This window comes from Aeromicrobium sp. CFBP 8757 (genome assembly GCF_014841755.1).
Classification (GTDB): domain Bacteria; phylum Actinomycetota; class Actinomycetes; order Propionibacteriales; family Nocardioidaceae; genus Aeromicrobium.
The window spans coordinates 112,430-169,179 of record NZ_JACYUM010000002.1; the positions used below are offsets into that span (position 1 = coordinate 112,430).

51 protein-coding genes and 1 tRNA gene (1 of these 52 cut by a window edge) are annotated in these 56,750 nt (G+C 72.0%); 24 read left to right on the top strand and 28 right to left on the bottom strand.

All coding sequences use genetic code 11. The features are described from left to right. Window positions 1-17: 17 nt before the first annotated feature. The 3 genes from IFT73_RS07435 (at window position 18) to IFT73_RS07445 (ending at window position 6,912) form a co-directional block, all read left to right on the top strand. Window positions 18-995 (top strand): Gfo/Idh/MocA family protein, encoded by a 978-nt coding sequence (locus IFT73_RS07435; RefSeq protein ID WP_192167087.1) that lies wholly within the window; start codon window positions 18-20, stop codon window positions 993-995. Between the two features lie 29 nt (window positions 996-1,024). Next, a complete protein-coding gene (locus IFT73_RS07440) occupies window positions 1,025-2,452 on the top strand; it encodes a trehalose-6-phosphate synthase (protein WP_056612108.1) in 1,428 nt (475 codons plus the stop codon). 203 nt (window positions 2,453-2,655) lie between these two features. After that, window positions 2,656-6,912 (top strand): phosphodiester glycosidase family protein, encoded by a 4,257-nt coding sequence (locus IFT73_RS07445; RefSeq protein WP_197983833.1) that lies wholly within the window; start codon window positions 2,656-2,658, stop codon window positions 6,910-6,912. Window positions 6,913-7,012: 100 nt separating this feature from the next. On the opposite strand, the gene IFT73_RS07450 is transcribed toward IFT73_RS07445, so the two are convergent. Further along, window positions 7,013-8,650 (bottom strand): ATP-binding cassette domain-containing protein, encoded by a 1,638-nt coding sequence (locus IFT73_RS07450; RefSeq protein WP_192167088.1) that lies wholly within the window; start codon window positions 8,648-8,650, stop codon window positions 7,013-7,015. Between the two features lie 62 nt (window positions 8,651-8,712). Between IFT73_RS07450 and IFT73_RS07455 the strand changes: the two genes are divergently transcribed. Genes IFT73_RS07455 through IFT73_RS07465 form a run of 3 tightly spaced genes read left to right on the top strand, consistent with a single transcriptional unit; the run spans window position 8,713 to window position 10,887 of the window. Continuing rightward, window positions 8,713-9,204, top strand: coding sequence for an ASCH domain-containing protein (locus IFT73_RS07455; protein ID WP_192167089.1), 492 nt, complete (start codon window positions 8,713-8,715; stop codon window positions 9,202-9,204). A gap of 23 nt (window positions 9,205-9,227) precedes the next feature. Further along, entirely contained in the window at window positions 9,228-9,818 is a 591-nt protein-coding gene (locus tag IFT73_RS07460) for a GNAT family N-acetyltransferase (protein ID WP_192167090.1), read from the top strand. Window positions 9,819-9,849: 31 nt separating this feature from the next. Beyond that, window positions 9,850-10,887: a GNAT family N-acetyltransferase gene (locus IFT73_RS07465; protein ID WP_192167091.1), complete on the top strand. Its 1,038-nt coding sequence runs from the start codon at window positions 9,850-9,852 to the stop codon at window positions 10,885-10,887. Window positions 10,888-10,893: 6 nt separating this feature from the next. Here the strand turns inward: IFT73_RS07465 and IFT73_RS07470 are convergent, their stop codons facing one another. Further along, a complete protein-coding gene (locus tag IFT73_RS07470; RefSeq protein ID WP_371811193.1) occupies window positions 10,894-11,361 on the bottom strand; it encodes an Lrp/AsnC family transcriptional regulator in 468 nt (155 codons plus the stop codon). 133 nt (window positions 11,362-11,494) lie between these two features. Between IFT73_RS07470 and ald the strand changes: the two genes are divergently transcribed. Next, entirely contained in the window at window positions 11,495-12,604 is a 1,110-nt protein-coding gene (gene ald / locus IFT73_RS07475; protein ID WP_192167093.1) for an alanine dehydrogenase, read from the top strand. Window positions 12,605-12,620: 16 nt separating this feature from the next. Here the strand turns inward: ald and IFT73_RS07480 are convergent, their stop codons facing one another. Beyond that, window positions 12,621-13,841, bottom strand: coding sequence for an MFS transporter (locus IFT73_RS07480; RefSeq protein WP_192167094.1), 1,221 nt, complete (start codon window positions 13,839-13,841; stop codon window positions 12,621-12,623). A gap of 58 nt (window positions 13,842-13,899) precedes the next feature. On the opposite strand from IFT73_RS07480, the gene IFT73_RS07485 reads away from it, so the two are divergent. The 3 genes from IFT73_RS07485 to IFT73_RS07495 are packed head-to-tail and all read left to right on the top strand — an operon-like array spanning window position 13,900 to window position 16,919. Continuing rightward, complete coding sequence (locus IFT73_RS07485) at window positions 13,900-15,063, top strand: MFS transporter (RefSeq protein ID WP_371811194.1); 1,164 nt, start codon at window positions 13,900-13,902, stop codon at window positions 15,061-15,063. Further along, window positions 15,060-15,740, top strand: a complete 681-nt coding sequence (locus tag IFT73_RS07490) for a uracil-DNA glycosylase (RefSeq protein ID WP_192167095.1) — start codon at window positions 15,060-15,062, stop codon at window positions 15,738-15,740. Before IFT73_RS07485 ends, IFT73_RS07490 begins: the two co-directional genes overlap by 4 nt. A 33-nt stretch (window positions 15,741-15,773) precedes the next feature. Beyond that, window positions 15,774-16,919: an AI-2E family transporter gene (locus tag IFT73_RS07495; protein ID WP_192167096.1), complete on the top strand. Its 1,146-nt coding sequence runs from the start codon at window positions 15,774-15,776 to the stop codon at window positions 16,917-16,919. A gap of 6 nt (window positions 16,920-16,925) precedes the next feature. Here IFT73_RS07495 and IFT73_RS07500 read toward each other — a convergent pair whose 3' ends face one another. Beyond that, window positions 16,926-17,846 (bottom strand): NAD(P)H-binding protein, encoded by a 921-nt coding sequence (locus IFT73_RS07500; RefSeq protein WP_192167097.1) that lies wholly within the window; start codon window positions 17,844-17,846, stop codon window positions 16,926-16,928. A gap of 128 nt (window positions 17,847-17,974) precedes the next feature. Here IFT73_RS07500 and fdhD point away from each other — a divergent pair, with 128 nt between their 5' ends. Together fdhD and IFT73_RS07510 are read left to right on the top strand one after the other, a co-directional pair. Further along, window positions 17,975-18,817 carry a formate dehydrogenase accessory sulfurtransferase FdhD gene (gene fdhD, locus IFT73_RS07505; protein ID WP_192167098.1) on the top strand — a complete coding sequence of 281 codons (843 nt, stop codon included), beginning with the start codon at window positions 17,975-17,977 and terminating at the stop codon, window positions 18,815-18,817. A gap of 76 nt (window positions 18,818-18,893) precedes the next feature. Further along, window positions 18,894-20,627, top strand: a complete 1,734-nt coding sequence (locus IFT73_RS07510) for a GAF domain-containing SpoIIE family protein phosphatase (protein ID WP_192167099.1) — start codon at window positions 18,894-18,896, stop codon at window positions 20,625-20,627. Between the two features lie 21 nt (window positions 20,628-20,648). Here IFT73_RS07510 and IFT73_RS07515 read toward each other — a convergent pair whose 3' ends face one another. Both IFT73_RS07515 and IFT73_RS07520 read right to left on the bottom strand, forming a co-directional pair. After that, on the bottom strand, window positions 20,649-21,212 hold the full coding sequence (locus IFT73_RS07515) for a dihydrofolate reductase family protein (RefSeq protein WP_192167100.1): 564 nt from the start codon (window positions 21,210-21,212) through the stop codon (window positions 20,649-20,651). A 52-nt stretch (window positions 21,213-21,264) separates the two neighbouring features. Then, window positions 21,265-22,893, bottom strand: a complete 1,629-nt coding sequence (locus IFT73_RS07520) for an acyl-CoA dehydrogenase family protein (RefSeq protein WP_192167101.1) — start codon at window positions 22,891-22,893, stop codon at window positions 21,265-21,267. A gap of 69 nt (window positions 22,894-22,962) precedes the next feature. Between IFT73_RS07520 and IFT73_RS19545 the strand changes: the two genes are divergently transcribed. Beyond that, entirely contained in the window at window positions 22,963-23,670 is a 708-nt protein-coding gene (locus IFT73_RS19545) for a PaaX family transcriptional regulator C-terminal domain-containing protein (RefSeq protein WP_192167102.1), read from the top strand. Between the two features lie 172 nt (window positions 23,671-23,842). Here IFT73_RS19545 and IFT73_RS07530 read toward each other — a convergent pair whose 3' ends face one another. Next, window positions 23,843-24,517 (bottom strand): TetR/AcrR family transcriptional regulator, encoded by a 675-nt coding sequence (locus IFT73_RS07530; protein ID WP_192167103.1) that lies wholly within the window; start codon window positions 24,515-24,517, stop codon window positions 23,843-23,845. Window positions 24,518-24,521: 4 nt separating this feature from the next. After that, window positions 24,522-26,066: a DHA2 family efflux MFS transporter permease subunit gene (locus IFT73_RS07535; RefSeq protein WP_197983834.1), complete on the bottom strand. Its 1,545-nt coding sequence runs from the start codon at window positions 26,064-26,066 to the stop codon at window positions 24,522-24,524. A gap of 94 nt (window positions 26,067-26,160) precedes the next feature. On the opposite strand from IFT73_RS07535, the gene mmuM reads away from it, so the two are divergent. After that, entirely contained in the window at window positions 26,161-27,078 is a 918-nt protein-coding gene (mmuM, locus tag IFT73_RS07540) for a homocysteine S-methyltransferase (protein ID WP_192167105.1), read from the top strand. Window positions 27,079-27,180: 102 nt separating this feature from the next. On the opposite strand, the gene IFT73_RS07545 is transcribed toward mmuM, so the two are convergent. From IFT73_RS07545 to IFT73_RS07560, 4 genes are all read right to left on the bottom strand, one after another. Continuing rightward, window positions 27,181-27,969 (bottom strand): UbiA family prenyltransferase, encoded by a 789-nt coding sequence (locus IFT73_RS07545; RefSeq protein ID WP_192167106.1) that lies wholly within the window; start codon window positions 27,967-27,969, stop codon window positions 27,181-27,183. A 70-nt stretch (window positions 27,970-28,039) separates the two neighbouring features. Beyond that, the gene (locus IFT73_RS07550; RefSeq protein WP_192167107.1) at window positions 28,040-29,263 is read right to left on the bottom strand and encodes a hypothetical protein; all 1,224 of its coding nucleotides are present in this window, start codon (window positions 29,261-29,263) and stop codon (window positions 28,040-28,042) included. Between the two features lie 73 nt (window positions 29,264-29,336). After that, window positions 29,337-29,409: transfer RNA gene (locus tag IFT73_RS07555), tRNA-Thr, on the bottom strand. A 142-nt stretch (window positions 29,410-29,551) separates the two neighbouring features. Continuing rightward, window positions 29,552-30,385: a hypothetical protein gene (locus IFT73_RS07560; RefSeq protein WP_192167108.1), complete on the bottom strand. Its 834-nt coding sequence runs from the start codon at window positions 30,383-30,385 to the stop codon at window positions 29,552-29,554. 53 nt (window positions 30,386-30,438) lie between these two features. On the opposite strand from IFT73_RS07560, the gene IFT73_RS07565 reads away from it, so the two are divergent. Continuing rightward, entirely contained in the window at window positions 30,439-31,602 is a 1,164-nt protein-coding gene (locus IFT73_RS07565) for an alanine racemase (protein ID WP_192167109.1), read from the top strand. Next, window positions 31,595-32,905 carry a D-arabinono-1,4-lactone oxidase gene (locus tag IFT73_RS07570; RefSeq protein WP_192167110.1) on the top strand — a complete coding sequence of 437 codons (1,311 nt, stop codon included), beginning with the start codon at window positions 31,595-31,597 and terminating at the stop codon, window positions 32,903-32,905. Before IFT73_RS07565 ends, IFT73_RS07570 begins: the two co-directional genes overlap by 8 nt. Before the next feature lie 8 nt (window positions 32,906-32,913). On the opposite strand, the gene IFT73_RS07575 is transcribed toward IFT73_RS07570, so the two are convergent. From IFT73_RS07575 to cysS, 3 genes are all read right to left on the bottom strand, one after another. Next, window positions 32,914-33,417: a flavin reductase family protein gene (locus tag IFT73_RS07575; protein ID WP_192167111.1), complete on the bottom strand. Its 504-nt coding sequence runs from the start codon at window positions 33,415-33,417 to the stop codon at window positions 32,914-32,916. Window positions 33,418-33,520: 103 nt separating this feature from the next. Continuing rightward, complete coding sequence (gene rlmB / locus IFT73_RS07580; RefSeq protein WP_192167112.1) at window positions 33,521-34,468, bottom strand: 23S rRNA (guanosine(2251)-2'-O)-methyltransferase RlmB; 948 nt, start codon at window positions 34,466-34,468, stop codon at window positions 33,521-33,523. A gap of 4 nt (window positions 34,469-34,472) precedes the next feature. Continuing rightward, complete coding sequence (gene cysS / locus IFT73_RS07585; RefSeq protein WP_192167113.1) at window positions 34,473-35,879, bottom strand: cysteine--tRNA ligase; 1,407 nt, start codon at window positions 35,877-35,879, stop codon at window positions 34,473-34,475. A 103-nt stretch (window positions 35,880-35,982) separates the two neighbouring features. Here cysS and IFT73_RS07590 point away from each other — a divergent pair, with 103 nt between their 5' ends. Further along, entirely contained in the window at window positions 35,983-37,221 is a 1,239-nt protein-coding gene (locus IFT73_RS07590) for a peptidase C39 family protein (RefSeq protein ID WP_192167114.1), read from the top strand. 15 nt (window positions 37,222-37,236) lie between these two features. Here the strand turns inward: IFT73_RS07590 and IFT73_RS07595 are convergent, their stop codons facing one another. After that, window positions 37,237-38,775 (bottom strand): molybdopterin-dependent oxidoreductase, encoded by a 1,539-nt coding sequence (locus tag IFT73_RS07595; RefSeq protein ID WP_197983988.1) that lies wholly within the window; start codon window positions 38,773-38,775, stop codon window positions 37,237-37,239. Between the two features lie 57 nt (window positions 38,776-38,832). Between IFT73_RS07595 and ispF the strand changes: the two genes are divergently transcribed. Beyond that, on the top strand, window positions 38,833-39,309 hold the full coding sequence (gene ispF, locus IFT73_RS18870; RefSeq protein ID WP_371811196.1) for a 2-C-methyl-D-erythritol 2,4-cyclodiphosphate synthase: 477 nt from the start codon (window positions 38,833-38,835) through the stop codon (window positions 39,307-39,309). A gap of 72 nt (window positions 39,310-39,381) precedes the next feature. Here ispF and IFT73_RS07605 read toward each other — a convergent pair whose 3' ends face one another. Beyond that, window positions 39,382-39,867, bottom strand: coding sequence for a CarD family transcriptional regulator (locus tag IFT73_RS07605; protein WP_056612020.1), 486 nt, complete (start codon window positions 39,865-39,867; stop codon window positions 39,382-39,384). 198 nt (window positions 39,868-40,065) lie between these two features. Here IFT73_RS07605 and IFT73_RS07610 point away from each other — a divergent pair, with 198 nt between their 5' ends. Then, the gene (locus IFT73_RS07610; protein WP_056612017.1) at window positions 40,066-40,617 is read left to right on the top strand and encodes a hypothetical protein; all 552 of its coding nucleotides are present in this window, start codon (window positions 40,066-40,068) and stop codon (window positions 40,615-40,617) included. A gap of 109 nt (window positions 40,618-40,726) precedes the next feature. On the opposite strand, the gene phoU is transcribed toward IFT73_RS07610, so the two are convergent. Next, the gene (phoU, locus tag IFT73_RS07615) at window positions 40,727-41,368 is read right to left on the bottom strand and encodes a phosphate signaling complex protein PhoU (protein WP_056612015.1); all 642 of its coding nucleotides are present in this window, start codon (window positions 41,366-41,368) and stop codon (window positions 40,727-40,729) included. Between the two features lie 133 nt (window positions 41,369-41,501). Between phoU and IFT73_RS07620 the strand changes: the two genes are divergently transcribed. The 3 genes from IFT73_RS07620 to IFT73_RS07630 all read left to right on the top strand — a co-directional run bounded on the left by IFT73_RS07620 (window position 41,502) and on the right by IFT73_RS07630 (window position 44,865). Next, window positions 41,502-42,713 carry an ATP-binding protein gene (locus IFT73_RS07620; RefSeq protein WP_192167116.1) on the top strand — a complete coding sequence of 404 codons (1,212 nt, stop codon included), beginning with the start codon at window positions 41,502-41,504 and terminating at the stop codon, window positions 42,711-42,713. After that, on the top strand, window positions 42,710-43,390 hold the full coding sequence (locus IFT73_RS07625; RefSeq protein WP_056612012.1) for a response regulator transcription factor: 681 nt from the start codon (window positions 42,710-42,712) through the stop codon (window positions 43,388-43,390). The genes IFT73_RS07620 and IFT73_RS07625 overlap by 4 nt, the downstream gene beginning before the upstream one ends. A 257-nt stretch (window positions 43,391-43,647) precedes the next feature. Then, window positions 43,648-44,865 (top strand): hypothetical protein, encoded by a 1,218-nt coding sequence (locus IFT73_RS07630; RefSeq protein ID WP_192167117.1) that lies wholly within the window; start codon window positions 43,648-43,650, stop codon window positions 44,863-44,865. Between the two features lie 76 nt (window positions 44,866-44,941). On the opposite strand, the gene IFT73_RS07635 is transcribed toward IFT73_RS07630, so the two are convergent. From IFT73_RS07635 to mshA, 4 genes are read right to left on the bottom strand one after another with little or no spacing between them, the layout of a single operon-like run. Continuing rightward, window positions 44,942-45,685: a phosphoglyceromutase gene (locus IFT73_RS07635; protein WP_192167118.1), complete on the bottom strand. Its 744-nt coding sequence runs from the start codon at window positions 45,683-45,685 to the stop codon at window positions 44,942-44,944. 16 nt (window positions 45,686-45,701) lie between these two features. Further along, window positions 45,702-46,367 carry a DsbA family protein gene (locus IFT73_RS07640; protein WP_192167119.1) on the bottom strand — a complete coding sequence of 222 codons (666 nt, stop codon included), beginning with the start codon at window positions 46,365-46,367 and terminating at the stop codon, window positions 45,702-45,704. Between the two features lie 42 nt (window positions 46,368-46,409). Next, a complete protein-coding gene (locus IFT73_RS07645; protein WP_192167120.1) occupies window positions 46,410-46,904 on the bottom strand; it encodes a YbjN domain-containing protein in 495 nt (164 codons plus the stop codon). Then, window positions 46,901-48,154, bottom strand: coding sequence for a D-inositol-3-phosphate glycosyltransferase (gene mshA / locus IFT73_RS07650; protein WP_192167121.1), 1,254 nt, complete (start codon window positions 48,152-48,154; stop codon window positions 46,901-46,903). The genes IFT73_RS07645 and mshA overlap by 4 nt, the downstream gene beginning before the upstream one ends. 75 nt (window positions 48,155-48,229) lie before the next feature. Between mshA and IFT73_RS07655 the strand changes: the two genes are divergently transcribed. After that, window positions 48,230-48,967, top strand: coding sequence for an SDR family oxidoreductase (locus IFT73_RS07655; protein WP_192167122.1), 738 nt, complete (start codon window positions 48,230-48,232; stop codon window positions 48,965-48,967). A 3-nt stretch (window positions 48,968-48,970) separates the two neighbouring features. Here the strand turns inward: IFT73_RS07655 and IFT73_RS07660 are convergent, their stop codons facing one another. The 4 genes from IFT73_RS07660 to IFT73_RS07675 all read right to left on the bottom strand — a co-directional run bounded on the left by IFT73_RS07660 (window position 48,971) and on the right by IFT73_RS07675 (window position 53,143). Then, a complete protein-coding gene (locus tag IFT73_RS07660; RefSeq protein ID WP_192167123.1) occupies window positions 48,971-49,432 on the bottom strand; it encodes a MaoC/PaaZ C-terminal domain-containing protein in 462 nt (153 codons plus the stop codon). Then, entirely contained in the window at window positions 49,429-50,940 is a 1,512-nt protein-coding gene (locus tag IFT73_RS07665) for a fatty acyl-CoA synthetase (protein ID WP_192167124.1), read from the bottom strand. Before IFT73_RS07665 ends, IFT73_RS07660 begins: the two co-directional genes overlap by 4 nt. Window positions 50,941-51,071: 131 nt before the next feature. Then, the gene (locus IFT73_RS07670) at window positions 51,072-52,691 is read right to left on the bottom strand and encodes a DHA2 family efflux MFS transporter permease subunit (protein ID WP_192167125.1); all 1,620 of its coding nucleotides are present in this window, start codon (window positions 52,689-52,691) and stop codon (window positions 51,072-51,074) included. Then, window positions 52,688-53,143, bottom strand: a complete 456-nt coding sequence (locus IFT73_RS07675) for a MarR family winged helix-turn-helix transcriptional regulator (protein ID WP_056611986.1) — start codon at window positions 53,141-53,143, stop codon at window positions 52,688-52,690. The genes IFT73_RS07670 and IFT73_RS07675 overlap by 4 nt, the downstream gene beginning before the upstream one ends. A gap of 160 nt (window positions 53,144-53,303) precedes the next feature. Here IFT73_RS07675 and typA point away from each other — a divergent pair, with 160 nt between their 5' ends. Then, entirely contained in the window at window positions 53,304-55,169 is a 1,866-nt protein-coding gene (gene typA, locus IFT73_RS07680) for a translational GTPase TypA (protein WP_056611983.1), read from the top strand. A gap of 81 nt (window positions 55,170-55,250) precedes the next feature. Here the strand turns inward: typA and IFT73_RS07685 are convergent, their stop codons facing one another. Next, the gene (locus IFT73_RS07685) at window positions 55,251-56,198 is read right to left on the bottom strand and encodes a hypothetical protein (protein WP_192167126.1); all 948 of its coding nucleotides are present in this window, start codon (window positions 56,196-56,198) and stop codon (window positions 55,251-55,253) included. A gap of 135 nt (window positions 56,199-56,333) precedes the next feature. After that, on the bottom strand, window positions 56,334-56,750 hold the 3' portion of the coding sequence (locus IFT73_RS07690; protein WP_192167127.1) for an alpha-ketoglutarate-dependent dioxygenase AlkB. Its footprint extends 207 nt past the window's final position; 417 of the gene's 624 nt are visible here — the last part of the coding sequence; its start codon lies off the right edge, out of view; its stop codon occupies window positions 56,334-56,336.

Consider the following 56,750-nt stretch of genomic DNA (forward strand, 5'->3'; position numbering starts at 1 on the left):
GTGGCACAGTGAGGAGCATGACGACCACGACACCCGTCCGCTGGGGCATCCTCGCCACCGGCGGGATCGCCGAGAAGTTCGCCGCCGACCTGGCTCTCGTGCCCGACAACGAGCTCGCCGCCGTCGGCTCGCGGCGCCCCGACGCAGCGCGGGGGTTCGCGGCCCGCCACGGCGCCGCCCGCGCCCACGGGTCGTACGAGGAGCTCGTCGCCGACCCGGACGTCGACGTCGTCTACGTCGCGACGCCGCACGGCCGCCACCTCGAGGACGTCCGCCTGTGCTTCGCGGCCGGCAAGCACGTCCTGTGCGAGAAGGCGCTGACGATGAACGCCGACGACTCCGCGACCCTCGTGGCCGAGGCGGAGCAGCACGGCCTGTTCTTCGCCGAGGCGATGTGGATGCGCACCAACCCCAACATCCGGCGGCTCGCCGAGATCGCGGCGGGCGACGACCTCGGCACCGTCCGCCAGGTGCGCGCCGAGCTCGGCTTCGTCGGCCGCCGCGACGTCGCCCGGCTGTGGGACCTCGACCTCGGGGCCAGCGCGCTGCTCGACGTCGGCATCTACCCCCTGACGTTCGCGCACCTCGTGCTGGGCGAGCCGCAGCAGATCGCGGCGGCCGGCGTCGTGTCGGAGTCCGGTGTCGACCTCAGCGGCGGTGCGACCCTGACCTACGCGTCGGGCGCCGTCGCGAGCATCGCCTGGACCCAGGTCGCGCTGGGCGACAACCGGGCCGTCGTGGCGGGCGACGCCGGACGCATCGAGGTGCCCGGACGCTTCCACCACCCCGACGGCTTCACGGTCGTGCGCGGCGACGACCGCGAGGACGTCGCGCTGCCCGTCACGGGGCGCGGCTACGCCCACGAGATCGAGGAGGTCGCGGCCTGCCTGCGGGCCGGCACGACCACGTCGGCGGTGCTGCCGCTCGACCAGACCGTCTCGATCCAGCGGCAGATGGACACGATCCTGGAGCAGATCGGTGTCGCACGCCGGTAGAGAGCCGCCGTCGGCGCTAGGGTGACGACATGGCCACAGGCACCGCAGACTTCGTGGTGATCGCCAACCGACTTCCGGTCGACCGCGTCACCGCCCCCAATGGCGACACGTTGTGGCGCACCTCCCCCGGCGGGCTCGTGACGGCTCTCGAGCCGGTCATGAAGAGCAACGGCGGGGCGTGGATCGGCTGGCACGGCGCCGCCGACGAGAAGGTCAAGGACTTCGACCACAACGGCATGCACCTCGTCCCGGTGCCGCTGAGCAACGACGAGGTCGAGGAGTACTACGAGGGCTTCTCGAACGCGACGCTGTGGCCGCTGTACCACGACGTCGTCGCGCCCCCGGAGTTCCACCGCGAGTGGTGGGACTCGTACGTCCGCGTCAACCGGCGCTTCGCCGAGAAGGCGGCCCAGGTCGCCAACGAGGGCGCCGTCGTGTGGGTGCAGGACTACCAGCTGCAGCTCGTTCCGACGATGCTGCGCGAGCTGCGCCCCGACCTGCGCATCGGCTTCTTCCTGCACATCCCGTTCCCCCCGACCGAGCTGTTCCAGCAGCTGCCGTGGCGCCGCGAGATCCTCGAGGGTCTGCTGGGCGCCGACCTGGTGGGCTTCCAGATGCCCGGCGCGGCGCAGAACTTCGTCCGCCTCGTGCGCCAGCGCGTCGGGCACAAGACACACCGCGACATGATCTACCTGCCCGACGGGCGCACGGTGCTCGCCAAGGCGTACCCGATCTCGATCGACGCGGCCGGCTTCGAGGAGCTCGCCCGCACGCCCGAGGTCATCGCCCGCGCCGCCGAGATCCGCGAGAGCCTCGGCAGCCCGAAGACGATCCTGCTGGGCATCGACCGGCTCGACTACACCAAGGGCCTGCGGCAGCGGCTGCGCGCGTTCGGCGAGCTCATCTCCGACGGCTCGGTGCACGTCGACGACGCGGTGTTCGTGCAGGTCGCGACCCCGTCGCGCGAGCGCGTCCAGCAGTACAAGCTGCTGCGCGACGACATCAACCGTCTGGTCGGCCGCATCAACGGCGACGTCGGCCGGATCGGCCAGCAGCCCGTCACGTACCTGCACGCGTCGTACCCCCGCCAGGAGATGGCGGCGCTGTACCGGGCGGCCGACGTCATGGTCGTCACGCCGCTGCGCGACGGCATGAACCTCGTCGCCAAGGAGTACGTCGCGTGCCGCTACGACGACGCCGGCGCCCTGGTGCTCAGCGAGTTCGCCGGAGCGGCGTCCGAGCTGAAGTCGGCCTACCAGGTCAACCCGCACGACATCAACGGCATGAAGAGCATGATGCTCGCGGCCATCAACGCCAGCCCCCGCGAGAACGGGCGGCGCATGAAAGCGATGCGCAAGCAGGTCATGGAGAACGACATCGAGCTGTGGGCCAACAACTTCCTCGAGGAGCTGACGGCCGACCGCGAGCTGCACGAGAAGAACCCCCGCCCCGTCTGAGCGGGGCCCGACACCCTGACTGACATCCTTTCGCCCAGACGTCATCTCCCGGGTGATGGACGGATGTCTGGTGTTGGCGGTGTCCTGCGTGAATTCGTCTGGCCGCGATCGCGGCTGCGACGAACTCACCTCTGAGGACCCGAATGATCCCCTGCAGCACCAGACCGAGTCGACGACGGCTGCGGCCGTTCCTGTCGACCGTCGTGGTCTCCACCCTGGCCGCCGGCGTGCTCGGCGCAGGCCCTGCCTCGGCCGCCCCTGCGCCGACACGGCTCACCACCGCCGTCGCCGTCGCGCCGTCCACCGAGGACGCCCTCTCGCTCGTCGACGAGACCGAGCCCATCGGTCCCGGCATCACGCTGCGGAGCCTGACGTCGGTCACGCCGAGCGGCTGGTACGACCAGCGCGTCCTGAGCGTCGACCTCGCCAATCCGGCCGTGACCAGCGACCTGCTGTCGGGCGACACCGTCACCGAGCGCAACCCGATCTCGTCGAAGGCGAACAAGGCGGGGGCCGTCGCCGGCGTCAACGGCGACTTCTTCGACATCAACAGCTCCGGCGCCCCGCTGGGCGCCGAGGTCAAGGGCGGCGAGCTGCTCAAGTCGTCGGACGTCGGCGCGTGGACGCACGTCGGGGTCGGCACGGACGGCATCGGCCGCGCCGTCGACATGACGCTCGATGCCAAGGCCACCTTCGCCGGAACCGACCACCCGGTCGCCTCCCTCAACGCGGCCAACACGCTCGCCGGGTCGCCCACCGGCGCGATCGTCGCCTACACCCCGCGCTGGGGGACCTACAGCCGCGCGATCGGCGTCGGTGGGGCCACCGACGTGGCGTCGGTGCTCGTGCAGGACGACACGGTGGTCTCCGTCGACGCCGCCTCGGCCGGATCGGGGCAGATCCCGGCGGGCGCCTTCGTCCTGGTCGGCCGCGAGGCAGGAGCCACGGCCATCCGCGCGCTCGCCCCCGGCGACCCCGCGACGCTGGCGTACGACCTGCGCGACGACGTCGCCGAGCAGATGAAGTTCGTCATCGGCTCCAACCGTGAGCTGGTGCGCGACGGCGTCGCGCGACCCGACGGAGAGCTCGACAACGACGTCCACCCTCGCACCGTCATCGGCTTCAAGGACGGCGGCCGGACCATGCTCCTCGTCACCAACGACGGTCGACAGTCGCCCGTCAACGGCATGACGATGCGCGAGCTTGCGGCCTTCATGGTCGGCCAGGGCGCCGAGACGGCCTGGAACCTCGACGGCGGCGGCTCAACCACGATGGTGGCTCGCCCCTTGGGCGAGACCGCGGCGACGGTCCGCAACAGCCCCTCCGACGGGGCCGAGCGCCTCGACCCCAACGGCGTCGGCGTCTTCGTGTCGCCCGGGTCGGGCACGGCCGAGGACCTCGTCATCACGCCCGGCACGGGTGACGCGAAGGTCTTCCCGGGGCTGCACCGCACCCTGCGCGCCAAGGCCGTCGACGACCACCTCACACCTGTCGCGCTGGCACGCGGCGACGTCCGCTGGAGCACGTCGGTCGGCACGGTCGACAACGGGCTGCTCGCGGCGCCTGCCGACGCGACCGGCACGATCACGGTCAAGGGAACCGCCGACGGCGGCCAGGGCGACGCCCGCGTCCAGGTGCTGCGGCCCCTGCGGACCCTCGAGCTCTCGCAGAGCCGGCTCGCCATCACCGACCCGGTCGCCGCCAACGCCGTCACGCTGCGGGTCACCGGGCGTGACAGCCAGGGCTTCACGGCCCCCGTCGAGTCGACCGACCTCGATCTCGACTACGACCGCTCGGTCGTCAAGGTCACGCCGTCCGGCACCGGCCTGAAGATCACGCCGCTCACCGACGGCGGGACCGTCATGGTGCTCACGGCCGGCGGCCGCACCGCCCGGCTGCCCATCACGGTGGGCGTGCAGGTGGTCAGGCCGTACGCCTTCGACGACGCGGCCGCCGCGACGGGCCGCTGGACCGGCAACCCCACCAGCGCCGTGACCGGCATCTCGAAGGTCGGCGACGGCCTACGCCTCGACTTCCCTGCCGCCCGCAACAAGGGCATCACCGCGGCGAGCGTCCCTGCCCGCTGGGTCGAGATCCCGGGACAGCCCCTCCGGGTCCGTCTGAAGGTGAAGTCGGACGTCCTCGTGCCGTCCGGACTGACCTACGCCGGCTTCTGGGACTCCACCATGAAGTCGTACGGCCTCTACGGCACCGGCCTGGAGCCGCTCGGCGTCGGCGCGAACGACCCGTGGCAGTACGTCACCTTCACCATCCCGTCGACCGCGACGTTCCCGGTGCGCTGGAACTCCTTCCAGGGCATCAACACCGCGCCCGACCAACAGAAGGCCGGCTCGATGGTCTTCGGCGGCGTCGAGGCCGACGTCCCGTCCGAGATCGAGCTGCCCGGGCAGGAACCGCTGCGGTCGGACCCGCTGTTCTCGCCCGACGGCGCGACCGACCCCGACACCGACTGGAGCTTCGCGACCCTCTCGGACGTCCAATTCACCGCAGCACAGCCCGAGCTGACCAAGGTCGCGATCGCGGCCCTGGCCCGCATCCGCGCCCAGGAGCCCGACCTGATCGTCCTGAATGGCGACATCGTCGACCGCGGCCTGCCCGAGGACATCGCGCTGGCCCGCAAGACCCTCGAGGAGGGCGGCTGCGACCTCATCGGTCTCGGCGACGAGCCCGACGAGGACAGCACGCCCGACCCGGCCAAGGGCACCGTGCCCTGCTACTACGTGCCGGGCAACCACGAGTCGTACGGTCTCGGCAACGTCCAGTCGACCCTCGCGGCCTGGGAGTCCGAGTTCGGCCGCCCCTACCGCACGTTCGACCACAAGGGCACCCGGTTCGTGCTGCTCAACAGCGCGCTCGGCAGCCTGCGCGGATCCGACTGGGACCAGCTGCCGATGCTGCAGAAGGCGCTCTCGACCGCGAAGGACGACCCGGACGTCCGCAACGTCATGGTCTTCGCCCACCACCCGACCAACGATCCCGCCGAGACCGACTCGAGCCAGCTGACCGACCGCACGGAGGTGCGGCTCGTCCAGAAGCTGCTGACGGACTTCCGCACCGAGAGCGACAAGGGCGTCGCGATGGTCGGCTCGCACGCGCAGATCGCGAACGTCGACCGCGTCGAGGGGGTGCCGTTCGTCGTCCTGCCCTCGTCGGGCAAGTCGCCGTACGGCGTCCCCGACCGGGGAGGCATCACGGGCTGGCTGAGGTGGGACGTCGACCGCGACGCCTCCGCAGGGCAGCAGTGGCTCACCGCCGACGTCCGCGCATTCTCGCAGGAGACCGTCGTCGAGGCACCCGAGACCGTCGAGGTCAGCCGCACCACGACGGTCGGCGGCCACGTCGTCCAGCCGTCCGGTGTCGTGGCGGGCAGCCGGGTCGTGCCGCTGGCCTATCCGATGTCGGTCCACTGGTCGGGCGACGCGTCGCTCGCGATCGGTTCGGGCGACGCCGCCGTCAGGGCCGCCCGATCGGCCAAGAAGATCGCGATCCTCGACCCCGAGACGCGGGAGCTGACGGGGCTGCGCACCGGAGAGGTGACGCTGGAGGTCACGAACGACTCGATGCGTGAGCTCACCGACGCGGCCTCGACCGCACCCGTCGTGGGTCGACGGACCGTCAAGGTCGTGGCCTTCGAGGGGCCCGGACCGCGCATCGACGCACCGGCGCCCGTCTTCACGTCGCAGCCGGTCGGCACGACCGGAGCGGGTCAGCGGGTCGTCGTGACCAACCGCGGTGACCAGCCGCTGAAGGTCTCGCGCATCGGCATCGCCGAGACCGGCAGCAGCCCGGCCGGGGAGTTCGTGCTGGCCGGCGAGCAGTGCATCGGCGACGCGATCGCGCCGGGCGCCTCGTGCGAGGTGCTCGTCCGGTTCTCGCCGTCGGTCGCCGAGAAGACCTCGACCGCGGAGCTCGTGGTCGAGGCCAACACCCCCGAGGGACGGACAGAGGTGCCCCTCACGGGGCTCAGCACCGTCGCCCCGAAGGGTGACACCGGGCCCGAGGGTGCCACCGGACCTGCTGGTCCGTCGGGCCCCCAGGGACCGGGCGGCGAGTCGGGCACGCCCGGCGCCACCGGCCCCCAGGGCCCGCAGGGACCTCAGGGCCCGCGCGGTGCCGCGGGGTCGGTCGTGCTCCGCACAGCCTCCAAGACCACCCGCGTCGAGCAGGGTGACAAGGTCCGGCTGACCTTCTCGGTGAGGAACCTGACGGGTGATGCCCTGCGGTCGACCGTCTCGGCCAGGCCCGCCAAGGCGCTGCGCGCATCGGGTCGCAAGAACGTCACGGTCAGGTCGCTCCGACCCGGGGCGACCCGCAAGATGTCGTTCACGCTGAGGATCGGTTCACGAGCGAAGATCGGCACGCACAAGGTCAGGGTCTCGATGACGATCGGCGGCCGTACGGTGACCAAGACCGTGAAGGTGCGGGTGGTCCGCGACTGACCCACCGCCCCCGCCCGGCCCAGACATGCGGAGGACCGGACCCTTTCGCCTCGGCGAGAAGGTCCGGTTCTCCGCACTTCTGGGCTGCGGTGCAGTGGGCCTAGGCCTGGGTGAGGCGGCCCGCGTCGACGTGCCAGCGCTGGTGCAGGTCGACGTTGTCGAGCAGGCGTCGGTCGTGCGAGACCAGCAGCAGGGCGCCGTCGTAGGCCGCCAGCGCCTGCTCGAGCTGCTCGATCGCGGGCAGGTCGAGGTGGTTGGTGGGCTCGTCGAGCACCAGGACGTTGACGGCCCGCGCCTGCAGCAGCGCCATCGCCGCCCGCGTGCGCTCGCCGGGAGACAGGCGCCCCACGACGCTGCCGACCTGGTCGGCCTTGAGCCCGAACTTGGCCATCACGGTGCGGACGTCGGCCGGCGACAGATCGGGCACGGCTGCCTCGAACGCGTCGCCCAGCACCAGGTCGTCCGGCAGCACCGACCGGGCCTGGTCGATCACGCCGACCTGCATCGACGCCCCGCGCGACGCGCGTCCGTCGTCGGGCTCGAGGCCGCCCAGCAGCAGCTTCAGCAGCGTCGTCTTGCCCGCCCCGTTGGGCCCCGTGATGCCGATGCGGTCGCCGGCGTCGACCTGGGCCGTGACCGGACCGAGCGTGAAGTCGCCGCGGCGGACGGTCGCGGCGTCGAGCGTCGCCACGACGGCGCTCGAGCGGGGTGCGGCGGCGATCTCGAAGCGCAGCTCCCACTCCTTGCGCGGCTCCTCGACCTCCTCGAGCCGGGCGATGCGCGACTCCATCTGCCGCACCTTCTGCCCCTGCTTCTCGGACGACTCGGTCTGCGCCTTGCGACGGATCTTGTCGTTGTCGGGACTCTTCTTCATGGCGTTGCGGACGCCCTGCGAGCTCCACTCGCGCTGCGTGCGGGCCCGCGCCACCAGATCGGCCTTCGTGCCGGCGAACTGCTCGTACGCCTCGCGGGCGTGGCGCCGGGCGATCTCGCGCTCCTCCAGGAACGAGTCGTAGCCGCCGTCGTGCACGCGCACCAGCTGCTGGGCGAGGTCGAGCTCGACGACACGCGTGACGCACCGCGCGAGGAACTCGCGGTCGTGCGAGACCAGCACGATGCCGGACCTCATCCCGTCGACCATCCGCTCGAGACGGTCGAGGCCGTCGAGGTCGAGGTCGTTGGTCGGCTCGTCGAGCAGGACGACGTCGAACCGGCTCAGCAGCAGGGCCGCCAGGCCGACGCGCGCCGCCTGACCGCCCGACAGCGACGTCATGAGGGCGTCGCCGTCGAGGCCGAGGCGCAGGTCGCCCAGCACCGACGGGATGCGCTCGTCGAGGTCGGGCGCCCCGGAGGCGAGCCAGCGGTCGAGCGCGACGGCGTACTCGTCGTCGGCGTCCGGCGCGCCCGACCCGAGCGCCGCGGCGGTGCGTTCCATGGCCTCGGTCGCGGCGGCCGCCCCGGTGCGCCGGGCCAGGTGCGCCGCGACGGTCTCGCCCACGAGCCGCTCGTGCTCCTGCGGCAGCCAGCCGACGAACGCGTCGGACGGGGCCGTCGACACCATGCCGGCCAGCGGCGCGGTGCGGCCGGCCAAGATCTGCAGCAGCGTCGACTTGCCCGCACCGTTGGAGCCCACGACCCCCACGACGTCACCGGGGGCGACCGTCAGGTCGAGCCCCTCGAACAGGGTGCGGTGGGCGTGACCACCGGACAGGGACTTGGCGACCAGCGTGGCACTCACCACGAGATCGTCCCACGGACGACCCGCGCGACGGCCGCCCGTCGTCCTGAGAGGATGACCGCATGACCGCCGAGGAGATCGACGCCTTCTGGACCGCGGCGCGCCACCAGACCCGCACCAACCCCGTGCCCGGGTACCTCGGCACGTACTCCGCCGAGGCGCTCGCACCGCCCGCGTGGGCCTTCGGGGCGACGCCCGAGCACGCCGAGGAGCTGCTGGCACTCGTCCTCGCCGGCACCAAGACCGCGACGTCGAGCGCCCTGTGGGACTTCGAGCACGACGGCGAGCCCATGCCGCAGGTCGGCGACCTCGCGATCATCCTCGACGGCGAGGAGCGGCCCCGCGCGCTGATCGAGATCGTCCGGGTCGACGTCGTACCGTTCGACGAGGTCGACGCCGAGCACGCCCACCTCGAGGGCGAGGGCGACCGCTCGTACGAGTACTGGCGCGACGTCCACCAGCGCTACTTCGACCTCCACTCCACCAACGGGCGGGGCTTCTCGCCCTCGATGCCGGTCGTGCTCGAGCGCTTCAGGCTGCTCTACCCGCGCTGACGCGGGTCTGAGAGTCTTCGACCATGCTCGACGCCCGCGACTTCACGGCCCGTCCCGTGCTGTCGGGCACTCACGTCCGGCTCGAGCCGCTGGCCCCCGAGCACGCCCAGGCGCTGCTGGCCGCGGCCGACGACGACGAGGTGTTCCGGTGGCTGACGTTCCTGCGCCCCCGCACGCTCGCCGACGCCGACGCGATGGTCTCGCGCTACCTGGACGGTCCGGCCGTCCCGTGGGTACAGGTCGACGCCACGACCGGCGACGTCCTCGGCATGACGGCGTTCTACGACGTCGACCCCGCGATGCGCACCGTCGCGATCGGGTGGACGTGGCTCGCGCGGCGGGCCTGGCGGTCGGGGGTCAACACCGAGGCGAAGCTGCTGCTGATGCGGCGCGCGTTCGACGACCTCGGCTGCGTGCGGGTCGTGTGGCACACCGACGCCCGCAACGAGCGGTCGCAGGCGGCCATCGCGCGGCTCGGTGCCCGGCGCGAGGGCGTCCTGCGCAAGCACAGGCTGCGACCCGACGGGTCGTGGCGCGACACCGTGACGTTCTCGATGCTCGACGACGAGTGGCCGGCTGCCCGCGCGGCCCTCGAGTCGCGCCTGACCCGCTGACGCAACCCGCGCGATGGGTAGGGTGTCCGCGATGACCGAATCCCTCAGCGACAACCTCGACCTGCCCGTCCTCCCCGGACCGTGGACGGCTCGGGTGCCCGGTTACGGCGACATCGACGCCCTCGTCGCACTGCGTCACCTCGACGAGCTGCAGGGCACCGGCGAGGCGCACATCGACCCGGCCGGCATCGAGTCCGAGGTCGCGGGTCAGGCGTCGTGGACGCGCCGCCAGATCGTCGCCGTCGGCGAGGACGACGTGCCCCGCGCCTGGATCACGGTGCACGACCGGGCCGCCGGACGTGCCCTGATCTGGGGCTACTTCGACCGCGACGTGCACGAGATCGACTCGATCGCGCGCATCTTCTACGCGTGGGCCGAGGACGTCGCGATCGGCATGGCCCGCCTGCGCGGCGTCGACGAGACGCGGCTCGACGAGAGCCCGTTCGCGACCGACACGCGCCAGGCCGGGTGGCTCGCGCTCGCCGGCTACACCAAGCGCCGCACGTGGCTGCACATGAACCGGCCCGTGACCCCCGCCGACGCGGGGCTCGAGCCGCGCGCGGGCGTCGTCGTGCGCCCGGTCGAGAAGCACGAGAACGGCTTCCCGATCGCCTCCGACCTGCAGACCGTGCACCAGATGCTCGAGGAGTCGTTCGAGGACCACTTCAACAACTACCGCGAGAGCTTCCCCGAGTTCGTGCAGCGTCTGCGCGAGGAGCCCGGCCACCGCTGGGACCACTGGTGGCTCGCCTACGTCGAGCCCGAGGACGGCGGTGAGCCCGTCGCGGCGGGCACCGTCGTGTGCTCGGTGCTGTCTGCCCCCGAGGGCGGCGTCGAGGGCTCGTACGTCGAGTACATCGGCGTCAACCGCGCCGCCCGCGGACGCGGCGTGGCCAAGTCGCTGCTCGGCACCGTGATCGCCGACGCCGCGCAGCGCGGACGCGACCGCGTCGGCCTCGAGGTCGACGACGACTCCCCCACCAGTGCCGACCAGCTCTACCTCGCCCTGGGCTGGGTCACCGACTACGCGACCGACTCGTGGTTCAAGGACATCACCCTGACGGACTGAGCCCGCTCACTCCGACAGGCGTCCGCGCTTGTGCTCGAAGATCAGGTTGGTCTCGGTCAGCGCGACCTCGGGCGCCGAGCTCAGGTGGTCGACCACGAACGTCCGCAGGTCGTCGGGGTCCCTGGCCGCGACGTGCACGTGGAAGTCGTCGGCACCGGCCAGGAAGTACACGTTCAGCACCTCGGGCATCGCGGCCATCCGGTCGGAGAACTCGCTGATCGCGCCGCGGGCGTCGCTGCGCAGGCGCACCGCGATCATGGCCTGGATGGGCCGGCCGAACCACGCGGGGTCGACCTCGGCGTGGAAGCCGGAGATGACGCCACGCTCGACGAGGGACCGCACACGGGTCAGGCACGTGGACGCCGCGACGCCGACGGACGCCGCCAGCGCGTTGTTGGGCAGCCGTCCCTCGCGCCGCAGCGCCGACACGATGCGGGCGTCGAGCCGGTCGAGGTCGTGAACATCCTTCGCCACAGCGCCTCCTGGGCGGCTCCGATCGGCACAAGTCACCGATGAGCGCGAGTCTACAGAATCTTGTTCACGTTGTTGCCGCTGGTTCCGCAGTTACTTCAGGATAGAGGGACATTCCCCGTCGAAGGAGCAGCTCATGCTGGTCGGTGTCCCCCGCGAGATCAAGAACCACGAGTACCGCGTCGCCATCACGCCGGCCGGCGTGCACGAGCTGACCCGCCACGGTCACGACGTCGTGATCGAGACGGGCGCCGGCCTCGGGTCGTCGATCCCCGACGAGGAGTACGTCGCCGCCGGCGCGAAGATCCTCGGCACCGCCGACGAGGTGTGGGCCTCGGCCGAGCTCGTGCTGAAGGTCAAGGAGCCGATCGCCGAGGAGTACGGCCGCATGCGCCGCGGGCAGACCCTCTTCACCTACCTGCACCTCGCCGCCAGCCGGCCGTGCACCGACGCGCTGCTGGCGTCCGGCACGACGTCGATCGCGTACGAGACGGTGCAGCTGCCCGACCGGTCGCTGCCGCTGCTGGCGCCGATGTCGGAGGTCGCGGGACGTCTGGCTCCGCAGGTCGGCTTCCAGCACCTGATGGCCAGCAACGGCGGCCGCGGCGTGCTGCCCGGAGGCGTGCCGGGCGTCTACCCCGCCGACGTCGTCGTGATCGGTGCCGGCGTGTCGGGCGTCAACGCGGCCGAGGTCGCCCGGGGCATGGGCGCGCGGGTCGAGATCCTCGACCTCGACGTCGCCAAGCTGCGCGCCGTCGACGCGCGCTTCCAGGGCATGATCACGACGGTCGCGTCGAGCTCGTTCGCCGTCGAGAAGGCCGTCCGCGAGGCCGACCTGGTCATCGGCGCCGTGCTGGTGCCGGGCGCCAAGGCGCCGACGATCGTCAGCGACGACCTGGTCGCCCAGATGCGTCCGGGCTCGGTGCTGGTCGACATCGCGATCGACCAGGGCGGCTGCTTCGAGAGCTCGCGCGCCACGACGCACGACGACCCGACGTTCCGGGTGCACGACTCGATCTTCTACTGCGTCGCCAACATGCCCGGCGCCGTCCCGCGGACGTCGACGTACGCCCTGACCAACGTCACGCTGCCGTACGCCGTCGCGCTCGCGAACAAGGGCTGGAAGCAGGCCGTGACGGACGACGCGGCGCTCGCGGGCGGGCTCAGCACGCACGACGGCAAGCTCGTCAACGGGCCGGTCGGCGAGGCGCTCGGCCTCGACGTCACCCCGCTCAGCGCGCTCTGACGACGTCTGCGGCGCGTCAGTAGCCCTGGTCGACGGGGACGGCCTGGCGCAGCGCGCGGTTGGACGCCAGCGAGATCACGACGGCCAGCCCGGCGGCCGAGACCGTCACGGCGAAGGCGGCGGTGTGTCCGCTGGCGTCGGCGAGACGCCCCGCCAGCGCGGCACCGAGCGCGTACCCGATGCCGGTGGCGCCGGCCAGCATCGTCATCGCGGCGCTGACCCGGTGCACCGGCACGAGGATGCCCGCGAGCGCGAAGTTGCTGATCATGTAGGGAGCGACGGCGAAGCCCAGCAGCGCGATGACACCGATCAGCGACGGCAGCGAGTCGACCAGCAGCAGCGGTGCGGCCAGCACCAGCAGGCCCAGCGCCGCCACGGCCATGCGCGTCGCGTACAGGACGCGCTCGGGCAGCCCCGTGATCGCCAGGCCCGCGATGACGCTGCCGATGCCGAGCACGGCGTGGATCAGGCCCGCCAGCCCGGCCTGCCCCTCGGCGGTGGCCAGCACCGTCGTGCCGGTCTGGACGCTGCCGAAGATCATGCCGACGCACACCTGCGCCAGCAGCAGCACGACGAACACGCCCGTGAAGAGCGGCTCGGTGCCTTCACCGCCCAGCACCGTGCGACGACCGACCAGCGCCGACGTGGGGTGCACCGCGAACCACGAGCCGAACACCGCGAGCAGCACCGCGGCGGCGAGCAGCGCCCCGGCGGGCTCGGCCAGGATCGCCAGGACGCCGATCATGGCCGGGCCGAGCACGAACGACGCCTCGTCGGCCGCGCCCTCGTACGAGAAGGCGGCGTCGACGAGCCGGCGCTGGTCGCCGGCGTCGCGCGTGATGGGTCGCCACCGGACGCGCGCGAGCGGGCCGACCTGCGGCATCACGAACCCCGTCAGGCCGGCGACGACGAAGATCAGGCCCTGGGCCGCGTCGGGATGGGTCACGGCCACGATGCCGGCGAGCCCCGCGGCCCCCGCCAGCGACTGCACCAGCACGACGGGACGCTGGCCGATGCGGTCGGACAGCGATCCGAACAGGGGCGAGCCGAGGGCGTTCGAGATGGCGAGGATGCCGGCGGCGGCACCGCCGACGCCGTACCGTCCGGTCGTCTCGCTGACCAGCACCAGGACGCCGAGCTGGCTCATGGCAAGCGGGATCCGCCCGAGGAAGGCTACGAGGACGTAGGCGGGCCCGACGATCCGCAGGAGCGCGCGGTAGGCGGCGATGGCTGACACAGCCGGACCAGCCTACCGTCGGTCGTCGCCCTCCCCCGACCGCGGCTAGGCTCGGACGGTGCCTCCCACCCGCGCCCGGATCGCGACCTTCGGGGTCTTCGCGCTCAACGGGTTCACGCTCGGCATGTGGGTCGTCAACATCCCCACGATCAAGGACCGCACGGACGTCGACCAGGCCACCTTGGGCCTGTTCCTGCTGGTGCTCGGCGCCACCGCCTGGATCGGCATGCAGCTCGCGGGCCCGGCGATCGACCGCTTCGGCAGCCGGCCGGTCCTGACGGCGTCGGCGTGCGCGCTCGTCGCGACCGTCCCCGGACCGGGTCTGGCCACCGACGCGACGCAGCTCGTCGCCGCCCTCGCGGTGCTGGGCTTCGCCAACGGCTTCATCGAGGTGTCGATGAACTCGCAGGCCGTCGTCGTCGAGCGCGCCTACGGCCGGCCGATCATGGCCGCGTTCCACGCCTTCTTCTCGCTCGGCGGGCTGCTCGCGTCGGTGCTGGGCGGCAGCCTGATCGCCCTCGGCGTCGACGTGCGCGCGACCCTGCTCGGCGTCGCCGTGGTCGGCGTGTGCGTGGCCCTGTCGCTGCGCACGTCGTTCGTCGCCGCGGCACCGCCCGCCGCCGACGCGCCGCCGCGCGGACGCGTGCCGTGGACGTCGCGGGTGCTGCTGCTCGGCCTGCTGGCCTTCGCCCTGCTGCTCGGCGAGGGCGTCGCCTACGACTGGACGACGGTGCACCTGCGCGACTCCCTGGGATCGTCCGAGACCGTCGCGGCCTACGCCTTCGGGGCCTTCTCGGCCACCATGACGGTCGTGCGGCTGTTCGCCGACCGCGTCGTCGCGCGCTGGGGCCCGGCGGTCTACGTCAGCCGGGCCGCGATGCTGGGTGCCGCGGGTCTCGCGGGTGCCGCGCTGGCCCCCACCCCCGCCCTCGCGATCGTCGCGTGGGCCGTCTTCGGCGTCGGGCTCGCCGGGTGCGTGCCGCAGTTCTTCACGGCGGCCGGCAACGTCAGCGAGACGTCGTCGGGCACCTACCTCGCGCGGGTGACGAGCATGGGCTACCTGGGCCTGCTGGCCGGGCCGTCCGTCATCGGCCTCCTGACGCACTGGGTGCCGCTCACGACGGCCTTCCTCGTCCCGATCGTGGGCTGCGTGCTGGCCGGCCTGCTGGCACCCCATGCGCTGCGGGACGACACCGCCACCCGGGAGGCGAGCACCGCATGAGCCGCCCCCTGTCCGAGCTGATGGCGCCCGACTGGGCCGAGGCGCTCGAGCCCGTCGCCGGCCAGATCGCCGCGATGGGGCAGTTCCTGCGCGACGAGGTCGCGGCGGGCCGCTCGTACCTGCCGGCCGGCGACGACGTCCTGCGCGCGTTCGCCGAGCCCATGGCCGACGTCAAGGTGCTGATCACGGGCCAGGACCCGTACCCGACGCCCGGCCACCCCGTCGGACTGTCGTTCTCGGTCGCACCCGACGTGCGTCCGCTGCCGCGCAGCCTCGTCAACGTCTACCGCGAGCTCGAGTCGGACCTCGGCATCGCACCGGCCCCGTCGGGCGACCTGACGCCGTGGTCGCGGCAGGGCGTCCTGCTGCTCAACCGCGTGCTGACGGTGGCACCCGGCGCCTCGGCCAGCCACCGCGGCAAGGGGTGGGAGGCGGTCACCGAGCAGGCGATCCGCGCCCTCGTGGCACGCGACCGCCCGCTCGTCGCGATCCTGTGGGGACGCGACGCGCAGGGCCTGCGTCCCCTGCTGGGCGACGTGCCCGCGATCGAGTCGGTGCACCCCAGCCCCCTGTCGGCGTCGCGCGGCTTCTTCGGCTCGCGGCCGTTCAGCCGGGCCAACGAGCTGCTCGTGCAGCAGGGGGCCGAACCCGTCGACTGGGGCCTGAATCCCTCCTGAGCCGGGTGACAGCTTGACCACTAGGGTGGTCAGGTGGCCGAGCAGCGCAGCATCAGGGACAGGGGCGTCGTCATCGACGACGCCTTCGCGGGCTTGCAGCGCTGGGGCCTTCGCATCATCGTCATCGCCGCTGCCGCCTACATCGCCGGCTGGGGCATCGGGCACATCTGGGTCGTGCTGTTCCCGGCCTCGATCGCCCTGATCGTCGCGACCGTCCTGTCGCCCCCCGTCTCGTGGATGCGCCGCAAGGGGCTGCCCGCCGCCGCGGCCGCCGGCATCGTGATCGTGTCGTTCCTCGCGACGCTCGGCGCGGTCGTGACGTTCCTGATCCCGCAGGTGACCGACCAGGCCGGCGAGATCGCCTCGAGCGCGTCCGGGGGCCTGCAGGAGGTGCGCGACTGGTTGACGGGCGAGCCGTTCAACCTGTCCGAGAACCAGATCAGCGCCGCCATCGCGGCCCTGCAGGACAAGCTGCAGGACAGCGCCAGCGCGATCAGCGAGGGCGTCTTCACGACCATCAGCACCGCGACCTCGATCATCATCAACCTGGTCCTGATCCTGATGCTGACGTTCTTCTTCATCAAGGACGGCCACCGCTTCCTGCCGTGGCTCCGGACGCTCGGCGGGGCCCGCGCGGGCGACCACCTCACCGAGGTGCTCGGACGCGTCTGGACCACCCTGGGCAGCTTCATCCGCACGCAGACCCTGGTCTCGTTCATCGACGCCCTGATCATCGGCGTCGGCCTGGCGATCCTCGGGTCGCCCCTGGCCCTGCCCCTGGCCGTCATCACGTTCTTCGGCGGGTACATCCCGATCGTCGGCGCCTTCGTGAGCGGCGGCGTCGCGGTGCTCGTGACCCTCGTGACCAACGACTACAAGGACGCGCTGATCGCGCTGATCATCGTCATCGCGGTGCAGCAGCTCGAGGGCAACGTCCTCTCGCCGATCCTGCAGGGCAAGACCATGAACCTGCACCCCGCCGTCGTGCTGCTCAGCGTCACGGCCGGCGGCTCGCTGTTCGGCATCACGGGCGCGTTCCTCGCGGTGCCGGTGGCCGCGAGCGTCGCCGAGATCCTGCGCTACGTCAACGAGCGCATCGACGACTCGGTCTCGGTGCTGGCGCCCAAGGACGACGGCCGGGCCGCCGAGATCCTCGCCAACGACGAGCTGCCCGGCTGACGTCGGTCAGTCGCGCGACCCGCGGGCGGCCACGACGGCCTCGCGGAAGCTCAGCGCCCCGCCGGCGGGCGCGCCGATCAGGTCGTCGAGGTCGTGCTCGCGGCACACCATGTCGAGCATGAGGCTCTCGAGCAGCGAGCTCGCCAGGCTCGTCGGCACGGGCGCGAGGATGCCCGCCCACAGCGCCGTCGTGCGGGGCATCAGGATCGGCACCGTCAGGATCGGCCGGCGGCGCAGCCCCGCCACCTCGGCGTAGACCGCGATGAGGTCGCGGTACGCCAGCGCGTCCGACCCGCCGATGTCGAAGGCCCGGTTGACCGACGGCGGCAGGTCCGCCGCCCCCACGAGGTAGTGCAGGGCGTCGCGGATCGCGATGGGCTGCACGCGGTGGGCGAGCCAGTCGGGGGCCACCACGACGGGCAGCTTCTCGGTCGCGGTCGCGAGCATCTCGTACGACACCGACCCGGCACCGACGACGATGCCGGCCTGCAGCACGGCGGTCGGCACGCCCGACTCCATCAGGATCTCGCCGACCTCTCGGCGCGACTCCAGGTGCGGCGACAGGGTCACGTCGTCGGGGTAGAGACCGCCCAGGTAGACGATGCGCGAGACGCCCGCCGACCGGCAGGCCTGCCCGAAGCGCGTCGCGATCGTGCGGTCGCGCGTCGCGTACTCGTACGTGCCCGTCATCGAGTGGATCAGGAACCACGCGACGTCGGCGCCCTCGGCGGCACGGCTCAGCACGGCCGCGTCCTGCGCGTCGCCCTCGACGACCTCGACGTCGGACGCCCACGGACGTCCGGCGAGCCCGGACGCGTCGCGGGTCAGCACGCGGACCGTCCACCCGTCCTCGAGCAGGCGGGCGACGACCTGGGCGCCGATGTAGCCGGTGGCACCGGTGACCAGTGCGGTGCGGGAGCGGGGCATGGACCGACCATCGCACGCGATCGGCGCCGTCGCCTCCCGAGAGGTGCGCACCGTCACGCCCCTGCTCGACGCGAGACGCTGGGTGGATCGTGCGAGGATCGAGGCTACGCGCGAAAGAGGTGGGACGCATGGCAGGACGACTGGTCCGACGCACGCGGGTCGCGCGCTACGCGGCCGACGGGACGTCGATGGGACGCGAGGACTCGCTGGCGGTCGAGGAACCGCTCGAGGTGCGCGTCAACGGCTCCTCGTTCTCGGTGACGATGCGCTCGCCGGGCGACGACTTCGACCTCGTCGGGGGCTTCCTGGTCTCCGAGGGCGTCGTCTGGTCGAACGAGCAGCTGGCGTCGATGCGGTTCTGCGCGGGCACCGACGAGCAGGGCCTGCAGACGTTCAACGTCATCGACGCCGAGCTGAGCGCCGGCACCGCGCCGCCCGACCTGAGCCTCGAGCGCCACGTCTACACGTCGAGCTCGTGCGGCATCTGCGGCACGGCCTCGATCGACGCGGTGCACAAGGCGACGCACTTCGGCCTGACCGACGACGACACCCCGTGGAGCCCCGCGCTGCTGGGATCGCTCCCCGACCGCCTGCGCGAGCACCAGAAGGTCTTCGACCGCACCGGCGGCGTGCACGCGGCCGGCCTGTTCGGCCCCGACGGCGAGCTGCTGTGCCTGCGCGAGGACGTCGGGCGTCACAACGCCGTCGACAAGGTCGTCGGGTGGGCGCTGCGCGAGGGACGTCTGCCCCTGCGCGGCACGGCCCTGCAGGTGTCGGGGCGCGCCTCGTTCGAGCTCGTCCAGAAGGCGCACATGGCCGGCATCCCGGTGCTCGCGGCCGTGTCGGCGCCGTCGTCGCTCGCCGTCGAGCACGCCGAGTCGGCGGGCATGACGCTCGTGGGCTTCAGCCGTGGCGGGGGTTTCAACGTCTACGCCGGCGATCACCGCATCGGACTGCCCGCGACTGCGTAGTATGGGCCGGTCGGCCTCGTCCCGGCACGGTGCACGTCCTGCACCCGACGCGGATCCACACGAACAGGCAGACCACGTGACAGACAGCAGCACCTGGCTCGCGCCACCCTCACCGGTGGTGCTCGACCCGTCGCGTCTCGAGGCGCTCGCCGACCTCGGTCTGACCGAGCGCTCCGACGCCCGCATGGAGCGGTTCGCCGAGCGGGTCCGCGACCAGCTCGGCGTGCCCGTCTCGCTGGTGTCGCTCGTGCAGGCCGACCAGCAGGTGTTCCCCGGCATGTGCGGGCTGCCCGATCCGTGGGCCAGCAGCCGGTCGACGCCGCTGAGCCACTCGTTCTGCCAGCACGTCGTCACGACGGGCGAGCCCCTCGTGATCGAGGACGCCCGCCTGGTGCCCCTCGTGCGCGACAACCTCGCCACGATCGAGATCGGCGTCGTCGGCTACCTCGGCACGCCCCTGACCGACGACCACGGCCACGTGCTGGGCTCGCTGTGCGCGATCGACACGTCGCCGCGGCAGTGGACCGAGCGCGAGCTGGCGATCCTGCACGACATCGCCACCGACTGCTCGAACGAGCTGCGCCTGCTGCTCGCGCGCCTCGACGCCGACCGCGAGCGCGAGCGACGCGACGCGATCGACGACCAGCTGCAGGACCTCCTGCACCGGTCGCAGCAGCTGCTGACCGTCGCCGAGGTGCTGAACTCGTGCCGCTCGCTCGACGACGTCCGCCGCGCGCTCGACCGCTTCTCCGACCCCCGAGCCGGCCTGGTCGAGATGCGCCTGCGGCTCGCCGACGACTCGCCGCGGCTGTCGGAGTCGGCGCACCTCGTCATGGTCGAGGACGTCGACGCCCCCGGCAGCCCGCTGGACCCCACCGAGCGCGAGGCCCTGCGCCGGCGCGGCGCCCGGTCGGTGGCCTGGCTGCCGCTGTTCGGCTCGGGGCCCCTGCTCGGCTACGTCGAGCTGCTGTGGGACGTCCCGCACCGTGTCGACTCGCGCGAGCGCCCCATGGCCGCGGCCCTCGCGGCCTACACGGGTCAGGCCCTCGAGCGCGCGATCCTGATCCAGAACCGCATCGACGTGGCCCGCGAGCTGCAGACGGCGATGCTGGCGCCGCTCCCCCACGGCACCGGGCTCGACCTCGACGCCTGCTACCTGCCGGCGATGTCGGAGGAGCAGATCGGCGGCGACTGGTACGACGCGTTCGTGCTGCCCCGCGGCGAGGGGGCGTCGGTCGTCGTGAGCGTCGGCGACATCACGGGCCACGACCTGGCCGCCGCGACCGTGATGGGCCAGGTGCGGGCGATGCTCCGTCAGGCCGCGTGGGACGCGCCCGACGCGGCGCCGTCCGCCCACCTCGCGGGTCTCGAGCTCGCGTGCGAGGCCTTCGACATCGCGGCCAGCGGCACCGCCGTGCTCGCCCGGCTGGCCCCCGTGCCCGGCACCCGGCGCTGGCAGATGACCTGGGTCAACGCGGGCCACCCGCCGCCCCTCGTGGTCGAGCCCGACGGCGGCTCGGGCCTGCTGACCGACCACGACATGATGTTCGGCCACCCCGAGCTGGCGCTGCGCCCGCGCACCGACCACACGATCGAGCTGCGTCCCGGTGCGACCGTCGTGCTCTACACCGACGGCATCACGGACGACTCGTCCTCCGACCGCGACGAACAGGTCTCGGCGCTCGTCGACCTGGTCGGACGCACCCGGGCGGGCGGGGCCGGTGCCGTGGTCCGCGCGCTGGCCGACCGCTTCGTCGACATGCCGGACGACGTCGTGGCGCTCGTGCTGCAGGTGCCCGCCGAGGGCTGAGGCACCCCGCCCCGACCGGGGTCAGCGGACGACGTCGAAGACGTTCTTCTGGATCCCGTTGGAGTACACGTCGTGCTCGACCAGCCGCAGCCTCGTCGCGTCCACGTCCGCCTCGCCGAACAGCCGCTTGCCCGCGCCGAGCAGCACCGGGAAGACCAGCAGGTGGTACCGGTCGACGAGCCCGGCGTCGGCGAGCGACTTCGCGAGCGTCGCGCTCCCATGCACCGCGATCGGCCCGCCGTCGGTCTGCTTGAGCTCGGCCACGTCGTCGACCGACGACAGGATCGTGGCGGGCCACCGCTCGTCGTCGTGCGTCAGCGTCGTCGACACGACGTACCGCGGCATCGCGTTGTAGCCCGCGAAGTCGTCCATCGTCGGCCACACCGGGGCGAACGCCTCGTACGAGACGCGGCCCAGCAGCAGCGCGCCGGTCTCCTCCTGCTCGCGCCCCTTCATCTCGTACGCCTCGGGGACGAACTCGACGTCGTTGAACGTCCAGCCGGCGTTGCGGTAGCCGGGCTCACCGCCGGGCGCCTCCATGACGCCGTCGAGTGACACGAACGTGGTGACGATCAGGGTGCGCACGGGAGACTCCTTCGACGGGGTGGTCACAGCCTGCCAGCCCGACCCGGACGTGTCACGCCCCCGAGGGCTGCGTCCGCTCGAGGATCGCGTCGAGGTCGAGCCCTGTCGGCAGGGTGCCGTAGGCCGCGCCGTGGTCGCCGTCGAGCCGCGAGGCGCAGAACGCGTCGGCCACCGCCGGTGGCGCGTGGCGCACCAGCAGCGACCCCTGCAGCACCGTGGCGAGCTGCTCGACGACGCGGCGGGCGCGGTGCTCGATGTCGTCGGGCGATGCGAGCTCCTTCTTGAGCCGGCCGAGCGCCTCGTCGAGGCGGACGTCCGCCCCCTCGGCCTGCTCGACCTCGGCGAAGAAGGCGTCGAGCGTGTGCGGCTCGCGGCCCAGGGCGCGCAGCGCGTCGAGGGCGGCGACGTTGCCCGAGCCCTCCCAGATCGACAGGAGCGGTGCCTCGCGGTAGATGCGGGGCAGGTCGGAGTCCTCGATGTAGCCGTTGCCGCCCAGGCACTCCAGCGCCTCGCCGACGACCATCGGTGCCCGCTTGCACACGTGGTACTTCGTGACGGCCAGGGCGATGCGCCGCAGGGCGGCCTCGCCCTCGTCGCCGCGGATCGCGCGGTCGTTGGCCCCGGCCAGGCGCATCATGACGGTGGTCGCGGCCTCCGACTCGATCGCGAGGTCGGCCAGCACGTTGCGCATCAGCGGCTGGTCGACGAGCCGGCGGCCGAACGCCGACCGGTGGCGGGTGTGGTGCACCGCCTGGACGAGGGCCGAGCGCATCGCGGTGGTCGAGCCGATGACGCAGTCGAGGCGGGTCATGTTGACCATCTCGACGATCGTCCGCACGCCGCGGCCCTCCTCGCCCACCAGCCAGCCGGACGCCCCGTCGTACTCGATCTCGGACGAGGCGTTGGAGCGGTTGCCGAGCTTGTCCTTCAGCCGCATCAGCTGCACGCGGTTGCGCTCGCCGCCGGGCAGCACGCGCGGCACCATGAAGCACGACAGGCCCGACGCGGTCTGCGCGAGCGTCAGGAAGAGGTCCGACATCGGCGCGCTCGTGAACCACTTGTGGCCGACGAGCTCGAACTTCCCGTCGGGACGCTCGGTGGCGGTCGTGGTGTTGGCGCGGACGTCGGAGCCGCCCTGCTTCTCGGTCATCGACATGCCGGCGACCAGCCCGCGCTTCGTGACGGGGTCGCGCAGCGCCGGATCGTACTCGCGCCCCGTCAGCAGTGGCTCGAGCTGCGCGGACAGCTGCGGTGCGGCGCGCAGGGCGGGCACGACGGCGTACGTCATGGAGATGGGGCAGCCGTGGCCCGCGTCGACGTTCCAGACCGCGAACTTCGCGGCGCGCGCCACGTGGGCGCCCGGGCGGTCGTCGGCCCAGGGCGCCCCGTGCAGCCCGTGGGCGACCGCGGTGCGCATGAGCTCGTGGTAGGCCGGCGTGTACTCGACCTCGTCGACACGGCGCCCGTACCGGTCGTGCGTGTGCAGGATCGGCCGGTCGCGCTCGGCGACGCGGCCGAGATGCTGGGCCTCGGCGGTGCCCGCCAGCCGACCGAGGGCCGAGACCTCGTCGAGGGCCCACCCCGCACCCTCGCGCTCGAGCCCCTCGCGCAGCGCGCGGTCGTCGCTCGTGTCGTGGCCGACCAGCGGCGGGGCCTGGTTCGTCACCTCGTGCGTCGTCATGACTCGATGTTACGCCCGAGTCGGCGACTGTCAACCATTCGGTAACACCCCGTGTGGGACAGTGGACCGGTGCCCGCGTTCACCCCGCTCCCCGCGCGCTCGGTCGTCCTCAGCCTCGTCCTCGGCTCGGGCGCCGACGGCCTCAGCGCCGCGCAGCTCGCGGCCGCCGCACGCCACCTCGGCATCAATCCGGCGACGGTGCGCGTGGCCCTGACCCGGGCGGTCGCCGCGGACGAGCTCGTGCGCGACGGTGCGCGCTACCGCCTCGGCCCGCGCCTCGTGGGGCGCCGCGACCGCCAGGACGCCCACGAGGTCGTCGCGCCGTGGGACGGCACGTGGGAGATGACGGTCGTCGTCACGACCGGGCGCCCCAGCGGGGACCGCGCCGCGCTGCGGTCGCGCCTCGTCGACGCACGACTGGGCGAGCTGCGCGAGGGCGTCTGGATGCGACCGGCGAACCTGCGCCGCGACGCCGTCGACCCGCCGTCGCCCGACGTCCGGACGTTCCTCACGACCCCGCACCAGGGATCGGCCGGCCTCGCGGCGTCCCTGTGGGACCTGCCGGGCTGGGCCGACGAGACCGAGCGCGTGCTGGCCGCCCTGACGACCACGTCCGAGCCGGGGCCCCGCCTGGCCGTCGCGGCCCACCTCGTGCGCCACCTCGCGCGCGACCCCCTGCTGCCGGACGAGCTGGAGCCGCCGGGCTGGCCGTCGGCCGACGCCCGCGACGCCTACGCCCGCTACCTCGCCGAGCTGCAGGCCGTCGTCACGGAGTGACCCCCGACCCGACCGGACGGGGACGCACCACTCGCGCCGACTCGCTGGGGGCACCTCCCGCTTGCAGGGGACTGGTGCAGTTCGGACGATCTGGGACGGCATGTCCGACCGGACCGCACCACTCGGGGACGGGAGTGCACCACTCGCGCCGCGGACGCGGACGCGGGTGCGGTCAGCCGCGGGCGAAGATGTCGTCGTCGGGACGGATCGCGGTGCCGGTGCTCGCGGCGTACGACCGGTCGATCGCCGCGAGCACGTGGTCGAGCGCCTCGTCGCGTGCGACGTCGTCGACCTCGCCGAGCGGGCCGTCGAGGTGCAGCGCCGAGAACCCGTGCACCGCCGACCAGCACGTCATCTCGGCCCCCACGCGCGCCTCGGGCGACAGGAACCCGACGTCGACGAGACCGTCCAGCGTCTCGCTGAGCAGGCCGTACGGGTTCACGGACTGGTCGGCGAGGACGTCACCGTCCAGGACCGCGGCGGTCTTGGCCGCGAAGGCGCAGCGGAACAGACCGGGCTCGCCCAGCGCGAACGCGACGTACCCCTGCCCGACCGCGATCAGCCGCCGCCGCGCGCGCAGGACGTCGTCGGCGGACCCGACCTGCTCGACGACGTCCAGCCGGTGCTGCATCGAGGCGACCAGTCCCGCCATGGCGCGCACCGCGACGGCGCTCATGAGCTCGTCGCGGTGCGAGAAGTGCCGGTAGGCGGCGCTGTGCGAGACGCCCACCGTCCGGGCCAGCTCGCGCAGCGCCACGCCGTCCGGGCCGTTGGCCCTGGCGGCCTCGACGGCCGCCTCGACGAGGGCCTCCCTCAGGTTGCCGTGGTGGTACGACGAGGCGGACATGCCCTCACCGTATCGGCCGGTCGCCATCGGGTCCCGCGGCGGCGAGCTCGGGCTCGACCGGCGCCAACGGGTCGTACCGGTCGGCCGGCAGCGAGAGCGCCGCGACGACGGCACCCACCAGGCACAGGACGCCGACGATCAGGCAGGCCTGGCCGAAGCCGTCGAGGAAGGCCGTGTCGACCGCCGACTCGAGGCCCGGGACGCGCTGCGCGAGGGCGTGCGCGAACCCCACCGAGTCGGCGGCGCGGTCGGCCGTGGGGGCGTCGACGGCGCCTCCGAGCAGGCTCACGACCCGCTCGCCGTACTGGAACGAGAACAGCGAGCCGACGACCGCGACGCCCAGCGTGCCGCCGAGCTCGCGGGTCGCGTCGTTGACGGCCGAGCCGACGCCGGCCCGGGCGGGCGGCAGCACCTGCATGATCGACTCGGTGGCCGGCGTGCTGACCAGGCCGATGCCACCGCCCAGCAGGATCATCTGCGGCACCACGACGGTCGCGAACGGGACGTCGGCCCCGATCGTCGAGATCCACAGGAACGACGCGCCCATCATGACCAGGCCCGGGGTCACGACCGCCCGGGTGCCGAGGCGGGGCGCCAACATGCCGCCGACGATCGACGCGGTGGCGATCGACAGCGCGACGGGCAGGAACCGCACGCCCGTCTCGAGTGCCGAGTAGTCGCGGACGAACTGGAAGAACTGCGTGATCAGGAAGACGAACCCGAACAGCGCGAAGAAGGCGATCGTCACGGCCGCGCAGGCCGCGCTGAAGCGGCGGTCGAGGAACAGCGTCACGTCGATCATGGGGTGCTCGACGGCCCGCTCGACGCGGACGAAGGCCGCCACGAGCAGCGCCGCGACGACGAACCCGACGATCGTCTCGGGGCTGCCCCACCCGTGGGCCGGCGCCTCGATGATCGTCCAGGTCAGGATGCCGAGCGCCGCCACCGAGATCGCGAAGCCGGGACGGTCGATGCGCGGCACCGTCGTGTCGCGCGACTCGGGGACGAAGACGACGGCCATCGCGATCGTCACCAGGGCGACCGGCACGACCGCCCAGAACACGCTGTGCCACGAGAAGTGGGACAGCAGCACCCCACCGCCGACGGGTCCGAGCGCCACGCCGACGCCCACCGAGGCGCCCCACAGGCCGAGCGCGGACGCCCGCTCGCGGCGCCCCGTGAACGTGTTGGCGATGATCGACAGCGTCGTCGGGAAGATGAGGGCGGCGAACACGCCCATTGCGACGCGCAGGGCGATCAGGGCGCCGCTGCTGTCGACGAGCGCGGCCGCGGCGTTGCTGAGGGCGAATCCGGCGAGGCCGACGATCAGGGCGGGACGACGGCCGAAGCGGTCCGAGAGGCTGCCCATCGCCAGCACCAGCGCGGCGAAGGCCAGGTTGTAGCCGTCGACGATCCACAGCAGCGAGCGGGTGCCCGCGTCGAGGTCCTCCGCGAGGGTCGGCAGGGCGATGTTGACGATCATGGTGCTGAGGTTGATCGTGAGCGCGGCGAGGCACACGGTGAGCAGGACGAGCGGTTTGCGGACCACGGGAGCTCCTAAGTAGACGGTGTCAACATCACTGTGCCCGCTCATGTTGATGGTGTCAACATCAACCTGCCCCCGACCTGTCTAGGCTCGGACCATGAGCACCGAAGCGGCACCGACCGGCACCCTGCGCGACGCGATCGCCTCCGGCCCCGTCGTCGTGCTCGACGGCGGCCTCTCGGTCGTCCTCGACGAGGCGGGCTGCGACCTGTCGTCCGACCTCTGGACCGCCGCGCTGCTGCGCGACTCCCCCGAGCAGGTCGTCGCGGCGCACCGCCGCTACCTGTCGGCGGGCGCGCAGGTGTCGACGACCGCGAGCTACCAGGCCAGCGTCGACGGATTCGTGTCGGCCGGCATAACGGCCGACGCCGCCGAGCAGCTCGTGCGCGACAGCGTCCGGCTGGCCCGTGACGCACGGGACCTCGAGGCGTCCGCCCCGTCGTGGGTCGCCGCCTCGGTCGGCCCGTACGGCGCGGCGCTGGCGGACGGCTCGGAGTACCGCGGCCACTACGGGGTGCCCGCGCGGACGCTGCGCGACTTCCACGCGCGCCGTCTCGAGGTGCTCGCCGCGGCGGGTCCCGACGTCCTGGCGGTCGAGACGATCCCCGACGTCCGCGAGGCCGAGGTGCTCGTGCCGCTGCTCGACGACCTGGGCGTCGACGCATGGTTCTCGTACGCCGTAGCGGACGGTCGCACCAGGGCCGGCCAGCCCCTCGACGAGGCGTTCGCGGTCGTCGCCGACAGCCGGTCGGTCGTCGCCGCAGGCGTCAACTGCTGCGCTCCCGACGACGTGCTCGACGCGCTGCACGCCGCGCGCGCCGCGGGCGTGGGAGCGGGCGTCGCTTACCCCAACCAGGGCCGCGCGTGGGACGCCGACCGGCACGCCTGGACGGGGCACGCGTCGTTCGACCTCGCGCTCGTCCCGACCTGGGTCGAGGCCGGGGCCCGACTGGTCGGCGGGTGCTGCGAGGTCGGCCCCGCCCACGTCGCGACGCTGGCCTCCGCCCTGCGCTGAACCGCGAGTGGTGCGGAGTGGACGTTCTGGGACGGCGTGTCCGACCACTCCGCACCACTCGTGGACGGGAATGCAGCGCTCGGCGCGTGCCGCCTCGCCGCGTCAGCTGCGCAGCAGCAGGGCGACGACGTCGACCAGCGCGATGCCCATCGCGGCCGGGAACGCGCCCCGACCGCCCGATACGCGTCCCGCGACCAGCAGGCCGCCGCACAGCACGAGCGCCGCGATGCCGAGCTCGTCCAGACCCTCGGCCGGCACGACGACCGTCACGACCGTCCCGGCGAGCATCAGCGCCGTCGCGAGGTCGACCGACCGTCGCGCGCCGAGCCGGTGGGGCAGGCCGACCACGCCGGTGCGCCGGTCGTCCTCGAGGTCGGGCACCGCGTTGACCAGGTGGGCGCCGGTGCCGAGCAGGGCCCCGGCGACGACGATCCACACCGGCCCCGCCTCGCCGCGGGCCGCCAGCGACACCACGACCGGCAGGCCGCCGAAGCAGACCGCGTACGGCAGCCACGAGACCACGGTGCGCTTGAGCCCCAGGTTGTAGGCCCACCCCGTCGCGACCAGCACCAGGTGCAGCCCGCCGGGCCGCGCGCCCAGCGAGAGCGATGTCGCCACGGCGACGACGAGGGCGACGACGATCGCGGCCCGCACCGACGTCGGCGTGATCTCGCCCGTCGCCAACGGCTTGTCGCGGCGCCCCGACGTCCGGTCGCGGTGACGGTCGACGAGGTCGTTGGACCATCCGACGCTCAGCTGACCCGCGAGCGCCGCGACCCCGATCAGGGCAGCCGTTCCCGCCGATGCTCCCCACGTCAGCGCGAGCAGCACCGCCGCGAGCGTCACGGCGGCGGCAGGACCGGGGTGGCTCGCCCGAGCGACACCGAGCACCGTCCACCGCCGACCACCGACCACTCCCCCACCGTAGGCCCCGTTCGACGGGCGCAGCTCCCGATCGTCGCTACTCGGGGATGCCGACGACCCGTTGCATCGCGGGCTCGCCCCCGCGGGCGTACGAGGTCACCAGCACCGTCGTGCGGTCCGGGCTCATGGCACCGAACGAGGTGTTGTCGGGGAACACCCGGACGTCCTCGGTGTCGAGGTCCACGAGGAACTCCCGTTCCTGGCCGTCGTCCGTCGGCACCGAGATGCCCGTCCAGCGTCCCAGGTCCACGACGGCGTGGGGGACGCTCGCGTTGAGGGAGCCGACGGGGAACGGCGCGAACTCGGTCGTGCGCCCCGACGCCTCCCTGATCGTGATCAGCGCCTCGTCGTGGTCCATCTCCGGACCCGGCCGGAGCGTCCGCCCGGTGCACCACATCTCCCAGGCAGCGGTGGTCTCGGCACCGCAGAAGCCGTCCTCGCCCGCGAGCTCGTTCACCGGGACGGCGGTGGTCGCCCCGGTCGCCAGGTCGAGGGTGAAGTGCCTCGGGTACTCGCGCTCGTCGCGCGGGTTGCGCACCCAGTACCTCAACGTGTCACCGTCGATGCTGATCTGCTCGCCCCCGGCGGCCACCACCTCCGGCGGCGTCGACCCGTCGACCGGGATCGCGTACACCGACTCCTGCCCCTTCTTCCCGGGGAAGGTGGAGGTGCTGAAGTAGGCGGTGCCGCCGGCGATCGACAGGTCGCCGCCGTAGGCGATCTGGCCGTCCGGATCGTCGAACCTGCCGATCTCGGCGACCTCCCGCGTGACGCGGTCGTAGGAGTGGATCGTGAACGTGCTGTGGGCGATGTTGTAGTCCGAGCCCTCGACCCACGCCACGGCGCGCTCGTCACCGACGACGTCGGACACCCAGGTCGGCGCAGGGCGGGCTCCGTCGTCGAGGACCGTGAGCGTCTTCGACGCGACGTCGTAGAGCACGGGTCGGGACTGGGCCGACGCACCGCGACCCATCGGGGCGTCGTCCTCGGGGACGACTGCGCCGAGCACCTCGCCGTCCCCGGCGAAGGAGGAGAAGAAGACCTGGTTGCCCGCGTGCCGGTGAGGGAGCTCGGCCACCACCGCGAGGGTGCCACCGAGCGTCAGCCTCGTGGCAGCGCCGGGGTCGATCCTCTGGACGACGTCCGTCGCGGCCCGGGCCGCCGGTGCCAGCCGCGGCCCCGGGTCCGAGGTGCACCCGCCCACGCAGGTCGCCATCGCCGCCACCGCGGCTGCGACCGCCACCCGCCGTCCAGTCCTCACGCGGGCAGGCTATCGATGGAGAGGGTCAGGCTGTCGCGTCCGCGCGATCCATGCGCTCCTTGCGACGACTGGGAGCCTCCGACAGGATTCGAACCCGCGACATCCTTATTACAAGTAAGGCGCTCTACCGACTGAGCTACAGAGGCGTACGGGCTGGGCCCGAGGCTCCATCCTAGGGGGTTGCCGCACGAGGCCGACACGATGTCGGCGGTTGTGCACGTCTGCGGCACCCCGCGACCTCCACAGGTGCCGACATCTGCGGGAGGCCGCGCCAGACCCGGCCGCTCGTCAGGTCGTGCCGTCGCGGCAGCGGTCGCGGTAGGCGTCGTCGACCTTCTCCTCGTCGTCGAGCGCCGGCATGCGCACGTCCGGCTGATCGCCGACGTCGACGAACGTCGCGAGGTCGGCCGCGGCCTTGTCGAGGTCGTTGTCGGGCACGAGCGCGTCGTCGACGGCCAGGGCGCAGTCGCCGGCGCCGAACTCCTGCCAGCCCGTCGTGACGCCGAAGTCGTCCTCCGTGCCCGGGTACGCGCTGAGGCCGTGCACCCGCAGCACGCCGACGACCCTCGTGGGCCCGTCGTCGCCCAGTCGCACCTCGTACGCCGCACGCGTCTGCAGCTGCACGACGACGTACTGCTGGCCCGCGTCGTCGTCCTTGATCGTCACCCTCCACGCCGTCGTGACGGCGGGCTCGCCGATCACCTCGACGTCGTCGCCGAAGACGTTAGCCACCGCGAGGCCGGGCGAGACCGCGTCGGCGGTCTGCCGGGTCAGCGCCGCGCCCACGGCCGGCGGCAGCGCGTCGGCGACGGCGTCCACGGGCGTCTCGACGTGCCAGACGTCGGGGTCGACGGTCGTGGCGCCGGCCCACGTCGTGAGGACGTCGGCCATGCGGGAGACGAGGGCGGCGCCGAAGCCGTCCGGCGCCGCCGGCGGCTCGGCCACCGGCAGGGGCGAGCCCGCACGGGGCCAGTCGATGCCCTCGGCCGCCAGGGTCGTCGACGCCTCGGCGGTCGGGGCGGGCGACGTCGGGGCCGGCGCGGGCTCGTCGGCCGTCGACGTGCAGGCGGCCAGCACGGACGACGCCGCCACCAGGGTGAGAGCTCCGATCCATGCGCGCATCGGTCCAGTATCGGCGACCGAGGGGGTGATCCCCGGTGCGACATACTGACGAGATGGAAGCACCCTTCGACCGGCTGCTGCACGCGACGAGCGAGATCGACACCCCCTTCGCCGTCGTCGACGCCCCCGCCCTGTGGGCCAACGCCGACGACCTGGTGCGCCGGGCCGGCGGCGTCCCGATCCGCGTGGCCAGCAAGTCGGTGCGGGTGCGGTCGATCGTCGAGCGGACGCTGCAGCGCGACGGCTTCGCGGGCGTCATGTCGTACTCGCTGGCCGAGTCGAACTGGCTCGTCGACCACGGCGTCGACGACGTCCTGCTGGCCTACCCCACCGCGAGCCGCGAGGCCCTGCGCGATCTGGTCGCGGACGACCGCCGCCGCGCCGCGATCACCGTCATGGTCGACAGCATCGAGTCGCTCGACCACGTCGACGCGCTCATCGGCCGCGACCACCCGGCCATCCGCGTCTGCCTCGACGTCGACGCATCGCTCAAGCTCGGACCGATCCACCTCGGCGTCCGCCGCTCCCCCGTCCACACCGCGCGCCAGGCCCGCCGGCTCGCCGCCGCGATCGAGCAGCGTCGCGGCTTCGACCTCGTGGGCGTGATGTTCTACGACGCGCAGATCGCCGGCCTGCCCGACTCGTCCGCCGCCGTCCGGCTCGTCAAGAGGCGCTCGGCCGCCGAGCTGCTCGAGCGTCGCGGCGCCGTCGTGCGCGCGGTCGGCGAGCACGCGCGGCTCGAGATCGTCAACGCCGGGGGCACCGGCAGCCTCGAGGTCACGGGCCAGGACCCGGCCATCACCGAGCTGACGGCCGGGTCGGGCCTGTTCTCGCCGGTGCTGTTCGACGGCTACGACGCCTTCGAGTCGCGCCCCGCCGCGTACTTCGTGCTGTCCGTCGTCCGCAAGCCGGCCAAGGACGTCGCGACCCTGTTCGCCGGCGGCTACATCGCGTCGGGCCCGACCAACAAGAACCGCCAGCCGCTGCCGACGTGGCCCGCGGGCCTGACCGCGATCGGCACCGAGGGCGCCGGCGAGGTGCAGAGCCCGGTCAAGGGCCGCGCCGCCCGGACGCTCTCGATCGGCGACCGGGTCGTGATGCGCTACGCCAAGGCCGGCGAGATGTGCGAGCGCTTCGACGCCGTCGCGATCGTCGACGAGACCGGCGCCGTCGAGACCGTGCCCACCTACCGGGGCGAGGGGAAGAACTTTGGCTGAGCACACCACCCGCGAGCGCTGGACGAACTGGGGCCGCAGCGCCGAGTCGCACCCCGTCCGCACCGCCCACCCGACGTCGACCGCCGACGTCGTCGCGACCGTCCGCGAGGCCGTCTCGGCGGGCCTGCCCGTCAAGGCGATCGGCGCGAGCCACTCGTTCACCACGATCGGCGCGACCGACGGCGTGCTGCTGCGGCTCGACCGCATGACCGCGATCGTCGCGGTCGACGTCACGACCCGGCGCGTCCGCGTGCAGGCCGGCATCTCGCTGCACGACCTCAACCCCCTGCTGCGCGGCCGCGGGCTCGCGCTGCCCAACCTCGGCGACGTCGACCCCCAGTCGGTCGCCGGGGCGATCTCGACCGGCACCCACGGCACCGGCGGACGCCTGTTCGGCATTTCGGCGGCCGTCGTGGCGGTGCAGCTCGTCACCGCGGCGGGCGACGTCCTCGAGATCGACGAGCACCACCCGTGGTTCGGCGCGGCGCGGGTGACGCTCGGCGCCCTCGGCATCGTCACCGAGGTGACGCTGCAGTGCGTGCCGGCGTTCCTGCTGCACGCCCGCGAGGAGCCCTTGGCGCTGCCCGCGGTCATGGAGCAGCTCCCGTCGCTCGTCGACGACAACGACCACTTCGAGTTCTACTGGTTCCCGCACACCACCAGGACGCTGACCAAGCGCAACAACCGCGTCCCCGAGGGCACGGCGCGCCGTCCGCTCGGGCGCGTCCGCCGGTGGGTCGACGACGAGCTGCTCAGCAACACCGCCTTCGAGGGCATCAACCGCGTCGTCGCGCGCAGGAGGTCGTGGATCCCGCGCGTCAACGGCGTCGCCGCCTCGGTGCTGAGCGCCCGCGAGTTCGTCGACGACTCGTTCGAGGTGTTCGTCTCGTCGCGCGACGTGCGGTTCCGCGAGGCCGAGTTCGCGATGCCCCGCGAGGCCCTGCCGCACGTGCTCGACGAGCTCGCGGCGTGGTTCGGCGCCGGGCACGAGAACATCTCGTTCCCGATCGAGGTGCGGTTCACCGCCGCCGACGACGTGTGGATGTCGACGGGCCACGAGCGCGACAACTGCTACGTCGCGGTGCACCAGTACTGGCGCAGCGACTACCGGGCGTACTTCGCCGCCGCGCAGGACATCTTCACGGCGCACGAGGGACGCCCGCACTGGGGCAAGCTCCACACGCTCGACGCGGGCTACTTCGCGCAGCGCTACGCGAGGTTCGACGACTTCGTGGCCGTCCGCGACGAGCTCGACCCGGGCCGGACGTTCGGCAACGCCTACCTCGACCGCGTCCTCGGCTGAGCCGTGCGTCAGGAGCGCTGGTGCGTGCCGAAGGTGCGCTGCCAGTAGGTCAGCGGCGAGGACGTCGAGGCGTCGGCCGCCTCGACGTCGCCGAGCACGATCGTGTGATCGCCCGCGACGACGAGCTGCGCGACCGTCAGGGCGACCCATGCGTGACGCTCGGTCAGCGCCGGTGCACCGTCCTCGAGCTGCCACGGCACGTCGAGGAACTTGTCCTCACCCTTGCCCGCGAACCGCATCGCCACGTGCTCCTGGTGTGCCGCCAGGACGTTGACCCCGATCCGGGCGCCGACCGTCAGCTTGGCGAGCAACCTCGACCGGTTGTCGAGGGACACCAGCAGCATCGGGGGGTCCATCGACAGCGACGAGAACGCGCTGACGGTCGCGCCGTGCGGAGCGCCGTCGTGGAACGTCGTCACGACCGACACCGCCGCGGCGACGTTGCCCATCGCGGCACGGAACGACTTCTGCAGCACGGCCGGGTCGGTCACCGCGGTGTCGTCGTCGCTCATGTCCTCCACGGTAGTTCGGTCCTCTCGCGTCCGGTCGCCGTGCCACATCGCGGACGTGTGACCTGACCCACCCGGCCCGGGTCGGGGCCGGGTGCGGGCCGGGTCAGCCGCGCTGCTGGCTGATCGCGTAGAGCGCGATGCCCGCGGCCACGCCGGCGTTGAGGCTCTCGAGCCCCGTGCTCATCGGGATCGAGACGATCTCGTCGCACGTCTCGCCGACGAGGCGCGACAGGCCCTTGCCCTCGCTGCCGATGACGACGACCAGCGGTCCGTCGACCATCTGCGAGTCGGCGACGTCGACCGTGCCGTCGGCGGCCAGGCCGATGACCATGCAGCCGTCGTCCTGGAACTGCTTGAGCGTGCGGGTGATGTTGGTGACGCGCGCGACGGGCACGCGGGCGGCCGCACCGGCGGACGTCTTCCAGGCCGCGGCGGTGATCTGCGCCGCGCGACGCTCGGGGATCACGACGCCGTGCGCACCGAAGCCCGATGCCGAGCGGATGATCGCGCCGAGGTTGCGGGGGTCGGTGATGCCGTCGAGCACCAGGATCAGCGCGGGCTCGTCGCGCTCGGCCGCGAGGTCGAGCAGGTCCTGCGGATCGGCGTACTCGTACGCGTTGAGCTTGGCGGCGATGCCCTGGTGGACCGCTCCGCCGGTGAGCTTGTCGAGCTCGATGCGACCGATCTCGAGCAGGCTGACGTGCTGCTCGGCGGCGAGCTTGAAGATCTCGCGGATCTTCTCGTCGCGGTCGGTGCCCTCGGCGACGTACAGCGCGTGGACGGGGACCGTCGCGCGCAGCAGCTCGAGCACCGAGTTGCGCCCGGCGACCCACTCGGCCGCCTCGCCCGGCTTGGCGCGCTTGGGGCGGGCCTGCTCGCGCTTGGCGGTCGCGTTCTTCATCTTGTACAGCTTGTGGTTGGGGCGGTCCTCGGCGCGCGGCGTCGGCCCCTTGCCCTCGAGGCCCTGACGGCGGCGTCCGCCCGAACCGGCGGTGGGGTTGCCCTTCCCGCTCTTGTTGATGGCGCCTCTGCGCCTGCTGTTGCCCGGCATGGTCTCAACCCTTCACGGACCAGCGCGCACCCTGCGGCGTGTCCTCGATGTCGATGCCGGCCGCCGTGAGCTGGTCGCGCACGCGGTCTGCGGTGGCGAAGTCCTTGGCGGCCCGTGCTGCCTGGCGCTGTTCGAGGAGGCCCTCGACGAGGGCGTCGATCACCTGCACCTGGGCGGCATCGTCACCCCCACGATCCCACGTCGGGGACAGTGGGTCCAAACCGAGCACGTCGAGCATGCCCCGCACGCGCGCCAGCGCCCCGCCGGCACCGGCGGTGTCGCCGGCCGTCAGCAGCGAGTTGCCGTCGGTGACGTGCCCCTGCAGCACCGCCAGCGCGGCCGGCACCGACAGGTCGTCGTCCATCGCGGCGGCGAACTCGGCCGGGACGTCGCCGGGCTCGCCCGGTCCCGCGAGCGCCGCGGCCCGCCGGACGAATCCCTCGATGCGGCCGAACGCCGTCGCGGCCTCGGCCAGCGACTCCTCGCTGAACTCGACGATCGATCGGTAGTGCGAGGCGGCGAGGTAGTAGCGCAGCGCGATGGGCTTCACGCGCTTGACGACCTCGCTGACCATCAGCGTGTTGCCGACCGACTTCGACATCTTGGCGCCGGCCAGGTTGAGCATCGCGTTGTGCATCCACACCCGCGCGAACGGCTGGCCCGCGGCGCGCGACTGCGCGAGCTCGTTCTCGTGGTGCGGGAAGCGCAGGTCGAGCCCGCCGCCATGGATGTCGAACTCGTGGCCGAGGTACTTCGCGGCCATCGCCGAGCACTCGAGGTGCCAGCCCGGACGTCCGCGACCCCAGGGCGTCGGCCACGACGCCGACTCGGGGTCGCCGTCCTTGTGGCCCTTCCAGAGCGCGAAGTCGCGGCCGTCGCGCTTGCCCTCGGGCGGCGCGTCCTCGGCGTTGAGCATGTCGTCGACCTTCTGCCCCGACAGCTCGCCGTAGGAGGGCCACGAGCGGACGTCGAAGTACACGTCGCCCGAGCCGTCCTCGGCGGCGTAGGCGTGACCCCGCTCGATCAGCGTCTGCATCATCTCGATCATCTCGGGGACGACGCCGGTGGCGCGCGGCTCGTACGTCGGGGGGATGCAGCCCAGCACCTCGTACGCCGCGTGCAGCGCCCGCTCGTTCTCGTAGGCCACCGCGAACCACGGACGTCCCTGCTCGTCACCCTTGGCCAGGATCTTGTCGTCGATGTCGGTCACGTTCGCGACGATCGACACCTCGAGCCCCGACCGCTCGAGCCACCGGCGCAGGACGTCGAAGACGACCTCCTTGCGGATGTGACCGATGTGCGGGGGGCCCTGCACCGTCAGCCCGCAGTGGTAGATCGACACCCGGCCGGGCACGACCGGGTCGAGGGCGCGGATCTGCCGGGACGCGGTGTCGTAGAGCTGGAATGGCACGGCACAACCCTATCGGCTCGGCGCACCGGGCCCGATGACGTCCGGAGCACGGCAACCTGTCACATCAGCCCCACGCGCCCCATTCGGGGCCTACCATGGTGCGATGCGCCGCATCCTTCCCCTGCTCGCCTCGGCCGTCGTCGGCCTCGGCGTCGTCTCCGCCGTCCCCGCGACGGCCGCCACCGACCAGACCGCCTTCCACCGCTGGACGTCCACGTCCGACTTCCGCCTCGGCACGTCCAAGGGCCTGGCCGCGAAGTCCGGAAAGATGACGATCGGCTCCGGCACGTCCACGACCCGCTACAAGGACCCCCGCGTCTCGGGCGGCAAGAAGTCGTACGACAAGGCCTCGTGGCAGGGCCCGTGGCAGTCCACCGGCTTCGCGGCCACGTCGCTGATCCCGTCGTGGAGCGTCACGACGCCGGGTGGCACGTGGGCGCGCATCGAGGTGCGGGTGCGCAAGGGCTCGTCGGTCGGCAGCTGGGACTCCGTGGCCCGCTGGGCCGGCAGCACGTCGCGGGTCAAGCGGTCGTCGTACTCGGCGCAGACCGACGACCTCGCGCGCGTCTCGACCGACACCGTCGTGGCCAACGCCGGCAGGAGCTTCGACGCCTACCAGGTGCGCGTCGTGCTGCACCGCCCCAAGGGCAGCCGCTCGACCCCCACGCTGCACGCCGTCAACGCCGTCGCGGCGACCTACACGACCCGCGCGACCGGCACCAGCGCCACCACCATGGCGGCGACGACCGATCTCGCGGTGCCGATGTCGTCGCAGATGATCCACCGCGGCGAGTTCCCGCAGTGGGGCGGCGGCGGCGAGGCGTGGTGCTCGCCGACGTCGACGTCGATGGTCATGCGCTACTACGGCAAGGGTCCGAAGAAGTCGGCCTACACGTGGTCGCGCTACGCCGACTCGTTCGTCGACCACGCGGCGCGCTACACGTACGACCACGAGTACAAGGGCACCGGCAACTGGGCGTTCAACACCGCCTACGCCGCCAACTACTCGCTCGACACGTTCGTGACGCGCCTGGACTCCCTGCGCGACGCCGAGTCGTTCATCCGCTCCGGCATCCCGCTCGTCGCGTCGGTCGCCTTCGGCCGCGGCCAGCTGACGGGCTCGCCGATCTCGTCGACGCCGGGCCACCTGATGGTCGTGCGCGGGTTCACCGCGACCGGCGACGTCATCGTCAACGACCCCGCCGCGGCGAGGAACTCGTCGGTGCGCCGCGTCTACTCCCGCGCGCAGTTCGAGAAGGCGTGGATGCAGGGCAGCGGTGGCGTCGTCTACGTCGTCCGACCGACCAGCACGAAGCTGCCGGCCGACACCGCACGCTGGTAGGCCGCGCGGGGCGGCTCAGCTGACGCGGACGCTGCTGCGCGGGTAGCCCGTCGCGCCGTCGGGCAGCACCTCGGCGATCTTCGAGGTCTGCGGCTCGCCGGTCGCGTCGGTCGCCCGCGCCTCGATCGTGTGGTCGCCGGGCTCGGCGTCCCACTCGCCCGTCCACTGCACCCACGTGTCGGCGTTGGCGGCCACGCCGAGCGTCGCCGGCTTCCACGGCCCGCCGTCGACGCGGAACTCGACGCCCTGGACGCCGACGTGCTGCGCCCACGCCACCCCGGCGACCGTCACGGGACCGGCCCCGACCGAGCTGCCGTCGCGGGGGACGTCGATGCGCGACTCGGTCTTGATCGGCCCGCGCTCGCCCCACCCCCGCTGCGTCCAGTACGCCTCGAAGTCGGCGAAGCGGGTGACCTCCCAGTCGGTGACCCACTTGGTCGCCGAGACGTAGCCGTAGAGCCCCGGGACGACCTGGCGCACGGGGAAGCCGTGGGGCACCGGCAGCGGCTCGCCGTTCATCGTCAGGGCGAGCAGCGCGTTGCGGCCGTCCGTCAGGGCGTCGAGCGGCGTGCCGCACGTCCAGCCGTCCTCGGACGTCGAGAGCAGCGCGTCGGCGCCGGCCTGCACGCCGACCTCCTCGAGGATGCCCTTGATCGGGACGCCGCCCCACACCGTGTTGCCGATCAGGTCGCCGCCGACCTCGTTGGAGACGCAGCAGATCGTGATCCACGCGTCGGTCAGGCCACGGTCGAGGAGGTCCTGGTACGTCAGCGTCAGCTCGCGGTCGACCAGGCCGTGGATGCGCAGCGTCCACTCGGCAGGGTCGATCAGGGGCGCCTGCAGCGACGTGTCGATGCGGTAGAAGTCGCGGTTGGGCGTCAGCCACGGCGCCTGGTCGGGCACCTGCAGATCGGCTCCGGCCGGCACGACGACCGGACGGGCCGGGATGCGCAGGGCGGCACGGGCCCGCTCGACGACCTCACGACGACGGTGGCGCGAGGCCAGGGCCTGGCCCGCCGCGCCGACGACGACGGTCGCGGCGGCGACCAGGGCCGCCGTGCGGATGAACACGCGCCGCGAGGGGTCGTGGCCGGCCTCGCGACCGGCGTGCTGGCCGTCCTTCGTCGCGCCATGGTCGTGGGACGGCGGCAGCAGCAGCTGCAGGACGCCCATCAGCACGACGCCGCCCGCGACCGCCGCGAAGACGCCCTGGGGCGAGGCGTACGGCCGCGTCAGCACCGAGGCCGCGGCGAGCGCGACGAGGACGGCGACGACGGTGCAGGCCGCGAGCCTGCGGGTGAGCCACCAGCGCCCGACGAGCGCGCCCAGCAGCAGGATCGCGACGACGACGCTCGCGACGGCGAGCGGCTTGTCGTTGGTGCCGACGACGCCGATGATCGCCTCGGCGACCGGACCGGGCGTCAGGGCGATGACCGACTGGCCCACCGACAGCACGGGCGACTCGCGCAGGTCGAGCACCGCGGCGAGCGCCTCGCTCGCCGCCAGGGCTGCTGCGGCCGCCAGCACACCGGCGACGGTCGATCGGGTTCTCACCCCGCCATCCTCCCGCGCCGCGCCAACCCCCGCCGGACGAAATGGCATGATCGCGGGGTGACCTCAGCGCGCATCGGCATCGGCACCGACGTCCACCGCCTCGTCGACGGGCGTCCGCTGTGGCTGGCCGGGCTGTCGTGGCCCGACGAGGCCCAGGGGCTCGAGGGTCACTCCGACGGCGACTGCGTCGCGCACGCGATCGTCGACGCGCTGCTCGGCGCCGCGGGCATCGGCGACATCGGCAGCCACTTCGGCACGTCCGACCCGCAGTGGTCGGGGGCGGCCGGCGTCGACTTCCTGGTCGAGACGGCCCGCCGCCTGCACGATCACGGCTGGACGGTCGGCAACGTCTCGGTGCAGGTCATCGGCAACCGACCGAAGATCGGCCCGCGCCGCGAGCAGGCCCAGCGCGTGCTGGGCGACGCCGTCGGAGGCCCCGTGAGCCTCTCGGCCACGACGACCGACGGCCTCGGTCTCACCGGACGCGGAGAGGGCATCGCAGCGATCGCCACGGCCCTCGTCGTCCCCCGCTGAGCCGACGCGCGGGCATGACACGACGCAGCCCCGGCCCCCGCGTGGCGGGGACCGGGGCTGCGACGGCTCAGCTCAGGACGCGAGGACCTCGTCGAGACGGGTCTCGGCCTTGTCCTCGTTGGTCTTCTCGGCGAGCGCGAGCTCGGAGACCAGGATCTGACGGGCCTTGGCCAGCATGCGCTTCTCACCGGCGGACAGGCCGCGCTCGTGATCGCGGCGCCACAGGTCGCGCACGACCTCCGCGACCTTCAGGACATCGCCGGAGTGCAGCTTCTCGAGGTTCGCCTTGTAGCGGCGCGACCAGTTGGTCGGCTCCTCGACGTGCTCGGCCCGCAGGACCCCGAAGACCCGCTCGAGCCCTGCCTCGTCGACGACGTCGCGAACTCCGACCAGATCAAGGTTGCACGCGGGGACGCGAACGACCAGGTCGTTCTGCGAGACGATGCGCAGCACGAGGTAATCACGCTCCTCGCCCTTGATCGTCCGGGTCTCGATGTCCTCGATGACTGCAGCGCCGTGATTGGGATACACAACGGTTTCGCCGACAGTAAAAGTCATAGAGAAAACACCCTTCGTAGATTCCAAGAATACCATGAGGAACCCACGCGGGACCCTGCGCTTTCAGGGGATGGACGCCATAGCAGACGATGTGTCAGCAGGTCAAAGGCACCGGCACGGCGGACCTCCGATACCATCGGGGTGGGTCCTGTGGGCCCGTTCCGCCCGACCCCCCTCCCCCGACGAAAGAGTGCACTGGTGAGCTCCGTACGACGTCGCCGTCTGACCGCCGTCTCCCTGACCGTCGTCGCCGGCCTGACCCTCACGGCCTGCGGTACGAGCTTCGGCGCGCAGACCAACCAGGTGTACCAGCCGGCCGTCGGCGCCAACGAGCGCGGAGACGTCGAGTCGCACAACACGCTGCTCGTCGGCAACCGCGACGGGTCCGCCACCGTGTCGGCCGGTCTGGTCAACAACCTCGACGACGAGCAGACGCTCACCGGGGTCAGCGTGACCGACGAGCAGGGCGAGTCCCTGACGGTCACCAAGCCCAAGTCGCCGCTGTCGCTGCCGTCCAAGCTCCTGACGACGCTGGGCGGCGAGACGCCCGACAGCGTCTTCGTCGTGGGCGAGGGTGCCGAGCCGGGCGACTACGTCAAGGTCACGTTCACGTTCAGCGACTCCCCCGAGCTCGTCGTCAACGCCCCCGTCGTGGCCCGCGCCGACCACGCGGCCGAGTACGACGACGTCGCCGGCGGCGACGGACTGGTACCGAACGCCGTCAGCGGCGGCGGCTCGGCGTCCGAGTAGGACGACCACCCGCCCCCAGTACACGCAGGACCAGCACACGAAAGACCCCCACTGCGGCAGGCAGTGGGGGTCTTGTCGTCGAGCCGCGGCGGGGTGGACGCCGCCGGGCTCAGGTCAGCTGGCCCGTGACCAGGTAGACGACGCGGCGGGCCATCGAGACCGCGTGGTCGCCGATGCGCTCGTAGTAGCGGCCCAGCAGGGCGATGTCGACGGCCGGCTCGACCCCGTGGTCCCACGAGTCGGCCAGCAGCGCGCGGAAGAGGTCCTTGCGCAGCAGGTCCATCTCGTCGTCCTCGGCCTCGAGCTGCGCCGCCTTCGCGACGTCGCGGTTGGCCACGATGCGCGAGGCGGAGTCGATCATCGAGTCGGCGACGGACGCCATCGACAGGATCGTCGGGTGCAGGTTGAGCGGCACCGCCGACTCGGGCATGCGGCGACGCGCGATCTTGGCGACGTGCACCGAGAGATCGCCCATGCGCTGCAGGTCCGCGAGCATCCGCAGGGTCGCGACGAGCTGGCGCAGGTCGGTCGCGACCGGCTGCTGCGTCGCGAGGAGCAGCAGCGTGCGCTCCTCGATGGTCTCGGTGGCCTCGTCGATGAGCCGGTCGCCGGCGATGACGGACTCCGCGATCTGGCCGTCTGCCTCGAGCAGGGCCTTCGTCGCATCGGCGACCGCACCGCGCACGGTTCCGGTCAGGTCCACCAGGTCGTCGACGATGGCGTCGAGCTGTTCGTAATACTGATCGCGCATGCCCCCCACCCTAGGGAGACGGGGTGAACGGACGGCGACCCCCGGTGAACGGGGCGTGAACGGCAGTCGAAAGCACTGTCGCCCCGGGCCTCCGTGGACGTCCGCAGCTGCCGCGGCCCCCTACGATCATCGTGTGGACATCAGCGCAGGTCTCGTGATCGCGGGAGCGATAGGCGCCGTCATCGGCGCCATGGTCACGTACCTGTGGAGATTCAGCGAGAGGACGCAGCACACCGTGGCCGAGCAGCCGACACCCGTGGTCCCCCCAGGCGCCGAGCTCGTCCTGTCGGTGCTGTCGTCCTCGGCCGTGCTGATCGACTCCGGCGACACCGTCGTCAAGGCGTCGGCCCCCGCGATCGCGATGGGCATCATCAACGACGACCGCCTCGAGCCCGACGAGCTCATGGCGCTGGTGCGCCAGGTGCGCCGCGACGGCCAGGTGCGCGAGGCCGACATCTCGCTGCAGCCCAAGCGCGGCACGACGTCGTACATCCACGCACGCGTCGCGCCGCTGACGTCGCGCCTGATCCTCGTGCTGGCCGACGACCGCACGCGCGAGCAGCGCGTCGAGTCGATCCGCCGCGACTTCGTCGCCAACGTCAGCCACGAGCTCAAGACCCCCGTCGGCGCCCTCAACCTGCTGGCCGAGGCGGTCGGCGAGGCCAAGGACGACCCCGAGGCCGTCGTGCGCTTCTCGAGCCGCATGCACCTCGAGAGCGAGCGCCTGACCCGCCTAGTGCAGCAGATCATCGACCTGTCGCGCCTGCAGAACGACATCCTCAGCGATGACGCCACCGCGATCAAGGTCGGGGAGCTCGTCGGCGAGGCGTGCGAGCACTCCGCGACCGAGGCCGAGCACAAGAAGATCGAGATCGCGACGTCCGTCGAGCCCGACCTGCAGGTGCACGGCGACCGGTCGCAGCTGCACGCCGCCGTCAGCAACCTCGTCGAGAACGCCGTGACCTACAGCCCCGAGGGCTCGCGCGTCACCGTCACGGCCCAGCTCGACGACGGCGACGTGCGCCTGACCGTCACCGACAACGGCATCGGCATCCCCGGCGAGGAGCTCGACCGCATCTTCGAGCGCTTCTACCGCGTCGACCCCGCCCGGGCCCGCGCCACCGGCGGCACCGGCCTCGGCCTGTCGATCGTCAAGCACGTCGCGGCCAGCAACGGCGGGACCGTCGAGGTGTGGAGCGAGCCGGGCCTCGGCTCGTCCTTCACGCTCGTCCTGCCGGCCTACCAGCACGAGATCGACGAGGCCGACGAGATCGACGGCCTCCACCGCTCCACCCACCTCAGCAGCGCTGAGGCACTCAGCCGTACCGAAGGGAAGCACGCGTGACGAAGGTCTTGGTCGTCGAGGACGAGACGAGCTACAGCGAGGCGCTGTCGTACGTCCTGCGCAAGGAGGGGTTCGACGTCGCGATCGCCGAGACGGGCCCCGACGCCTTGACGGAGTTCGATCGCGGGGGCGCCGACATCGTGCTGCTCGACCTGATGCTGCCGGGGCTGTCGGGCACCGAGGTCTGCCGGGCGATCCGCCAGACGTCGTCGGTCCCGATCATCATGGTCAGCGCCAAGGACACCGAGGTCGACAAGGTCGTGGGCCTCGAGCTCGGCGCCGACGACTACGTCACCAAGCCGTACTCGCCGCGCGAGCTGGTGGCCCGCATCCGCGCCGTGCTGCGCCGCGGCGCGACCGACGAGGTCGACGACAACGCGTCGCTCGAGGCGGGCCGCGTGCGGATGGACGTCGACCGGCACCTCGTGACGATCGACGGGTCGGAGACCAAGTTCCCGCTCAAGGAGTTCGAGCTGCTCGAGTACTTCCTGCGCAACCCCGGTCGCGTGCTGACCCGCGGTCAGCTCATCGACCGGGTCTGGGGCGCCGACTACGTGGGCGACACCAAGACGCTCGACGTCCACGTCAAGCGCCTGCGCGCCAAGATCGAGCCCGACCCCACCAACCCCATCACCCTGACGACGGTCCGAGGCCTCGGCTACAAGTACGACAGCTGACGAGGGGGTCGCCGCCCCTCGACGGGAGGGTTGTCGCCCTCCCCCGCGTCGGTCTGCTCCTCCTCGAGGGGCCGTAACCCCCTCCTCAGCGGGTCAGCGGCGGGCTCGATCATCGGACGGGACCGGCCGTGAGCGAGAACCAAGTACAGGCGGACCGCCGGACACACAGGGTGAGCCCTCGCCCTTGCCACACTCTCAGGAGACCCATGTCCCACCCACGCTCGTCCGCGGTCCCCGTCATCGCGTTCCTCGCACTGATGGTGGGGCTCGTCCTTGCGCCGTCGGTCGTGCCGGCGGCACAGGCGGAAGCGGCCGACGAGTGGATTCTCGTGTCGCCGCCGGACATCTGGGGCACGCCCCGGGTCGGCGAGAGCCTCGGCGCCAACCAAGGCGAGTGGCGCCCGGGCCCCTACGCGGCGAAGTTCACGTGGCTGCGTGACGGCACGACGGTCCTGGAGTCTTCCTCGTACTCGTCCTACGACATCCAGCCGGAGGACGAGGGCCACATGATCTCGGCCCGCGTCACCGTGACGCACCCTGAGCTCGGCGAGCGGACCACGACAACTGCGCAGATCGGCCCGATCAACGCCGACCGTCCCTTGTACGCACCAGACAGCCCGGTGCTCGGTCTCCCCCACCCGGGACACACCCTGGACGCGAATCCCGCCCCATGGGTCACCGATGGCGGCGTCGTCGTCCCCGATGTCGATGTCGCCTACCAATGGATCCGCAGCGTGCCGAACCAGGACAACACCGACGAGGCCATCCCCGGCGCCACGCAGCGGACCTACACCCCGACCCCGGAAGATCTCGGCTGGTCCATCCGCGCGACGCTCACCGGCACCAAGCCGGGTTACTACTCCTACCCCGTGACGAAGCACGCCGGGGTCATCGTCGTGAAGGTACAGAACCTGTCCGTCCCGACCGTCGGAGGCGACGCCGTCGTCGGATCAGTGCTGACGGGGCGCCAGGGCACGTGGGTCCCGAGCGTGGAGAGCGAGTATTTCAGGCTGTCCTTCCAGTGGCTCCGTGACGGCACCGAGATACCCCGCGCGACCTCGCCGGACTATCTGCTCACCGACGCGGACGCGGGACGACAGGTCTCGCTGCGTGTCACCGGCAACGCCTACGGGTACTTCCCTCACCGCGCCGCGGCGACGTCGCTCCCCACGGCGGTGCGAGCACGCCCGATCGTGTCGCCCCCCGCCCCGATCCGCCCGGTCGTGTCGCTGACAGGCCGCTCCACCAAGCGGGGAGCAGCAACGCTGAAGATCCGCGTCACGCCCAGACGCGCCGCCACCGCGACGATCCTCGACGGACGCAAGGCCGTGAAGCGTGCGGTCAAGGTCACGAATGGCATCGCGACAGTGAGGCTGACGCGCCTCAAGAAGGGCCGCCACACCTTCACGGTCCGATACGCCGCCCAGCCGGGCGTCATGGCCGCCAGCGCGCGCGTCACGGTTCGCGTCCGCTGAGCACGGACGTCTACAGCCCCACAACAATGGGACGACGACTCACTCCTCGAGGGGCCGTAACCCGCTCCTCAGCGGGTCAGCGGCCCTGGTTGGCCACGGCGGCGATGGCGGCCTCGGCCGCGGACGGGTCGAGGTACTGGCCGCCCTTGACGGTCGGGCGCAGGTCGGCGTCGAGCTCGTAGACCAGCGGGATGCCGGTGGGGATGTTGAGTCCCACGACCTCGTCCTCGCCGAGCCCGTCGAGGTGCTTGACGAGCGCGCGCAGCGAGTTGCCGTGCGCCGTCACGAGGACGACCTTGTCGTCGAGCAGGTCGGGCACGATCGCGTCGTACCAGTAGGGCAGCATGCGGTCGAGCACCTGGGCCAGGGCCTCGGTGCGCGGCAGGAGCTCGTCGGGCAGCGCGGCGTAGCGGGGGTCGGCGGCCTGGCTGAACTCGTCGTCGTCGGCGATCGCCGGCGGCGGCGTGTCGTACGACCGGCGCCAGGTCATGAACTGCTCCTCGCCGTACTGCTCGAGCGTGGCCTTCTTGTCCTTGCCCTGCAGCGCACCGTAGTGACGCTCGTTGAGCCGCCACGACCGCTTGACGGGGATCCAGTGGCGGTCGATGCCGTCGAGCACGATCTGCGACGTGCGGATCGCGCGCCGCAGCAGCGACGTGTGCGAGACGTCGGGCAGCAGATCGGCGTCGGCGAGCATCGTCGCGCCCCGGTGAGCCTCCTCGACGCCCTGCTCGTTGAGGTCGACGTCGACCCATCCCGTAAACAGGTTCTTGGCGTTCCACTCGCTGTGGCCGTGGCGCAGGAGGATCAGGGTGCTCATGGCACGAGCCTATCGCTCACTCCTCGGAGGGCTGCTCGGCCTTCCACTCGGTGTAGATCTGGTGGAGGGCCTGCACGTAGTCGTTCTGCGACTGCATGCCCACGAGCGTCCACCGCTGCTCGATCGCGACGTACGGCAGCTGCGCCACCTCGAGCGACGTGCCCACCTCGTCCTGCGTCCGCACCTCGTCGGCGTACTCGGTGCTGGCGAGCAGCGCCTCGGCCGTCTCGAGCTCGAGCCCGACGAGCGCGGCGCGGGTCGCGAGCGTGAACGGGTCGCCGATGTCGGCGCCCTCGAGGAAGTGCGCGCGCCACAGCTGGTGCAGCAGGTCGCGCTGGAAGCCGGGCCCGGACTCGTCGGCCCACGTGAGCAGCCGCCACGCGTCGAACGAGTTGGCCTGCACGGCCTCGTCGAAGTTGAGGTCGATGCCCGTGATGCGGGCGGCCGCGGTGACCTGGGCGTTCAGGAGCTCGACCTGGTCGCGTCCACCCAGGCGCTCGTCGAGCGCCTCGAGCAGCAGCCGGCCGTCGCTCGGCTCGTCGGGCTCGAGCAGCAGGGCACGGTAGGTCAGCTCGATCGGCTCGCCCGTCAGGATCGAGAACATCGCCGCGGCCCGCTCGAAGCGGGTCGAGCCGATGTAGGCCCACGGATCCGTCACGTCGGCGAACACGATGACCTTCACCCCGAGAACGCTACGCGAGACCTGGTGGACCGCGCCGGTCGGTCAGGGACGGAGGTGCTTGAAGGCGTCGAGGTTGCGGGTCGACTCGCCGCGCGACTCGCGCCACTCCCACTCCTTGCGGATCGACGTGGCGAAGCCCAGCTCGAGGATCGTGTTGAACGACTCGTCGGCGTACGTCAGCACCGAGCCGAGGATGCGGTCGAGCTCGTCCGGGGTCACCGATCCCAGCGGCACCCGTCCGTCGAGGTAGATGTCGCCGGCGGAGTCGACCGCGAACGCGACGCCGAACATCTTGAGGTTGCGCTCGAGCAGCCAGCGGTAGACGACCTGGTGGTTCTCGTCGGGGTTGCGGGCGACGAAGGCGTGGACGCCGAGCGCGTGCCGCCCGATGTCGAGACGGCACGTCGTCTGCAGCTTGCGCTCGCCCGGCAGGGTCACCTCGAACGTGCCGGTCTGGTGCTCGGTGTAGGCCAGCGACGCCGCCTCCAGCGTGTCGATGATGGTGCGCCGGACGTCGTCTGCGGTCGTGTCGGTCATGCGGATGCCTCCTGGCGGGCGGTGACGGCCTCGGCGTAGACGCCGAGCGTGCGGTCGGCGGTGACGTCCCACCCGAAGCCCTCGGCGTGGCGGACGGCCTTGTGGCTCATCGCCTCGCGGGCGGCGGGGTCGGTCAGCAGGTGGTGGATCGCGGCGGCGTAGTCGACGGGGTCGTGGCCGTCGATCAGCACGCCCGTGACGCCGTCGGACACCGACGTCGACAGGCCGCCGACGCGCGCCGCGACGACGGGCGTGCCGCAGGCCTGCGCCTCGATCGCGACGAGCCCGAACGACTCGTTGTGCGACGGCACGCAGACGACGGACGCCGCCGAGTACCAGTCGGCGAGCTCGCGCTGCGCCACGGTCGGCACGAAGCGGACGACGTCGTCGATGCCGAGCTCGACGCCGAGGTCGGACAGGGACGTGGGTTGGTCGAGGCCCGAGCCCGACGCCCCGCCGACGACCGCGACGACGAGGCGCGATCGCAGGGCGGGGTCGGCGCGGAGCATCTCGGCGGCCGCGCGCAGGACGACGTCCGGGGCCTTGAGCGGCTGGATGCGTCCGGCGAAGAGCAGGAGGGCCGCATCGGGCTCGATGCCGAGACGACGCCGGGCCTCGTCCTGGCGTCCCGGCGTGAACACCTCGAGGTCGACGCCCGGGTGGACGACCGCGACCCGCTCGGGCGACGCGCCGTAGAGCTCGACCAGCTCGCGCCGCTCCTCGGCCGTGTTGGCGATCAGGCGGTCGGCGAGACGGACGATCTCCTCCTCGCCGTAGATGCGGCCGATCGGCTCGGCGGCGTCGCCCTCGGCCAGCATCGCGTTCTTGACCTTGGCCATCGTGTGCATCGTGTGCACCAGCGGGACGTCCCACCGCTCGCGCGCCACGGTGCCGACCTGGCCCGACAGCCAGTAGTGCGAGTGGACGAGGTCGAAGTGGCCCGGCTCGCGCTCGACCTCGGCGCGCAGCACGTCGCGGACGAACGAGCACAGCTGCGACGGCAGGTCGTTCTTCTCGAGCCCCTCGAAGGGGCCCGCGGCGACGTGGTGCACCCGGATGCCCGGCTCGGCGTCGTGCACGGCCGGCTGGTGGCGGGACGTCGCACGGGTGAAGATCTCGACCTCGATGCCGCGCGCGGCGAGCTGGCGGGACAGCTCGAGCACGTACACGTTCATGCCACCGGCGTCGCCGTCGCCCGGCTGCTCCAGCGGAGACGTGTGAGCCGACAGCATCGCGATTCGCCGGAGCATGGGCACCCACCTTTCGACTCCATCGTCCCACCTGCGCGTCAGCGTGCACCCGCAGTGGTCTGACACGATGGGCCCATGCCCACCGCCGTCGTGACCGGAGCCAGCAGCGGCATCGGTGCCGCCACCGCCCGCGCCCTCGCCCACCAGGGGTTCCACGTGTTCTGCGTGGCCCGCCGCACCGACCGCATCGAGACGCTCGCCGCCGAGATCGGCGGCACCGCCGTCACGTGCGACGTGACGGACGAGACGCAGGTCGCCGCGCTCGCCGAGGCCGTCGGCCCGTCCCTCGACCTGCTGCTCAACAACGCGGGCGGGGCGCTCGGCGTCGACCCCGTGTCGGCCGCCGACGCGGACGACTGGCGCCGCATGTTCGAGGTCAACGTCATCGGCACGCTGCTGGTGACCAAGGCGCTGCTGCCGGCCCTCGTGGCCAGCGGGGCCGGGACGCTCGTCAACCTCGGCTCGACCGCGGGTCACATCACGTACGAGGGCGGCGGCGGCTACACCGCCGCGAAGCACGGCGTGACGGCGATGACCGAGACGCTGCGCCTCGAGCTCAACGGCCAGCCGGTCCGCGTCACCGAGATCGCCCCCGGCATGGTGCGCACCGACGAGTTCTCTCTCAACCGCTTCGGGGGCGACGAGGCCCGCGCCGACGCGATCTACGCCGGCGTCCGCGAGCCGCTCGTGGCCGAGGACGTCGCCGACGCGATCGTGTGGGTCGCGACGCGGCCGCACCACGTCAACGTCGACCTGATGGTCATCAAGCCGCTCGCGCAGGCGGCCCAGCACAAGGTGCACCGCGAGAGCTGAGCCTCACGTCCGGTCGCGGGCCCTCACCATCAGCGGGATCCGTCCCTGCTGGACGATCCCGCCGCGCTGGTCGACCAGGGTGAACAGGCGGTCGACGACCCCCGTGTCGCCCGCGCTGGTGCGTCGCACGCCGACGATCTCGAGCCGGCACGTGATCGTGTCGCCGATCCGGACGGGTGCGACGAAGCGCCAGTCCTCCACCCCGAGGAGCGCGACCGAGCTGCCCTCGAACACGCCGAGCCGCGACACGAGTCCCATCGCGTACGACATCCCCAGCAGGCCGTGCGCGATGCGCTCGCCGAACCGTCCGTCGGCGGCCGCGACGGCGTCGGTGTGCACCTCGTTGGTGTCCCACGTCGACGCCGCGAACGCCACGACGTCGGCCTCCGTGACGGTGCGGGCCTGTGTCGTGAGCACCTGTCCGACCGCGAAGTCCTCGAGGAACCAGGGCCCCGGGCCCGTCATCGATCGAGCCCGTCGCGCAGCACGCGCTTGAGCAGCTTGCCCGACTGGTTGCGCGGCAGCTCGTCGACGAGGTGGACGTGCTTGGGCACCTTGAAGCCGGCCAGGCTCTGCCGCGCGTGGGCGATCAGCTCGTCGGGCGTGACGGGCGCCGTGGTCACCACGACCGCCGTGACGGCCTCGATCCAGCGGTCGTCGGGCGTGCCGATCACGGCGACCTCGGCCACGGCGGGGTGCGTGTAGAGCGCGTCCTCGACCTCGCGCGACGCCACCAGCACGCCGCCGGTGTTGATGACGTCCTTGATGCGGTCGACGACCGTCAGGTAGCCCTGCGCGTCGACGCGGACCAGGTCGCCGGAGTGGAACCAGCCGTCGCGGAACGCCTCGGCGGTCTCGTCGGGCTTGTTCCAGTAGCCCTCGCAGAGCTGGGGCGAGCGGTAGACGACCTCGCCGGCCTCCCCCGCCGGCACGTCGTCTCCGTCGGCGTCGACGACCCGGACCTCGACGAACAGCACGGACCGTCCGCACGAGTCGGAGCGCTCGGCGTGCTCCTCGGGACGCAGCACCGTCGCGAGCGGCCCGATCTCCGACTGGCCGAAGCAGTTCCAGAAACCCAGGTCCGGGAGCGCCTCCTGCAGCCGGTGCAGCACGGGCTGCGGCATGATCGACGCGCCGTAGAAGGCCTTGCGCAGGCTCGACAGGTCGCGGGTGCCGGCGTCGGGGTGCTGCGACAACGGCACCCACACGGTCGGCGCGAGGAACACCGACCTGAGCGACCGTTCCTCGACCAGGCGCAGGACCTCGGGGATGTCGGGCGCCTCCATGAGGTGGTTGGTCGCGCCGACCGCCAGGTAGGGCATCAGGAACACGTGCATGCCCGCGGAGTGATACAGCGGCATGGGGTGCAGCGGGTCGTCGGACTCGGCCAGGTCGAGCGCGACGATCGACGAGACGTACTCGTGCACCAGCGCGCGGTGGGTCATCATGGCGCCCTTGGGCCTCGACGTCGTGCCGGACGTGTAGAGCAGCTGCACGAGGTCGGAGTCGGAGACCTCGACGTCGAGCACGGGCACCTCGCCGGTCGACGCCCGCTCGAGCAGCGACCCGCCGGCGTCGCGCAGCGGCACGACGATCGCGACGTCGAGGCCCGCGGCGTCGAGGGCCGGCCGCAGCGGCGGATCGACCAGCACCGCGCGGCTGCCGGAGTCGTCAACGAGGTAGGCCAGCTCGTCGCCCGTCAGCGCGTAGTTGATCGGGACGTGGACGAGCCCCGCGCGGGCGCAGCCCAGGTAGGCCAGCAGGTACGCGTCGGAGTTGCGTCCGTACGTCGCCACGCGGTCGCCGTGGCGCAGCCCGAGGTCGAGCAGCACGCGAGCGGCACGACTGACCGCGTCGTCGAGCTCGGCGTACGTCCAGACGCGTTCGGCGAACAGCAGGGCCGTCCGGTCGGGGTGCCGGCGGGCGCTGCGCTGCAGCACCCCGTCGACGGTGCTGGCTCGGGTGGACGACATCGGACCTCCTCGACGGGGCTCGGACGACCCCGACGCGCCCAGCCTATGTGGCGTGGGCCACAGGGTCGCGGGACGTGCGACGGCCCCGCCCGGGTCGTGCCCGGGCGGGGCCGTCGTCGGTCGAGGACCGGTCAGTGCATCATGATCGGCGGCGTCGTGCCGTCCTCGGCGTCGAGCAGGTGCGACTTCTCGCGCTTGCGGGGCAGGAACGCCACGGGCACGAGCGTCACGACCAGCACGAAGAACGCGACCCAGTACGACGACTGGAAGGCGTCGGCGAGGTCCTGGAGGCCCTGCGCCAGGACGTTGGCGGGCACGCCGAGCGCGTCGACCAGGCCCTGACCCTGGTCGGTGTTGGAGCTGGCCGCGAGCTGGGCCGGCGTCAGCCCGCCCTCGACGCCCGGCAGGTTCTCCGAGCCGGCGATGACCGAGCCGCTCTTCATGGCGTTGGTCAGGACGACCGAGATCGTCGCGATGCCGGTCGCGCTGGCGACCTGCTGCGTGACGTTGAGCAGCGTCGACCCGCGGGCCACGTCGGAGGCCTTGAGCGTCTTGAGCGCCGAGGTGAACAGCGGCATCATCGTCGCGCCCATGCCGAGGCCCGTCACGAACAGCCAGCCCATGATGGTCCAGTCGGACGTGCCGGGATCCGTGCTCTGCGTCAGCCCGAACATGCCGATCAGGATGCCGAGGAAGCCGAACGGGACGATGCGCCCGACCGGCATCTTGTCGGTCAGCGCGCCGGCGATCGGCATCGTCAGCATCGCGCCGATGCCCTGGGCGGCGATCAGCAGGCCGGCCTTCTTGACCGAGTAGCCGTCGACCTGCTGGAAGTAGGTCGGCACGAGCAGCAGGGCTCCGAAGAACGCGGCGGCGAACAGGAACATCGTGATGATCGAGACCGTCAGGTTGCGGTCGGCGAACAGGCGCAGGTCGAGCAGCGGGTGCTTCGGCTTGAACGACCAGACGACGAAGGCCGCGATCAGCAGCACGCCCACGATCGCGGGCAGCAGCACCTTGAGCGCCAGGACGGTGCCCTCCTCGGGGATCGAGGAGACGCCGTAGAGCAGCGCCGCGAGGCCCGGCGAGAGCAGGAGCATGCCGACCACGTCGAGGGCCTCGCTGGGCTCCGGGGCGTCCTTGGGCAGGACGCGCTGGGCGTAGAGCAGGCCGATGATGCCGATCGGCAGGTTGATCAGGAAGACCCAGTGCCACGACGCCGCGTCGATCAGGACGCCGCCGATGATCGGGCCCAGGATCGGGCCGAGGAGCATCGGCACGCCCAGGATCGCCATGAGGCGTCCCATGCGGTGCGGGCCGGCCGCCTTGGTCATGATCGTCATGCCCAGCGGCATCAGCATGCCGCCGCCGAGGCCCTGCAGCACGCGGAAGCCGATCAGGGCCTCGATGTTCCAGGCCGTCGCGCACAGCAGCGAGCCGAGCGTGAACAGGGCGATCGCGGTCATGTAGAGGCGCTTGGTGCCGAAGCGGTCGGCGGCCCACCCGGTCAGGGGGATGACGGCCGCCAGCGCGAGCATGTAGGCCGTCGCGGTCCACGCGACGGTCGAGTACGACAGCGGCTCGCCGTTGCTCGACAGCTCGGTCTGGAACGTCGGCAGGGCCACGTTGACGACCGTGACGTCGAGGATCGACATGATCGCGCCGAGGACGACGACGCCGGCGATCTTGAGCAGGTCGGGGGTGATCCGGTCGTCGTCGGGATCGACGACGGGGGGTGGGGCTGAGGTCATGCGGAGAGCTCCTGTTCGAGGGGGCTGCGGTCGAGCAGCGGGACGAGGGCGTCGTGGAGGCGTTCGGCCTCCGCGGGGTCGAGCCGGGCGATCTGGGCGCGCATCGCGGCCTTCTTGAGCTCGATGTGGGCATCGGTCGCGTCGCGGCCGGCGGGGGTGATGGTGACGTGCTTGACGCGTCGGTCGGCGGGGTTCTCGCGGCGTCCGACCAGACCGGCCGTCACGAGCAGGTCGACCGCGCGGCCCGTCGCGGCGACGGACAGGCGGATGCGCTCGGCCAGGACGTGGATCGGCAGCGGCTCGTCCGTCTGCGACAGGACGAACAGCGCCTTGACCTGGCTGAGCGAGAGCTCGAGCTCCATGAAGTGGTCGACGGTGTCGGAGTCACCCGTCGCCACGCACGTGGAGAAGAACCCGTAGAGGGAGTCGAAGACTCGGTCGTGGCTGCTCACCGGGAGATACTAACGCTGGCGCAACTGTTGCTCAAGCGAAATCTTTGTCACACCGCAATGAACGGGACGTTACGCGATTCGTCGCCGCGCGAGGCGCACCCCTAGAATGGCAAGGCTCCGTCTGTCGAGAGCATTCCCCCACGCTGAGGACTTTTTTCGCATGCCCATTCGCTCCGACCTGCGCAACGTCGCAATCGTCGCCCACGTCGACCACGGCAAGACCACGCTGGTCGACGCCATGCTCCAGCAGCAGGGACACTTCGACGAGCACCACCAGCTCACCGAGCGCGCCATGGACTCCGGCGACCTCGAGCGCGAGAAGGGCATCACGATCCTCGCGAAGAACACCGCCGTCCGCTACAACGGACCGGGCTCGCCCGAGGGCGGTGTCACGATCAACATCATCGACACCCCCGGTCACGCCGACTTCGGTGGCGAGGTCGAGCGCGGCCTGTCGATGGTCGACGCCGTCATCCTGCTGGTCGATGCCTCCGAGGGCCCCCTGCCCCAGACCCGGTTCGTGCTGCGCAAGGCGCTCGCGGCCAAGATGCCGGTCGTCCTGGTCGTCAACAAGGTCGACCGCCCCGACTCGCGCATCGCCGAGGTCGTCGACGAGACGTACGAGCTGTTCCTCGACCTGCTCGAGGACGGCGCCAGCGAGGACGCGCTCGACTTCCCCGTCGTCTACGCCTCGGCCCGCGCCGGCCGCGCCTCGCTCAACAAGCCCGAGGACGGCGGACTGCCCGACAGCGAGAACCTGATCCCGCTGTTCCAGACCATCATGGACGCCGTTCCCGCCCCCGAGTACATCGAGGACGCACCGCTGCAGGCGCACGTCACGAACCTCGACGCGTCGCCGTTCCTCGGCCGCCTGGCGCTCGTCCGCGTCTTCCAGGGCACCCTCAAGAAGGGTTCGCAGGTCGCGTGGATGAAGCACGACGGCACGGTCGAGAAGGTCAAGATCACCGAGCTGCTCGTCACCGAGGAGCTCGAGCGCGTCCCCGGCGAGAGCGCGGGCCCCGGCGACATCGTCGCCATCGCGGGCATCCCCGACATCACGATCGGCGAGACGCTGGCCGATCCCGAGAACCCCGTCGCGCTGCCGCTCATCACGGTCGACCAGCCGGCCATCTCGATGACGATCGGCACCAACACGTCGCCGCTGGCCGGACGCGAGAAGGGCACCAAGGTCACCGCCCGCCTCGTCAAGGACCGCCTCGACCGCGAGCTCATCGGCAACGTGTCGCTCAAGGTCGTCGAGACCGAGCGTCCCGACGCCTGGGAGGTCCAGGGCCGCGGCGAGCTCGCGCTGGCCATCCTGGTCGAGCAGATGCGTCGCGAGGGCTACGAGCTCACGGTCGGCAAGCCGCAGGTCGTGACGCAGGAGGTCGACGGCAAGATCCACGAGCCGATGGAGCGCCTGACGATCGACGCACCCGAGGAGTACCTCGGCGCGATCACGCAGCTGCTCGCCGTCCGTCGTGGTCGCATGGAGCAGATGATCAACCACGGCACCGGCTGGGTGCGCATGGAGTTCATCGTCCCGGCGCGTGGCCTGATCGGCTTCCGCACCGAGTTCCTGACCGACACCCGCGGCACCGGCATCGCGCACCAGACGTTCGAGAAGTACGAGCCGTGGGCCGGCGAGATCTCGACCCGTCCGTCGGGCTCGCTCGTCTCGGACCGCGCCGGTGCGGCGACGTCGTACGCCATGACCAACATCCAGGAGCGCGGCACGCTGTTCATCGAGCCCGCGACCGAGGTGTACGAGGGCATGATCGTCGGCGAGAACTCGCGCTCGGACGACATGGACATCAACATCGTCCGCGAGAAGAAGCAGACCAACGTCCGCTCGAACGCCGACGAGTTCGAGAAGCTCGTGCCGCCGCGCAAGCTGTCGCTCGAGCAGTCGCTGGAGTTCTGCCGCGAGGACGAGTGCGTCGAGGTCACCCCGGCGTCCGTCCGCATCCGCAAGATCATCCTCGACGCCACCGAGCGCAACCGCGCCAACCGCGGCAAGAAGTAACCCCTGGCGGATAGGTAGCGACCCGTTCCGGGTCGGCCCGGTGAGCCTGCGACGTGTCCCCGTTCGGGACAGGTCGCAGGCTCACCGCTTTGTGGGGTGGGCGGCCGAGATGGGGACGAACAGCGAGGACCACCGCTGCCCGAAGACCGGCGCGGGCCCGGCGTACCCGCACCGGACCAGCTGGCGGTAGACCTCCGAGACGAGCTTCATCGGCCTGGCGAGCTTCTCGTTCGTGACCTGCACGTAGCGCCATCCGTCGTCGCGGAAGCCCTGGTACCGGTCGATGTCGACGTTCCACTGGGCGACGTCGCGCAGGTGCTGTCGCCCTTCGTACTCGATCAGGAGCTTCCACAGCAGGTAGACGAGATCGCCCCGGCCCAGGAACGCGCCCGCGGCGTCCCGCACGTCGCGATTGACCTCCGGCACCGGCAGTCCGGCGAAGACCAGCACCGCACGCGTCTCGGACTCCTTGAACGATCGGGAACCGCCGTCCAGGAACGGCAGGACGCGACGCGCCTGGTGCGCCCCCGGCCGCCATGGTTCACGAGCTGCGAGCTCGGCGACCTCGACCGAGGTCATGTGCCGGTTGCCGAGCAACCAGTCGCCGGCCGTGATGGCATCGAGCGTCCGCGCGGTGGCGCAGAGCTGCACGAACGCTGCTGCCGGGGTCACGCCCACGTCGTCCAGGGGAGGAAGGACGGCCGTGCGATGGAGGAAGATGTCGGCCAGGTCGATGTGCAGGTCGCCGGACACCACGAAGTGGAACGGCCTCGTCTCGCCCATGCCCAGGCCCAGGTGCTGGAGCCGCGTCAGGTGGCTCAGCTGAGCCCGCGGCGGCATCGCCAGCGCCGCCGCAGCGATCCAGTCGAGGTCGGTCATGACGTGCTCGACGTGCACCCAGACCCGCGGGAACAGCGACGTCCAGCTCTTGCCGCGCAGACGACGCTCGCTGACCCCGAGGGCCCGAGCCTCGCGGACGTGGAAGGGTCGGTGTCGCAGTTCGTCGGGGATCACGGCAGCCGGTGGCATGAGTCCATCGGACGACGGCCGCATCCTCCCCCGGAACCCGATCGCGTCCGCCTGTGGAAAGGCGCCTCAGCCGCCTCTCGCATCCCGGAAACCGCGCCCGCGCCCAGGACAGGTCGCCAGGTCGCCGCCCAGGGGTCAGAGGACGCCGCGGGGGCGGAACTGGATGCTGATGCGAGGGCCGACGGGGCGGGCGGTCTTGAGGATCGCGTGGTCCCAGGTGCGCTGGCACGAGCCGCCCATCACGACGAGGTCGCCGTGGCCGAGCGCGAAACCGGTCTGAGGTCCCCCGCCCCGCGGACGCAGCGACAGCCGGCGCGCCGCGCCGAGCGACACGATCGCGACCATCGTGTCGGCACTGCGGCCGCGGCCGATGCGGTCGCCGTGCCAGGCGACGCTGTCGCGCCCGTCGCGGTACAGGCACAGCCCCGCCGTCGCGAACCGCTCGCCCAGCTCGGCCTCGTAGTGGTCGCCCAGACGCTCACGTGCCTCGACGAGCAGCGGATCGGGCAGCGCGTCGGCCACCCCGAAGTGGCACAGCAGCCGCGGGACGTC

Excerpts from the sequence above, each read along its gene's own strand:
- IFT73_RS07630 (WP_192167117.1), top strand. The coding sequence starts at position 43,648 with ATGGTGGGGCTCGTCCTTGCGCCGTCGGTCGTGCCGGCGGCACAGGCG.
- IFT73_RS07635 (WP_192167118.1), bottom strand. The coding sequence starts at position 45,685 with ATGAGCACCCTGATCCTCCTGCGCCACGGCCACAGCGAGTGGAACGCC.
- IFT73_RS07465 (WP_192167091.1), top strand. The coding sequence starts at position 9,850 with ATGACCGAATCCCTCAGCGACAACCTCGACCTGCCCGTCCTCCCCGGA.
- IFT73_RS07460 (WP_192167090.1), top strand. The coding sequence starts at position 9,228 with ATGCTCGACGCCCGCGACTTCACGGCCCGTCCCGTGCTGTCGGGCACT.
- IFT73_RS07440 (WP_056612108.1), top strand. The coding sequence starts at position 1,025 with ATGGCCACAGGCACCGCAGACTTCGTGGTGATCGCCAACCGACTTCCG.
- rlmB (WP_192167112.1), bottom strand. The coding sequence starts at position 34,468 with ATGCCGGGCAACAGCAGGCGCAGAGGCGCCATCAACAAGAGCGGGAAG.
- IFT73_RS07560 (WP_192167108.1), bottom strand. The coding sequence starts at position 30,385 with ATGCGCGCATGGATCGGAGCTCTCACCCTGGTGGCGGCGTCGTCCGTG.
- phoU (WP_056612015.1), bottom strand. The coding sequence starts at position 41,368 with ATGCGCGATCAGTATTACGAACAGCTCGACGCCATCGTCGACGACCTG.
- IFT73_RS07590 (WP_192167114.1), top strand. The coding sequence starts at position 35,983 with ATGCGCCGCATCCTTCCCCTGCTCGCCTCGGCCGTCGTCGGCCTCGGC.
- IFT73_RS07490 (WP_192167095.1), top strand. The coding sequence starts at position 15,060 with ATGAGCCGCCCCCTGTCCGAGCTGATGGCGCCCGACTGGGCCGAGGCG.
- mmuM (WP_192167105.1), top strand. The coding sequence starts at position 26,161 with ATGAGCACCGAAGCGGCACCGACCGGCACCCTGCGCGACGCGATCGCC.
- IFT73_RS07665 (WP_192167124.1), bottom strand. The coding sequence starts at position 50,940 with ATGTCGTCCACCCGAGCCAGCACCGTCGACGGGGTGCTGCAGCGCAGC.
- IFT73_RS07670 (WP_192167125.1), bottom strand. The coding sequence starts at position 52,691 with ATGACCTCAGCCCCACCCCCCGTCGTCGATCCCGACGACGACCGGATC.
- IFT73_RS07530 (WP_192167103.1), bottom strand. The coding sequence starts at position 24,517 with ATGTCCGCCTCGTCGTACCACCACGGCAACCTGAGGGAGGCCCTCGTC.
- IFT73_RS07655 (WP_192167122.1), top strand. The coding sequence starts at position 48,230 with ATGCCCACCGCCGTCGTGACCGGAGCCAGCAGCGGCATCGGTGCCGCC.
- IFT73_RS07605 (WP_056612020.1), bottom strand. The coding sequence starts at position 39,867 with ATGACTTTTACTGTCGGCGAAACCGTTGTGTATCCCAATCACGGCGCT.
- IFT73_RS07645 (WP_192167120.1), bottom strand. The coding sequence starts at position 46,904 with ATGACCGACACGACCGCAGACGACGTCCGGCGCACCATCATCGACACG.
- IFT73_RS07565 (WP_192167109.1), top strand. The coding sequence starts at position 30,439 with ATGGAAGCACCCTTCGACCGGCTGCTGCACGCGACGAGCGAGATCGAC.
- IFT73_RS07575 (WP_192167111.1), bottom strand. The coding sequence starts at position 33,417 with ATGAGCGACGACGACACCGCGGTGACCGACCCGGCCGTGCTGCAGAAG.
- mshA (WP_192167121.1), bottom strand. The coding sequence starts at position 48,154 with ATGCTCCGGCGAATCGCGATGCTGTCGGCTCACACGTCTCCGCTGGAG.
- IFT73_RS07455 (WP_192167089.1), top strand. The coding sequence starts at position 8,713 with ATGACCGCCGAGGAGATCGACGCCTTCTGGACCGCGGCGCGCCACCAG.
- ald (WP_192167093.1), top strand. The coding sequence starts at position 11,495 with ATGCTGGTCGGTGTCCCCCGCGAGATCAAGAACCACGAGTACCGCGTC.
- typA (WP_056611983.1), top strand. The coding sequence starts at position 53,304 with ATGCCCATTCGCTCCGACCTGCGCAACGTCGCAATCGTCGCCCACGTC.
- fdhD (WP_192167098.1), top strand. The coding sequence starts at position 17,975 with ATGGCAGGACGACTGGTCCGACGCACGCGGGTCGCGCGCTACGCGGCC.
- IFT73_RS07500 (WP_192167097.1), bottom strand. The coding sequence starts at position 17,846 with ATGCCCCGCTCCCGCACCGCACTGGTCACCGGTGCCACCGGCTACATC.
- IFT73_RS07520 (WP_192167101.1), bottom strand. The coding sequence starts at position 22,893 with ATGACGACGCACGAGGTGACGAACCAGGCCCCGCCGCTGGTCGGCCAC.
- IFT73_RS07660 (WP_192167123.1), bottom strand. The coding sequence starts at position 49,432 with ATGACGGGCCCGGGGCCCTGGTTCCTCGAGGACTTCGCGGTCGGACAG.
- IFT73_RS07435 (WP_192167087.1), top strand. The coding sequence starts at position 18 with ATGACGACCACGACACCCGTCCGCTGGGGCATCCTCGCCACCGGCGGG.
- IFT73_RS07685 (WP_192167126.1), bottom strand. The coding sequence starts at position 56,198 with ATGCCACCGGCTGCCGTGATCCCCGACGAACTGCGACACCGACCCTTC.